Genomic DNA, 45,792 nt, shown 5'->3' on the forward strand with positions numbered 1-45,792 from the left:
AACACCCGGAGGCCGCTTCATTTGCATATAGGTTATTTCAGCTCATACATCACGGTCAACGTCGTTTGCAGGTCGATTTCGCCCGGTTCCACCGGCGTGCTCGCTGCGGAATCGGCCGATGCCAGTTCCATCATCTTATAGTTCTGCGAGTATACCGGCGTGCCGGCGCTCGCTTGGCTGATGCTCAGCACGATGCCCACTTGGCGGTTCGCCGCTTTCGCGATCGACGCCGCTTTCTTGTTCGCGTCATTCATCGCTTTTTGAATCACTTGATCCTGGTATTGATCCGGATTTTCCGTGCTGAAGCGGATATTGTCGATCCGGTTGGCTCCCGCCGCGGATGCCGCGTCGAGCAGCTGCCCGACCTTCGCCAAGTCGCGGTAGGTCACCTCCAACGAATGCTGGGCGGAATACCCTTTGATTTGTTGGCCTTCCTTATCGCTATACGTATAATTCGGCTGTACGTAGAATTGGCCGGTTTGGATATCCTTATCGGCAATCTTCCACGTCTCCTTCAGCAGCTTGGTCAGCGCGGCCACTTTGGTCGCATTGGCGCTTTGCGCTTCCTTCGCCGTCTTGGCTTCCGTTACCACGCCGATCGACAGATACGCCACGTCCGGCTTCACGGACAACTCGCCGTTGCCCACCACCGTCACCACGTTCTTCTGCATCTCGCCATCCGCATAGACCGGCGTCGGCGCGTTAAGGGCACCGCTTACAAACGTTCCTCCAGCAATCAATGTTCCTGCAACCAGCAGCGATGCCGCAGGCTTTAACCATGTTTTCATGTGCATGACCTCCAATATTTTTTTGATAGGCATTGGTAATTTACCCTTCTAACGCAAACGGCGGACAAATGTTGCAGCTCACGCAAAAAAAGGATGATTCCGTAGAAAAATCCACGGAAACATCCCCTTGTTCCGAAAGGCAAAAACCAGCGTTTACTGGTTCTCCAGCTCCTCTTTGCTGACCAAATTGATTAAAGCGTTTGCAGCCTGCTCGGCATCCGCACCCTCCGCGCTGATGTAAATCTCGGTGCCGGTACTGATCGCGAGGCTCATAATCCCCATAATGCTCTTGGCATTGACTTTTTTATCGTCTTTTTCAACGAAGATTTCAGAAGAATATTTATTCGCTTCCTGAACGAAAAGCGCAGCCGGCCGGGCATGCAGCCCCGTTTTCAAACGAACGGTAACCGGGTGTTTAACCATGAAAACTTACCCCCTATACGAATTCAATCCATTTCGTCACATTCGTAGACATTATAATTTCTATCATTATAGCATACGGAGTGCGAAAGACACTAGCAGCAAAACCAGTTTAGCTCCCGCGAATTTTTTCGGCGAGCTCGTCGATCTTGCGCAGCCGGTGGTTCACCCCCGATTTGCTGACCGTTCCTTTCAACAGCTCGCCCACTTCTTTGAGGTTCATATCGGGGTGGGCCAAGCGGACCTCGGCGACCTCCCGCAGCTTCTCCGGCAAATTCTCCAGACCCACTTCCTTTTGCAACAGCTTGATGTTGTCGATCTGCCGAACGGCGGCGCCGATCGTTTTGTTCAAGTTGGCCGTCTCGCAGTTCACGATGCGATTCACGGAATTCCGCATGTCGCGCATGATCCGCACGTCCTCGAACTTGAACAACGCCTGATGCGCGCCGATGATGCTGAGGAGCTCGATGATTTTTTCGCCTTCCTTGATGTAGAAAATAAACCCTTTCTTCCGCTCGATGCAGCGTGCGTTCAGATGAAACTCATTCGCCAAATCGACCAGCGCCTTACAGTGCTCTTCGTACATCGAGGCGATCTCCAGGTGGTAAGACGAACCCTCCGGATTGTTGACCGAACCGCCGGCCATGAACGCCCCGCGCAGATAAGCCCGCTTACAACAGTTTTTCCGGGTAAGCTCCGGATTAATCCCCGGGTTAAAAATAAACCCTTCGGAGACGATTTTCAGCTCCTTCAGAATCTCCTCGACCCGGGCCGGAATGCGAACGATGTAGACGTTGTTTTTCTTGAGGCGCATCTTTTTGCGGACCAGCAGCTCCGTGTGAATTTGAAAATGCTTCTTCAGCAAGGAATAGATCCGCCTTGCGATCGCGGCGTTTTCGGTGGAGATATCCAAAACGATCTTTTTGTTCGAAACCTGCACGGATCCGTTCATCCGGATCAATGCGGATAATTCGGCCTGCTCGCAGCAGTCCGAGGCTTCGACCATAGTCAGCTCTTTTTTGGTTTGCGCCGCAAAGGACAAGGGACTCACCTCTTTCGTAAAATCCAGTTATCAACCAGTTGGTAAATATGATGGCTTAATTTGTCGGCGTCATGCCGCAAGTATCTGCGGAACAACACCAGCGTATCGGCAATGACCTTGTACCCTTGGCCGGTCACGTTATCCCAGTCGACCTGGACGGGCTTAGCACCTTTCTCCGCGTAAAAATCCTGAACCTGCGGCGGAATTTCGCCGTCATTGACGATGACGTAGTCAAACAGATGCTTGCCGACATGGTTATACACCGCCTGCAAGTGGTCGCTGACCGTATAATCGTCCGTTTCGCCCGGTTGGGTCATGACGTTGCATATGAATATTTTGATCGCGGAGGTGTTTTCCAATACGGCCTCAGCCAACTTCGGCACGAGCAGATTCGGAATGATGCTGGTATACAAGCTGCCCGGTCCGATCAGAATCGCGTCGGCCTCCCGGATCGCCTCCACGGCCTCCGGCAACGGCTCGACCTCTTCCGGTTCAAGGAAGATACGCTTGATCTTGCCCCGTACTTCGGGAATCTTGGATTCCCCGGTCACAATCGTGCCGTCTTCCATCTCCGCATGCAGCACCACCGCCTGACCGGCAGCAGGCAGCACGCGTCCGCGAACGGCAAAGACGCGGCTAAGCTCGCGCACGGCCGTCACGAAATCGCCGGAAATGTCGGTAATCGCCGCTAATATCAAATTGCCCAAGCTATGGCCGGCCAGCCCCGAACCCGAGGCAAACCGGTAATTCAGCATATCCGACAGCAGCGGTTCGACGTCGGCCAGCGCGGTTAATACGTTTCTTATATCGCCGGGTGGCGGCATTTGCAATTCGTTGCGCAAAATCCCGGAGCTGCCCCCATCGTCGGCTACAGTTACGATAGCCGTGATATCGAGCGGTTTCTCTTTCAACCCGCGAAGCATGACGGACAATCCGGTGCCCCCGCCCATCACGACGATCCGCGGAACTCTAGTCTCCTTAGCCCGATGTATCACTTGGTTCACCTCTTAATGAGGGTTCAAAAGGAGATCGGAGCTTCCTCTTGAATCGCCTCTATACTTGCAGGGAAGCTTGGTTTACCGATCCCGGCCCTCGTCGCGATGACTCACGCGAACCGTTTCCGTCTCGCTGACGCCGAGCATCCGGCCCAGGTATTCGGCAATCGCGACCGAACGGTGTTTGCCGCCGGTGCAGCCGATCCCGATGATCACCTGGCTTTTCCCCTCTTTATGGTACTGCGGCAGCAGGAAATGCAGCATATCCAGCAGTTTGGCCAGGAAGGTTTGGGTCTCCGGCCACTTCATAACATATTCATATACATCGCTGTCTTGTCCCGTGTGCGGACGAAGCTGCTCGATGTAGTGCGGGTTCGGCAAAAAGCGTACGTCGAACACCAGATCGGCGTCGATCGGGATGCCGTATTTAAATCCGAACGAAGTAATGTTCACCGATAAATTGCTGCTCTCCAGATGCGAGAAGCGGGAAATGATCTTCTCCTTAAGCTGAGCCGGCTTCATGTTGCTGGTATCGATCACTTGGGTCGCCGACATCCGCAATTCGTCCAGCATTTTTCGCTCCAGCCGGATGCCGTCCAGCGGCATCCCTTCCGGGGCCAGCGGGTGACGCCGGCGGCTTTCCTTATAACGCTGCACGAGGATCGAATCGGTAGCATCGAGGAACAGGATTTCGCACTTGATGGTGAAATGCTCCTTAATAAAGCTCAGCGATTCCGACAGCGCCGTGAAGAACTCCCGGCCACGCAGATCGATGACGAGCGCAACCTTGGCGATTTTCCCTTTGGACTGCTCAATCAATTCGGCGAATTTGGGAATCAGCACCGGGGGCAAATTATCCACGCAAAAAAATCCGAGATCCTCCAGACTGCGTACGGCCAGCGATTTACCTGCCCCCGACATGCCCGTGATAATGATCAGATTGGCGACCGAACCTGTTTCCTTCTCCGGCATCGTTGTTCCCTCCTCGCAAAATTCTCCGTGTCCCATGTCAAATTTTCACACCATCTAATTTGTAAAATAGTTAAGTTGCCATTGGCCGGCCCATTCTGAGCGTAACGGACCGTAATGGCGACTTTTTGAACTACCTTTATAGTTAGGAGCGGAGGAAGAGGCCGGCGGCGCCAACCATCCCCGCATCGTTCCCCAGCGTAGCCGGCACGATTTGCATGCCTCTTTGCACCGGTTCCGGCGTCAATTTGGCGAATACGCTGCGGACCTCGTTAAACAGAATGTCGCCTGCCTTGGATACGCCGCCGCCGACGATGAACAGTTCCGGGTTCAGAACGACCGCCACGGCCGCCATCGATTTGCCCAGATAAAACGCCGCGCGGTTCACGATACGAATCGCCGCTTCGTCGCCGGCTTTAGCCGCGTCAAAGACGTCCTTGGCCATGATGTTCTCCACATGGGCCAGCGACGTCCGGTCGCCGCGCGCCACGGCGTCCTTGGCCATACGGATGATTCCCGTCGCCGAGGAGACAGTTTCCAGGCAGCCCATTTGTCCGCAGCCGCAACCGATCGCTTCCAGGTCAGGTACCACGGACATATGCCCGAGCTCGCCGGCCATTCCGGAGAAACCTTGATAAATTTTGCCGTTAATGATGATCCCGCCGCCAACGCCGGTGCCCAGCGTGTAGCATACGCAGTTCTCGATCCCTTTGCCGGCTCCGCCCCAGGCTTCGCCCAGTGCCGCGACATTCGCATCGTTGTCTATTTTGATCGGCTTGCCCAGTCGCTTCTCCAAAATCTCGCGAATCGGGAAATCCTTCAAACCTACATTCGGCGCCAAAATAATGATCCCTTCGCGGACATTCGTAAACCCGGCCACGCCGGCGCCTACCCCTGCCACCTGCTCCCAGGCGAACGGCGATTCCTCCACGACGCGCCGGACGTACTTCTCGATGTTCGCGACGATCGTATCCGCGCCCTTATCGACTTCGGTCGGGCCTTCATACGTATGAAGAAGTTGACCTTCTTCATTGCAAATGCCGACTTTGACTGCCGTACCGCCCAAGTCAACGCCAATGTAGATTTTATCAGACATGTTCACAAGCCACCTTTTTCTTAAATAATAGATTTACGTGTCCATACGTGCAAAAAGGCCATTCTCGATCCATCACCGCGCTGTCCGCGCCATGACTGAAAACGCCTTCGCAAGTAGTTTTCTCCTACGTACCAACTATAAGCGAACCCTTCGGTTCGGTCAAGAGAAGGGAAGAAACGGCAATCCCAATGGCGATAAGGGATTTTGCGTAAATGATGTAGATCATAGACAGGGTTCGCCGACCCGTCATTCCACGATTTTCCTTATGCGCGCCAGCTCATATCGCCTATGAAAAAAACCGGCATTCGCGATGCGAACGCCGGTGCAAGCGGATGAAGCGAAACCAACCCTGATATTGGCCAAAAATTCCTAGGACAAAATCCGTTTCTGCCCTTCCAGCTCGCGGATCGGGGCGATGTTCTGCGTGAACTCGAGCGTTCCCAAATAACGGCCATCCTCGCCGCGGACGGCGAAATAGCGGATATACACGAATTTGTCTTTCACCGGAATCCAGAAATCCTCGGCGTCCTTCCGACCCGCTTTGAAATCCTCCAGCAGTTGATTGACGACATGGACGCTTTGCGGCGGGTGGCAATTTTGAACGGTGCGGCCGATGACCGCCTTCGTCCGGGCAAATATCCGTTCCTTCCCGTGGGAAAAATATCTAACTACGTCGTTCTCGTCGATAAACGTCAAGTCAACCGGGAGATGGTTCATCACCGCTTCCAGCTGCTCCATCGAGAGAACACCGGTCTCGAATTTGACGAAGCCCTGCGGGACCCCCGTCCCCTCCTGCGCGGCCCCTTCCGCCTCTTCGTCCGAAAGCGGCAGGGGCACACGCTCCGGAACCCATTCGCGCTCCGGTGCGGCCAAGCAAAAGCCGATTTGATCGCTTTCCCTGGCAATGCTCACCCATTCGTCTTCCGTTAGCTTTTCGAGGGCTATCGGTAATAAAATATGTTCTTCCTTAAAGATCATTTCGTTAACTTCCTTCACAATCCGTTCGAGGTCCATAAGGATCGTTTCCCGGTCCGCGCTGCCGCTCGCCAGCTTGCCCTTTGTCTCCTTGATCATCATGCGGATGCCGTCATCGATGCCCCACATCACTTTGGTCGGGCCGTAGATGCCATACTTCTCCAGATAGGGGAACAGCAGGTTTTCTTTGCGGCTGTAGTGCTTGTCGAGGTCCATGAGCAGGCTTAAATCCTCCAGCAGCTTAAACACCAGCTCTTCGCTAGCTTCTTTCCGGTACTTGTCGAGATGCAGCTGCAGCTTGAAGTTGACCAACCGTTCGATCTCGCGATTCTCCAGCTTGAAGGTGTGAACCGGGTGGCCCGGCTGCTCCTCCGGCTTGGACGAGCGGTGGATTTCCTCAATCGAGCCCTTGAAAATCGCCGTATGCACCGAGCATAACCGCTGTACCTCCTCGACCGGGATGCCTTCTTCCTCCATCAACGCATGCTCCATCGCGGAAATTTCCGTGACCGTCACGTCGCCAACGGCCGCTTCGAACCGCGCCTTCACTTCATCCACGCTTTTCCCCTGATGCAGCTCCTTGATGATCTCTTTCAATAACTGCTGGCGGCGGCCTTGTTCCGGTGCGTCAAATTCCCGGTTATTGATCAGTTCGCTCATCGCCCTACCCCTCCTTATAAAATCACCCTACGGTTCGATCCGGCAACTTTCGTTGATAACCATTCTCAAGAACAAGGTATCATAGGAAAAATCGCGGACTTGTGATTGCAATCACAAATAATACGGGCGAATCGTGATTCCTCCCGTTTCTTTTTTCTCCGTCTTTTGCCAAAATAGAAGCAGGAGGAATGCCATCATGCCTATAACGAATTTGCTATATATTGAAGACGATCCCGAAATCGGAGAATGGGTCAGTTCCAACCTGCAAGAGCGGGGATATGCCGTCACTTGGTTGAAGAGCGGGGAGCAAGCCGTGGAGAGAGCCGTCGATTGCCAGCTCGTGATCCTTGATGTGATGCTTCCGGGACTGGACGGCTTCACCATCGGGGGGCGGTTAAAACAGCAGTACCCCGAGCTCCCGGTGTTGATGCTGTCGGCCCGAACCTCGATCGACGACAAGCTGCAGGGGCTCAAATTCGCCGACGACTATTTGACGAAGCCGTTCCATCCGGACGAGCTGGCGGCCCGAATCGAGGTGCTGCTGCGCCGCAGCGGGGGATCCGGCGACCCCGAGCCGCTACGTCTTAAACATTTGCTTGTATATGAAAAAGAAAACCGTATCATCGACCAGAACACCGGCGAGGAAATCGTGTTGACCGGCAAGCAATTTCATATTTTTGCCTATCTGCTACGCCATTTGGGGCAAATCTTGACCAAGGAGCAAATCTACGAAGCGGTATGGAACGAACCTTACCTGGACGGAGACAAAACCTTGATGGTCCATATCCGCCACCTGCGCGAGAAGCTGGAACGCGACCCGGCGAACCCCGAAGTCATTGAGACGATTCGCGGCATCGGTTATCGGGTGAGAGCATGAGATTCCGTCCGGTTCGCAGGTTCCGCAAATCGCTGCTCACGAGATACGTGTTGATCTTGGTGATTGCCTTTGTTTTCATCCCCGTCCTTATTCCGGTTAGCTTATTCGCGTCTTGGGGCGTCAATCTGCTGATGAACCCGGAGCATCTGTGGCAATCCAAGCGCCCTTACGGGACTGGCTTCGACATTGAGACCACGTGGCACCAGGCCGCCGCCGGGCTGAAAGGAGCTTCATCCGAAGCCATCGACGGGAAACTTAAGGAGCTGAAGAAGCGATATCCCGACGCCGCGCTGTATTGGGTCGACACGGCCGGCCAAACCCGTTTGCAACTGCCGGAACAGGGAACGGTGCCGAAGCAGTGGTCCCTGGAGGACACTATCGCCTTCATGAAGCAACGCGTAGACGCCGACCCTTTTACGGTCGTCGCTTTCATCGGCGGAGACGAGCAGGCAAAGCAAGGCTTCATGGTGCTGGAGCTCCCGCGTAAATTCATGGTGATCCAAGACGAAGACCGGCAAAGCGACAGCCGCTTTTACGGCGTGTTTTTAGCGATTCTGCTTGGTGCGTTCGTGCTGCTGTCTTACCTGTTCTTCAGCGATATCCGCAAACGGCTGCTGCGCTTGGAGGCCGGCATGACCCGTCCCGGCTCCGACGGGCTGCCTTCTCCCATCCCGGAAGGACGGCCGGACGAAATCGGACGATTGGAGCAAGCCTTTAACCATATGGTGTTTGAACTAAAAGACAGCCGCCAACGAGAACGCGAGGAAGAAGAGCTGCGCAAAAGCCTCATCAGTCACCTGTCGCATGACCTGCGTACGCCGTTGACCGTCCTGGGCAGCCACTTGTATTCGCTCCGTCAGGAACCCTTAACGGATCAAGGCCGGCAATCGCTAACCTTAATGGAGACCAAAATCAGCGACTTGTCCGGCCTGATGGACCATCTGTTATCGTACAACCTGCTCTCCAGCGGGCGCTATGCCATGTCTCCGGAGCGGCTGGACGTGCTGCGGCTGGTGCGGGAAAGTGCAGCCGCCTGGTATCCCGTCTGGGAGAAGGCCGGGATCACGGCCGATATCGAGCTGCCGGAGCAGCCGCTCTATTGGAATATCGACGCCCAAGGCTTCCGCCGCGTGCTAGATAACCTGTTCCAGAACCTGATAAGGCACGCCGGGTCCGGACAGTACGCAGGAATTGCGGTAGAGCCCCGAGGCGGCGTCCCGGCCCTCGTCATCAGCGACCGCGGTCCTGGGATGCAGGCCGTTTCCGCCGCCGGAGGGGCTGGGCTCGGCCTGCAGATTGTCGACCTCCTTCTGCGGGAAATGGGACTTACCCGGGATACGGTATCCACGGATGCGGGAACGAAGGTGTACATTTTCCCCGTGGAGCAGCCGTAATCGAATGGAGAACGCTCGATTGAGCGAAAAGGAGAGCAATGGAAGATGATAGCGTCGATTTTTTCGGTTTTACTCTTAGTCGTTGTTTTGGGCGGAAGCATTGCGGCGGTCGCCTACAATATGAAAGACAAATCAAAGCAGGGAAGCCGCGGGGGTCGTCCATCCACCTCAAGAAGGAGTAGTTATTCCAGCCATAGTTCATCGTCTAGCTACTATTATTCGGATACCTATCCTGAAGAGCTGAACCAGGAACTGCAGGACGAAGAGGAATACGATGAGGATTACGATGAGGATTACGATGAGGGTTCCGATGATGGCGATGACGGCGGGAGCGACTCCGGGGACTCGGGAAGCTCCAGCGACAGCAGCAGTGACTAAATTGGCGAGGGACTGTCCACAGTCCCTTTTTTCAATCCCCCCAAAATTAAACGAATCTTAAACTTCCCCTGTCTATGTCTTTAAACTCCGGACGATATGATCATCTCCGAGGTGATAAATCGTGAGTGAAATGATCATTCAAACGGAAGGCTTAACGAAAAAATACCGCGGCCGCGCCGCCGTAGACCATTTGAACTTGGAGATTGCCAAAGGGGATATCTACGGTTTCCTCGGACCCAACGGCGCCGGAAAAACGACGACGATCCGCATGCTGCTCGGCCTAATCCAGCCGACTTCGGGTTCGATCCGCATCTTCGGCCGCGAGCTGCAGCGAGACAAGCTGGCGATCCTGCGCCGCATCGGCTCGCTGGTCGAATCCCCGTCTTATTACGGGCATTTGAGCGCCATCGATAACCTGGAGGCCATCCGCCGCATTTTGCAGGTGCCGAAGTCGCGCATCGACGAGGTTCTGGACATCGTCTCGCTGACCAGCGAAGCGCGCCGGCCGGTGAAGGGCTTCTCCCTCGGGATGAAGCAACGCCTTGGCATTGCCGCATCGCTGCTCGGCAATCCCGAGCTGCTCATTCTGGACGAGCCGACCAACGGTCTGGACCCGTCCGGCATCCACGAGATCCGCGAGTTGATCAAGAGCATGCCGCAGCAGTACGGCATCACCGTGTTGGTCTCCAGCCATCTGCTCGGCGAAATGGAGTTGATGGCCCGCAAAGTAGGCATCATCCGCGAAGGCCGGATGGTATTCCAGGATACGATCGACAATCTGCGGCTAAGATCGGCGCACGACATGGAGCTCGTCGTATCGGAGCCGGACGAAGCGCTTTGGATTGCCCGCGATCTGGGCGCAAGCGGCAAGCTGCAAAGCGGCGTCCTCTCGTTCCCGGGCATGGCCGACGCCCAGGTGGCCCACCTGGTCAAACGGCTGGTGGAAAACGGGCATGCCGTTTACCGCGTCGAGCAGAAAAAGAAATCGCTGGAAGACATCTTCATGCAGGTGATCGGGGAGGGGGCAGCGGTATGATGTTGCGCTCCCTTTCATCCGACTTCCTGAAGATTCGGCGCAAAGGCATCTGGTTCTTGATCTTTCTCGCTCCGATCGGGCTGATCGCCATGCAGGCGCTCAATTACGGGCTCCGCTTCGATTGGATGATGAAGCAGCACGCCCAGGATCCATGGGGCGGTCTGCTGGAGAACATTTCGTTCTTCGTGCCGATCGCCTTGTATCTGGGGTGCACGCTGATCAGCTCGCTGGTCGCGGGCGTCGAGCACCAAGTCAGCTCTTTGAAGCAGCTGCTGGCTCTGCCGATCTCCCGAACCGCGGTGTTCAGCGCCAAGTTCCTGCTGTGCTTCCTGTTGTTATGCGTATCGTGCGTGTTGTTATCGACCGCCACAGTGATCCTGGGGGTATCCTTCGGCTTCAAGGCCGCCTCGCTCCCTTATCCGGATTTGGTGCGCCTGGGATTTTATCCGCTGTTTGCTGTGCTGCCGTTGCTGGCCTTACAGCTATGGCTGTCAATGGCCTATCGCAACCAAGCGCTTTCAGTTTCCCTAGGACTAACCATCTCGATCGTTTCGCCGTTTACGATGAATCTCTCGGAGTGGTTTCCGCTGAACTGGCCGATGTTCGGGCTCTTCGGACCGCACCGCGAATGGTTCGTGGCGGCGGGCCTTGCTGTCGGCGCGGTCATCTTGCTGGTCGGGCTGATTCATTTCAACCGAAAGGACGTGGACTAAGATGAGAACCTTCCTGAACGTCCTGGCCGCCGAACGCCTGAAAATGGCAAGATCCCGCGTGTGGCTCGTCTTGTTGGCGAGTCCGGCCTTGTCCGCCTTAGTCGGCGTCTTGGTCGATCTTCCGGACGGCGTAGATGCGGGAGCCTGGCCGCTCTTGATCAGCGGCATGTCGATGTTGCATGGGCTATTGTTCCTGCCGATTATGTCCGGCTTGTTCCCGTCGTTCCTATGCCGCTACGAGCACACCGGCGGTGGCTGGAAGCAGCTATTGGTGCTGCCCGTCTCGCGCAGCGCGGTATATCTGGCCAAGTTTACCGTCGTCATCGGACTGCTGGCCATCTCCCAGTTGCTGTTCCTGGCCGCCCTGCTGCTCGTGGCCCTGGTCCAGGGCATCTCTGGTCCATTGCCTTGGGGAATGATCGCCACAAGCCTCATTGGAGGCCTGATCGCCTGCTTGCCGCTGGTCGCCTTACAGCTCGGCGTCTCGCTGGTTTGGTCCAGCTTTGCCGCTCCGCTTGCGGTCAACGTCTCGCTGACGATTCCGAACCTGCTGATCATCAATTCGGCCAAAATCGGCCCATACTACCCATGGGCCCAGCCGCTCTTGGCCATGATGCCGCGCGGCCAGGCGGATTACGGCGCCTTTAATTTGCCGTACGAGAGCCTGTTCATTACTGTCCTCGGCAGCTTCCTGTTGTTCCTGGCAGCCGGCATGCTGTACTTCCGCCGCAAGGCGGTCTAGGAACACACCACTACAAAAGGCCTGTAGATTAGCCGGATGAGCTCTCGCTCGTCTCAGCCAATCTACAGGCCTCTATTTATAGGGGGGGTTATTATGAAATGCTAAAACGCCAGGTTATTCTTTGACGCCACCTAAAGCGACGCCCGCAATAATGTATCGGGACAACAGGAAGTACACAATGAACAATGGCAACGCCGTCAAGGCTAGCCCCATATAGATGGAGCCATACTCCGTTTTATAAATATCACCGCGAAGTAAGCTGACCATAATCGGCATCGTATACTTTGTCTTATCCGTCAACAAAATGAGCGGCATAAACAGGTTGTTCCAGTTCGCAACGAAGGCAAAAATCGCTTGCGTTGCAATCGCCGGCATCATCAATGGCAGAATGATTCGGTTAAACGTTTTGAATTCCCCGGAACCGTCTACGCGTGCGGCCTCGACAATCTCCAGCGACAACGTAGCTAGCAAGTATTGACGCATGAAGAATACCACAGCCGGTGCTGCAATCGCTGGCAAAATCAGCGGAAGGAAGTTATTGGTCCAATGTAATTTATACATGAACTGATAAAAACCGATGGAGCTGGCTTGAGCTGGGATCAACATCACGCACATGATAAAGGTAAAGAACGGTTGACGCAATTTCCAGTTATATGCCACCAGGCCATAAGCCGTCAGAGACGAGAAGTACACCGTCAAGATGGTTGCCGAACCTGCAATCGTAAAAGAGTTCAAAAACCCTTGAATCGGGTCGAAGCTCTTGTCCAGAAGCACACGCAAGTTGCTCATCATATGGGTTGAAGGAAGCAACGAGAGGCCGCTCTGGATTTCAGGTGTGGAACGCGTGGCGTTCACAAACATGATCCAGAAAGGAAGAATGCTGAGTAGGGCCAGCAACACACACACGATATAAATAATCGTCCGGTTCACTCTTAGAGCGACGACACTGCCCTCTTTAATTTTTTCCACGGCTTACACCTCCCCTTGAGCTGCACGGGCAGCCTTTTTCTGCTGTTTCTTTGCTTTTTTCAACTTAGCCGCATCCTTATCACGCATCAGGTAGAACAAGACTGCGGACAAGAGCGCTGCGATCAGGAACAAGATCATACTTGCTGCTGCCGCTTTGTTGTACAAGTAGCTGCCCTTGAACGCTTGCGCGTAGATAAAGACGGAAGTCGTAAGTGTAGCATCACTTGGTCCGCCTTGCAGGAACAATTGCGGAATATCGAACATCGTCAAACCGCCGATCATGGATGTAATCAACGTGTAGAGCAAGATGGTACGAAGACTTGGCAACGTGATGCGGAAGAAGGTTTGCCATCCGTTCGCGCCGTCAATTGCCGCGGACTCGAATAAAGCAGGATTTATGCCCATAACGCCTGCGACCAGAATGATCATGGTGTTCCCATACCACATCCAGAACTGGATGAATGCCACGATCCCCCGCGCTGTCGTCTTGTCCTGAAGGAAGAAGATCGGCGCATCGGACCAACCGAACATTTGGAACAGACTGTTCATTGGCCCCATTGGATAAGCGAACAGGGAGCTAAAAAGCACTGCAATCGTACTTGCAGTGATAATATTCGGCATATAGAGCAAGATCTTGAACGCACCTTGGCCCTTAATATTAAGGCGCTTGTTCGTAAACCAAGCAGTGAGCAAAAGCGCTAGGCCAATCTGTGGAATGAAGTTGATCATCCATAGCAGCCCCGTATTCACCAGAGACTTCTTAAATGAAGCATTCTCAAGGATCAGATCTTTAAAGTTTTGAAAAGGATTGTCCAGAATTTCGAGCGGTTTTGGGATAATGCCTTGCATATTCGTAAAACCAATGGCTAGCGTGTAAATAATGGGATACAGCGAGAAAACTAAAAAAATCAAAATAAAGGGTAAAGAAAAAATATACCCGTATCTCGAATAATTTACTCCTTTGTGACGCATGGCTCTCACCTCTTTTTAATGGGTATAAAGGGGCGGGAAACACCCCGCCCCTTCGCATCTACCGCTTATAGCTTATTCGCTTTCGATGCCAAGTTGGTCTTTGACTTGTTGTTTGAAGGTTTTGATCGCATCGTCACGGGACTTGTTGCCTGCCGTGTAATCACGAACTTGATCGCGCCAGAGTTTGTTGATGGTTTCGTCGTATTGGGTCAAGTTCTTACCGGAAGCGTTCGCGTTAGCCGGTACGAAAACATCGAACATGTTTTGACCACCAAGCAATGGAACTTCGCCATTGGACTTCGACATAACTACGGAGGAAGCTACGCTATCCTTCGTACCTTGTTCGCCCTCTTTCATCGTGCCGTTAGCCCACAGATATTGGAGACCCGTTTCGGAAGTATCAAGCGTTACCCAGTTGATAAAGTCAGCAACCGCTTTCTTCTTCGCTTCGTCTTTCGTTACGTCTTTGTTAGCCAGCAACCAAGTACCGCCCCAGAAGAAGCCTGTTGGTGGTTCAGTAACTGCCCAGTCACCATTCGTGTCTTTAACATTGTCTTTCATCGTGTAGTTGATCAGCCAAGCAGGACCAAAGAAACCAAAGATCGGTTGTGGGCCCGTTCCGGACATGTCCGCGAACCAAGCTTCTTGCCAGTCTTGCGTATCGTTATGGAAACCGTTGTCTTTCAACTTCTTGGAAAGATCGATGAACTCTTCACGTTTTGGATCGATATGAAGTTTGCCGTCTACAATCCAACCTTTGTCGGAGCTGTTCTCGATCGCGTGCCACATGTCACCGTCACCGGAAACAATGCCGTAGCCTTTAGCTTTCAGCTTCTCTGCAGCTGCAAAGAACTTATCCCATCCAGGACCAACTTCACCCTTGATTGTAGCTGGGTCGTCAGTTCCGAATACGTCTTTCGCGATCGAACGACGATAGATGAAAGCGCCGCCAGTTGCTTGATAGCCAAGGCCTTTCAGTTCGCCGTCTTTGCTACCGATATCTACGGAATACTGAGCGATGCCCGCATCTTTAACCATTTGGTCAGTCAGGCCAAGATCAGCGTAATTCGCAGCATAACTGGAAGCGTCGCCTTGCGTATACTTGAGGACGAACGCTGCTTCAGCAGCATAGATGTCCGGTGCGTCTTTGCCGCCGCCGGCCAGAGCTTGGTCAAGCGCAGGTTGGTAAGCGCCCTCAGTTGTTGCGATAACTGTGGTTTTGAACTCAACGTTGGCGTCCGGATGCAATTCCAAATACTTCTGAGTCATGTTCGGAATTTCATCCGTGAAGCTCCACAGATTGATGGTAACTTTTTCGCCCTTAGAATCCGTGCCCGCGGAAGAATTCGTTTCCGTTGGCGTGTTCGAGGACGACTCGTTCTTGGAGTTGTTGCCTCCGCAAGCCGTGAGGGCCATGCTCATCACCAGCATTGCAGAGATCCCGATCAACAGGTGTTTCATGCGTTTCATGCGTTTCATGCTTTGCCTCCCCTTTTTGTGTATTTCTCGGTATTTTGTAACCGCATTCATATTTTAATACATCTTGCCCTGCTCCATAAGTAAGCGCTTATTGGGAAAAGTTCAACTATTTTTGGGTCTTGTCATGAGGTGGCCTGTAACCGCTTAACTCCTTATGACAATTGTCATCTTCAACTCATGACAGTCCTTACTAACGAGGTTCGGAGCGTTCCATTATTCTAGAGTTAACCGATGAGGAACCAAAAATTGGAGGGGAAATTACGTGGAACCCATAATTGAAATGCGCGGCGTCAGCAAAAACTTTAAGGATAAAAAAGCAGTCGATCATCTGTCCTTCAGCATTCCCAAAGGCACCATCACCGCTATACTCGGTCCGAATGGAGCCGGCAAAACGACGGCCGTCTCCATGCTCCTTGGCTTGCTTGAGCCCACCGACGGGACCGTAAAGCTGTTCGGCAAGCCGCCCAAAGACCGGACGGTCCGCGAGCAGACCGGCGCGATGCTGCAAGAAGTCAGCGTGATGGACCGGCTTAAGGTGCGCGAGGTGCTGGAGCTCATCCGCAGCTATTATCCGAATCCGATGGAGCTGGCCGAGTTGGTTCGCCTGACCGGGCTTGGACCGGACGATTTGAACCGGTATGCCGAGAAGTTGTCCGGCGGGCAAAAACGCAGTCTCGGCTTTGCCCTCGCCTTGGCGGGCAACCCCGATCTGGTCTTCTTCGACGAACCGACGGTCGGCCTTGACATCACCGCCCGGCGGCGCTTTTGGGACAGCGTCCGCCAGCTGGCCGGGCAAGGGAAGACGATCGTATTCACGACACATTACCTGCAGGAAGCCGATGATATCGCCGACCGGATCCTGCTGTTCAATCGGGGCAGCCTGGTAGCCGATGGCACGCCGGAAGCGATCAAATCGCGGATCGTCAAACGCTCGGTCTCCTTTCTCGCCGACGGCGACGGCCTCGAGCTGCAGAGCCGGCTGTTGGCGCTCTCCCCCGTAGCGGAATGCTACAGCAAAGACGGCCGTATCCATGTAACGACGGAGGACACGGACGCGGCGCTGGCCGCCTTGTTTACGGCCGGCCTGCCCGTGCACGACGTACGGATCGAGCAGGGACGGCTGGATGAAGCTTTTGAGCAGCTTACAGCGAATCACGAAGAGGAGGCAGTCTAATGATGCGCACGATAACGATGCAATGCAAAGCGGAAATGCTGCGGGTGTTCCGCAATCCTTACTATGTATTTTGGTCGCTGCTAATGCCGGTGATGTTCTACTTTATCTTCACTCGGGTGGTCAATACCGGGGCCGATAATCCGGGCGAATGGCAGGCGCATTACCTCATGTCCATGACAACGTTCAGCGTGATGGGGTCGGCGATCATGACGCTCGGTATCCGGCTGGTGCAGGAGCGTACCCAAGGCTGGTCGACCTTCATGCGAATCACGCCGCTGCCCGGACCGGTGTACTTTTTCGGCAAAATGTTCGGTCAAACGATGATGCACCTGTTTTCCGTCGTGTTTATTTTCATCGCAGGATATTTGATTAACGGGGTATCGCTGCCTTGGCACCTCTGGATCTACAGCGGGCTGTGGATTGTGGCGGCCTCGCTGCCTTTCCTTGCGCTGGGCACGCTGGTCGGGCTAATGAAACGCGTGGATACGGCGAGCGGCGTCAGCAACGTATTGTATCTGGCCCTCGCCGTGACGGGCGGCATGTGGATGCCGATCGAAGTATTGCCTAAGGCCATGCAGGCCATCGGGAAATGGCTGCCTTCCTACCAGTTCGGCGGCGGTGCCTGGTCGATCGTTCAGGGGGATGCGCCGAGCTGGCGCAACGTGCTGATTTTGCTGGGCTACCTCTTTCTGTTTATGGTACTATCCACATATATCCGAAAAAAACAGGAAGCGGTGTAATGAAACATGCGGTTGGGCAGGTTCGAATTTTTTCCGAAAAAATACGGTTGGTTCCCTTACATCTGGCCGATTTATCTGATCCTTCCCATCGTTAATATTCGCGGGGAGCACGGGATTAAGCTGTTCATCGGCTATGCGATGGTTGCCCTCTTTGCGGTGACGTACCGCCAGTTATATTGGGCCACCGGCAAAATATTTAATCTGTGGCTTGCACTGCAATTGGGGCTCATTCTAGCGCTCTGCGCGTTCTATAGTCCGTACAACTTCTATTTGGGCTTCTTCACCTCGAACTTTATCGGCTGGTACACTGACCATAAGAAGTTTAATGTCGCGATAGCTTGCTTTGCCACGGTGCAGGTGCTGTCGCTCCTGATTGGCTACCGGGACCTCGTGGCCAGCGACCTGCCGTTCCTGGTGCCTTTTCTGCTCATCATGCTGGTGATGCCCTACGGCATCCGTTCGATGGCGCGACGGCAGCATCTGGAGCAGGAGCTTGATCGGGCGAATGAGCAAATCAAGGAGCTGGTCAAGCGCGAGGAACGCATGCGGATTGCCCGCGATTTACACGATACGCTAGGGCATACGTTATCCCTGATCACGCTCAAAAGCCAGCTCGTCGAGAAGCTCGCGGCCAAAGACGCCGAACGGGCCCAGGCCGAGGCGCGGGAAATCCAGCGCACCTCCCGGGCGGCGCTGCGGCAGGTACGAGAGCTCGTCTCCGACATGCGGGCCGTCACGGTCGCCGAGGCGCTGGCCGAAGCCGGCGAAATCCTGCGCGCGGCCGACATCGCCTTTGACGTGGAGGGCGATCCGCGGTTGACCGGCGTGTCGGACTTGACGCAGAACATCGTCAGCCTCTGCATCAAAGAGGCGGTGACGAACATCGTCAAGCACAGCCGGGCCACGCGCTGCGCCGTCACGATCGAGATCGCCCCCGCCGAGGTGCGGCTCCAGATCGAGGACAACGGGATCGGCTTGTCTGCACGGAACGGGGGCGGCGGCGACGGGGCGTCCTCGCCGCCGGGCGACAGCGTCGGGGGGAACGGCCTGAAGGGCATGGCCGAGCGATTGTCGCTCATCGACGGCGCATTAACCGTCGGTCCGGGGAGCCTAGGGCGCCCGGGAAGCCCTGAATCCGGCTCCGGCCGGGGCATCCGGCTGCGGATCGCCATCCCGCTCATCGTAAAAGAAGCCAGCAAAGAAGGTGAAACGGCATGATTCGCATCGTCATTGCCGAGGATCAACGCATGTTGCGGGGAGCGCTTGCTTCCCTGCTCGACCTGGAGGACGACTTTGAGGTCGTCGGTCAGGCCGGGGACGGGGCCGGGGCGCTTGCACTTATCGAGACCCTTCGGCCGGATATCTGCCTGATGGACATCGAAATGCCGCTGATGAGCGGGCTCGAGGTGGCCGAAAAGCTGCAGGCGCAGGGGTCGCCGTGCCGCGTCATCATCCTGACGACGTTCGCCCGGCCGGGTTACTTCGAGCGAGCCGTCAAAACCGGCGTCCAGGGCTACCTGCTCAAGGACGAGTCCAGCGACCGTCTGGCGGAAGCGATACGCCGGGTAATGGCCGGCCATCGCGAGGCTTCGCCGGAGCTTGTTTTCGGCAGCCTCCGCCGGGACAATCCCCTGACCGCCCGCGAACAAGAGATCCTGCGGCTGGCCGCCGAAGGCCGCACCGCTGGAGAAATCGCCGGCACCTTGCACTTATCCTACGGAACGGTCCGCAATTATATTTCGGAAATTTTGAACAAGCTGGAGGTCAAAAGCCGTATCGAGGCAGTGCGCCTTGCGGAGGAGAATGGCTGGATCTAATAAGCTCACACGAAAACGTATAAAAGGACGCCGCGCGGCGTCCTTTTGTGTATTAACGGATCGTTATATTCGATTTTTCGCATACAATACGGCTCTGACGGCGAAAAATCCGGATTGTATTCGGTTTTTCATATAGATTCTAGGGTTTCGTCGGGTGCTCGCCAAAATCTGTATGAAATTTCGTATACATTCCTTTGAAATCGCCGAAATTGTCAAATTATACTCGATTTTTCGCATAGATTTAGGCCAGTTCACGATCTGAACTGACCTGAACTGACCTGATCTGCGTTTCCCTTTCATCCACAAGCTCAACTCCCCGTCGGGCCGCTCCAATCGTGCACCATGCTGCCCTCCAGGAATTTCTCGCAGTCCATCGCCGCCATGCAGCCGGACCCGGCCGCGGTGATCGCTTGGCGGTAACGCGTGTCCTGCACGTCACCGCAAGCGAATACGCCCGGTACGTTCGTCTCCGTCGTTCCCGGCTTAACAACGATATAGCCGTGTTCGTCGGTCGCCACCGCCCCGCCGAGGAACTTCGTATTGGGCGTATGGCCGATCGCCACGAACACCCCGTCCGCTTCCAGCAGCTCCTCCTGACCTCCGGCATTGTTCCGTACCTTCAGGCCCTTCACCTTGCCGCCCTCTTCTGTCACCACTTCCAGCGGCGTGCGGTTCAGCGCCCAGCGGATTTTCTCGTTGGCCTTCGCGCGATCCTGCATGATTTTGGAGGCGCGCAGCTCCTCCCGGCGATGCACGATCGTCACCTCCGTGGCAAATCGCGTCAGGAAATTTGCTTCCTCCATCGCGGAGTCGCCGCCGCCGACGACAAGAAGTTTTTTGCCGCGGAAAAAGAATCCGTCGCAGGTCGCGCAGGTGCTGACCCCTCGGCCCACGTTCTCCTGCTCGCCGGGAATGCCCAGATACTTTGCCGACGCACCCGTCGACAAGATGACCGTTTCGGACTCCAGGACCTGGCCGCCCTCCAGCGTCACCTGAAACGGCCGTTTCGAGAAATCGACCTGCTCGACCCAGCCGTTCCGAAATTCCGCACCGAAGCGTTCCGCTTGCTTGCGCATGTTATCCATCAGCTCGGGCCCCATGATGCCCTCCGGGAAGCCCGGGAAGTTCTCCACTTCCGTCGTCGTGGTCAATTGGCCGCCGGGCTCCAGGCCTTCGATGACAATCGGGCTCAGGTTCGCCCGCGCTAAATAAATCGCCGCCGTAAGTCCGGCCGGCCCCGTACCGATCACCAACACTTTGTGCATACGTTCGTACCTCCTTGGTTCCTAGGAAATAGATCGACCCTCGATTCCTATGTAAATGGAATGCTCCATCAAATTTTCCCCAAGTTGGACTTCCTTTACCCGCAAACTATTGGACCGAAGGAAAAATCGCCGCGATTTTCTCCTTCACGCCGCACACCTCATCCACCCGTTGCACGTAGCGGCGCGCGGTCGATGCCGAAATATTGTATTTCTGCGCCACCTGCTCGTAGGTGACGGATTGGCCGTGCATTTTGGCCGTCAAATACTCGAGTGCCGCGGCCCAGCCCTCCAAATGGGAGACCGTCGGCGTATCCGGGTATAACCGGGTGAGAAAATCCGCCCACAAGGTCTCCATATCATGCTGCTGCTGAAGGTCGAAGCTTCGCTTCATTCGCTCCATTGCCAGATCAACGACCGCCTGCCATTCGCTCCGCCATACCGGCAGCTCCGTCGTCACGCGGCTTGGATCGATCATGGTCGTCGTCGTTCCGGATCGAACGGGCAGCGGCCGGCTCACGCCGAGATTCCGAAGGACGAACAAAGCCATTTCTTTCAGGTAGGCATCTTCCTCCGGTTCGAGCAGAAAGGCTTGCAGCGCTTCTTCAACCTCCCGGTCGGCGATCAGGCCCAGCGCCTGGATCACTTGGAGCTTCGTTTTCGCATCCCCATGACGCAGTGCCCAGAAGAACGAGGAGCGAATCAGCGGATTTTCCTTCAAATCAACCGGGATGCCGTCCTCCGATATCTCCCAGCGCTTCATTTGCTCCTCGAACGGCAGCAGGTACTGATAATTCACCGGAAACGGCCCCGCCTCGGGATGCTCGCGCTCCTTGGCAAGACAGTTCAAGTAATAGTCCGGCACGCTCGAGCCGGGATCCAGCCTTTTGCCCGTGCTCCACAGTTGCTCCGCTTCCGAGTGCCGGCCCGTATGGTAGGCAGCCACTGCCGCGTAGTGGTATAAGCTGGCATCCAAGGCCGTCTCCTCGCTGCGCAGCAGCCGTTTGAAGTGGCCAAAGGCGGCTTCATGACGACCCAAGATGCCCATTGTCGTCGCCAGCTTGAATACGTGTTCCTGGTGGAAGGGCACGATATTTTCCAATCGTCCGGCCAGCTCCTCCAGCGCTTCATCGTTCCCTTCATGCTGATAAAAAATCGCCAGATTGCACAAGCCGTGCAAATTGCCGGGATCCTGAGCCAGTACCTCTCCCACCGTATCCATCGCTTTGCGGAACAATCCCAGGTAGTAATAACCCAAGGCCAGATTGTTGCGGGCCGCCAGGAAATCGGGCCGGTTCCGCACCAGCTCCTCCAGCATTTTAACGGCTTGAGCGAACTTGCCCTCTTCCAGCAAGGCGCGAGCCTGATCATGCTCGTAGACGCCATGCCGGGATTTGATGCTCTTCAATTGGGTCGGCCGGTCCAGTTCGTATTGCAGCAGATCGATCATCTCTTCGGCCTCGCTCAGAAACTGGCCGTGTTCATCCTGCTCCAAATAGTGGATGAGCGCCTCTTCCGCCGCTTCGAAATGATCCATATTGGCGTAGTTGTTCGCCATGTAGAAATAACATTCCGTCATGGACGGATCGATCTCCGTCAGTACGGTGTTCAATACCTCGTTGGAAGCTTCGTAATCTCCCATTTCCGATAAAATCCCAGCCATATTGCAGTGGTTCACCGGGTTGCCCGGCTCGTATTCCACGGCTTTGCGAAAATATTTCAATGCCTTGTCATAGCGATAGCGGTCCAACGATGAGACAGCTCTCTCGAAGAAAAACCCCGCATCCATCGAGATGGGCAGCACTTTCCCCCGTTTGGTTTTGGCCGGTCGCTTTTTTTCGTTCAAGCAAGGCACCTCCTCTGAATTCATTCTTCTAAGTCTACTTCCCGCACCCTCAGGTAAACTCTCCATTCCACAGTATAACATAGGAGAAGCTGTCCTCCCACGGGGAATCCTGGCGGAAAATAACGGATAAGCCGAAGCCGGAAGGAAAACCGCCTCCCGCAGCCGAATAAATAAGATGTTTGCAGAGAAAGGAGTTATTTCCATCATGCATTTGACTTTTGTTTGGGAAAACATCATCGTCTCCGCATTATTCCTTGCCCTTGTGGCTTATGTCATCTGGTCCATATTCAGTAATACGAGAAAACGAAAATAAACAAGATGCCCGTACGGCACCGTTAAAGTTAAGGAGGTCTCTGCAGAACGATGGAAGCGAATAAGCCCCCGTTTGCCACGATTGACGAATATATCGCCCAAGTCCCGCCGGAGATTCAGGACAGGCTGCAGCAAATCCGCAAAGTGGTCCGAGAAGCTGCCCCCGACGCGGTCGAGAAAATCAGTTATCAAATGCCGACGTTTGAGACGGATGGCAGAAACTTGGTGCATTTCGCGGCCTTTAAGAACCACATCGGCTTTTACCCAACGCCGAGCGGTACGGAGGAATTTGCTGAGGAGCTGTCCGTTTATAAGGGCGGCAAAGGGTCCGTTCAATTTCCCTTGGACCAGCCGCTGCCGCTGGACTTGATTCGCCGAGTCGTTCTCTTCCGGGTGGAGGAAAACCGCCGGATGCGAGAAGCGAAAGCCGCGAAGAAACGCTAGAGCCCTGCCTGCTTCAAAGGCAAACAAAAAAGCCGCCTTAAGGCGGCTATTTACTTGAAATCATTCGGCGGCTAAATGCCCCGATCCTTGAACAGAGCGGCAATCGATCCGCCCTCCAGAATAAACTGCGTGGCCCTAGCCAGCATCGGAGCTACCGAGAGCACCTGCACATGCGAGGAATGCAATTCCGGCTGCGCGATCGAATCGGTAACTACCACTTGGCGGATGTTGGGATGCTGAAGCTTCTCCAGCGCATTTTCGGAAAAGAGCCCATGCGTCGCGCACACGTAAGCATCCGCCGCGCCCCGTTCCTTCAGGCCTTCCACCACGTTGACGATCGTGGTGCCGGTATCGATCAAATCCTCGATGATGATCGGCGTATGCCCGGCTACGTCGCCGATCACATGCGTGATCACCGACTCGTTGTGCGTAGGGCGCTTCTTGATCATGATCGCAAACGGCGAGTCCAGCCCGTTGGCCAGCTTCTCCGCCATCGAGGCGCGTCCCGCATCCGGAGAGACGATCACGGGATTCGGGATCTGCTGAGCCCGAAGATAGTCGGTCATCAAGTCCAACGCGGTCAAATGATCGACCGGGATGTTGAAGAAGCCTTGGATCGCCGGCGCGTGCAAATCGATCGTCACGACCCGGTTCGCCCCCGCCGTCGTCAGGACATCCGCCAGCATCTTGGCCGAAATCGGCTCACGCGGCGCGGATTTGCGCTCCTGCCGGGCGTAACCGTAATAGGGCATGATGACGTTGATCGTTCGAGCAGAAGCCCTTTTCGCTGCATCGATCATCACCAGCAGCTCGACGAACAGCTCATTGATTGGGTGGGATAACGACTGTACGAGAAACACGTCGAAATTACGGATACTTTCCTCATAATGCACATAAATTTCTCCGCTTTTGAAGCGCGACAACTTCACTTTCCCAGGTTCGATTCCTAACCGGCCGCAGATATCCGACACCAGCTTCGGATTGGACGAACCGGAAAACATGCGCATTTTGGCTTCCATAACATCCTCCCGAATCCTTATTTAAGACTTGGACATGCTTTCTCTTTAATCGTACATGGATTCGAGGTTGGCGTCCAGCGCCGCACCTTCCTTCAATGCCGGCTTATTTCCCGGCCGCCAGGGGAATCATTGTTCGCCGGCGTCCTTCGAAGGTCGCCAGCTCCCGCACGCCCAGGTTATACAGCAGGGTGCGTGCCTGTTCCAGGTGTTCACTCAGCTTCAACGGATCATGGGCGTCCGACCCGACGGTGAGCGGTATCCCCATCTCGATCGCAGCCCGTAAAATCCGTTCGCTCGGAAACATCTCGGCGCACGGCTTGGACAACCCCGAGGCGTTGAGCTCCATCGCGATCCCGGCTTCCTTCACGGCGGCCAAGGTCTTTCGCTCCAGCCGGATCGTTTCTTCCTCCAGCTCCGGACCCGGCTTGTACCCGAACCGCTTGATGACGTCGAGGTGGCCGAGGAAATCGTAGAACCCGGTTTGCGCGGCTTTCGTCACGGCATCATAATACCGCTCATACACCGCAAACACGTCCTGGCTTTCCCAGTTGTGCACCTGGCGGAAATCCGACACGTCCCATTCCCCGAGAAAATGCACCGACCCGATCACATAATCCCAAGGATAGGCCTTGATGATGGATTCGATGCGTTCCTCCCAGCCTTCGATATAGTCGCCTTCCAGGCCGACCCGGACGTCGATTTGCCCGCGGTATTTCTCTTTCAGCCGAAAAGCCTCCTCGACGTATCGCGGCAGTTCCTCCATCGGCATGGCCATTTCCGGATAATACGTGGCCGGATCGACATGCAGCAGCGGCATATGGTCGGAGACGCCCAGCTGGGACAAGCCGATCTCGATGCCCCGGCGAACGTATTCCTCCAATGCGCCGACGGCATGCCCGCAGCGTTCGTGATGCGTATGGTAATCGATCAGCATGGATTCACGCCCCCGTTCTAGTCGCGCCGCGGCCGCTCATGGCGCCGCTCCAGCTCCTGCATGATTTCGTCCAACGGCAGATTGCGCTCGCGCAGCAGCACGAGCAGGTGATAGATTAAGTCGCTGACTTCGTACCGGAGTTCGTCATTGTCGCCGTTTTTGGCCGCAATGATCGACTCGGCGGTTTCTTCGCCAACCTTTTTGAGGATTTTATCGATGCCCTTCTCGAATAGATACGTTGTATAGGCCCCTTCCGGACGCTCTGCGTAACGCTCGGCAATCAGTTGCTCCAGCTCGGCGAGCACCTTGAACCGTTCATCGGCCCCGCCGCTTCCGGTCCCCTCCGAGGCTGCCGCTGCCTCAGCGGTCGCAGCCGCTGTCCGATAGAAGCACGTCGGCTCCCCGGTATGGCAAGCCGGCCCGTTCGCGATCACCTCAACCAGCAGCGTGTCCCCATCGCAATCGTATTTCAAAGCCGTAATCCGCTGGGTGTTGCCGGAGGTCGCCCCTTTGTTCCACAGCTCGGCCCGCGACCGGCTCCAGAACCAGGTCAGCCCGGTCTCGACCGACTTGCGCAGCGATTCGCGGTTCATGTAAGCCAGCATCAACACTTCCTTGCTGCCTGCCTCCTGAACGATGGCCGGAACGAGTCCGGACGCATCCCACTTCACCGCCTGCTCCAATTCCTCTATAGATAGCGATAATTGCAGCGGTTGTTGATCCCCCACGTTCATCGTATTTCCACCCCTTTGGCTTTCAGCTCTTGTTTCAAATCCGGTACCGCAATTTCTTTGTAGTGAAAAATCGTCGCCGCCAGCGCCGCATCCGCCTGTCCTTCGGTAAACACCTCGTAAAAATCGCTCACCTTCCCGGCCCCGCCGGAGGCGATGACCGGAATCCCCACCGTCCGGCTCACCGCGCTCGTCAGCGGCAGATCGAATCCGTCCTTGGTGCCGTCGGCGTCCATGCTCGTCAGTAAAATTTCCCCAGCACCCCGCTTCTCGGCTTCCTGCACCCAGGCCAGCGCCCGGATGCCCGTCGGTTTGCGTCCGCCGTGAGTGTACACTTCCCATTCGCCCCATTCGGCGTTAAACTTGGCATCGACCGCCACCACGATGCACTGGGAGCCGAAGCGGCGCGCCCCGTCCGAGATCAGCTCGGGGTTCACCACCGCCGCCGTATTGATGCCGATCTTATCGGCTCCGGCCCGCAGCAGGCGCTTCATATCGTCCACCTGGGAGATCCCGCCGCCGACCGTAAACGGAATGGCAATTTCGCCGGCCGTTTGCTTCACGACTTCGACCATCGTGGCCCGTCCTTCATGCGAAGCGGAGATATCCAGGAACACGAGCTCATCCGCCCCCTCCCGATCATACAACGCCGCCAGCTCTACCGGATCGCCGGCATCGCGCAGGTTCACAAAATTCACGCCTTTGACGACCCGCCCGTCCTTCACGTCGAGGCAGGGAATAATTCGCTTTGCGAGCATGCTGGTTCGACTTCCTTTCTGTGCTTCGTTTAGTTCAAAGCCCCGATCGCCGCGAGCGCCTGGGCCAAATCGATGTTACCGGTGTACAGCGCTTTGCCGACGATGGCTCCGCCGATGCCCTGATCGGCATGCGCGGCCAACCGCAGCAAGTCGTCCTGCACCGTCACGCCTCCGGAAGCGATCACCGTCTTGCCGGACGCCTGGGCCAGCGACAGAATCGCATCCACGTTGGGACCTTGCATCATCCCGTCGCGGGAAATGTCGGTAAAGATAAACGTTTCTGCCCCTTTGGCGGCCAATTCCTTCGCCAGTGCTTCGGCCTGCACCTCGGAAGTTTCCAGCCAGCCGCGCGTGGCGACGAAGCCGTTGCGGGCATCGATGCCGATCGCGACCCGGTCGCCGTAGGTGCCCAGCACCGCTTCGGTAAACGCGCGATCCTCGATCGCCGCCGTCCCGAGGATAACCCGGCTCACGCCCAGCGACAACAGGCGCTTGACGTCGTCCAGCGTTCGCAGCCCGCCGCCGACCTGCACCGGCACCTGCACGCTGCGGGCGATTTCGCCGATCAGCTCGTCGTTGACCGGGTGACCGGCCTTGGCACCGTCCAAGTCGACCAAATGAATAAACGACCCGCCTTGCGCTTCCCAAGAACGAGCCACTTCCACCGGGTTCGCGTTATACACCGTTTCGCGGTCGTAATCGCCTTGGACCAGGCGCACGCATTGCCCGCCGCGAATATCGATCGCCGGATAAATAATAAAAGATGACATATAGGATCCTCCCCCTGCCGTTCATCGTCACTCTCACATTCAATATCCCGTGGTGGCATAATAACGGTCATTTATGGCGCTATTTCAGCATAATCGTGCGTTCCGGGCAAAATAGCGGTATTTCGTGGCGCTATTTAAGCCAAATGATCCATTTTGCCCCAACTTGCCCCATAATAACGCCACTTTTTACCGCTAATCATCCGTTAAGCCTGCCTATCCTCAAAAATAAGGCCATAAATTACCGCTAAATTTCGTGCTTATGGGCTTAGGCTACCCTCAGTATCTTAGTACTCACAACCTCAGCACTTAGTACTTACCACTTCAATACTTTCAGCAATTCAGCATTTCAGCACTTCGGCATTTACCACTTCAATACTTTCAGCAATTCAGCATTTCACGCTCCAGCACTTCGGCACTTCAGCACTTCAGTACTTTCAGCACTTCAGTACTTTCAGCACTTCAGTACTTTCAGCAATTCAGCATTTCAGCAATTCAGCGCCTCCAGCCTACCTAAGCCTGCCGCCGCTCCACCAGCGTCAGGAAGTTGCGCAGCAGCGCCATACCGAGCTCACCGCTCTTCTCGGGATGGAACTGCATCCCGAAGACGTTGCCGCGGCCGACGATGGCGGTTACCGGGTGGCCGTAATCGGTCACGGCCAGCACATCCTCTTGCTGCTCGGCTAACACGTGGTAAGAGTGGACGAAGTACACATGTCCCTCTTCCAGCCCCGCGAGCAGCGGGTTCTCCGGCTGCAGGAACGCCAGCCGGTTCCAGCCCATATGCGGCACCTTGTACCCTTCGGCGCCCGCAAACCGCACCGCACGGCCCGGCAGCAAGCCCAGCCCCTCGTTCCGCCCATGCTCTTCGCTTTCGCCGAAGAGCAGTTGCATCCCGAGGCAGATGCCGAGCAGCGGCACACCTTGACCGGCCGCCTGCCGCACCACGGCGTCCAGGCCCGACGCGCGCAGGTGCTCCATCGCGTCGCCGAAAGCCCCGACGCCCGGCAGTAGCACGCCGTCCGCCGCCAGGATCTGCGCCTCGTCCGCGGTAACGCGTCCTTCGTAGCCGAGGCGCTCCACTGCCTTGCTAACGCTATGCAGGTTGCCCATCCCGTAATCGACGATGGCGATGTTCATCGTGTTACAGCACTCCCTTCGTCGAAGGCACCCCGCTGACGCGCGGATCAATGCCCGATGCCTCATCGAGCGCCCGCCCGAGCGCTTTGAACACCGCCTCGATCATGTGGTGCGTGTTCTGGCCGTAGTGCACGATCACGTGCAGCGTGATCCGCGCTTCCAACGCCAGCTTCCACAGAAACTCATGCACGAGCTGCACGTCGAAGCTGCCGACCCGGTCGGATGGATATTCCGCGCGGTATTCGAAATGCGGCCGGTTGCTGACGTCGATCACGACTTGAGCCAACGCTTCGTCCATCGGAATAAACACGCTCGAATAGCGTTTGATCCCTTTTTTGTCGCCTAACGCCTCCCGGATGACCTGACCCAAGCAAATGCCGATGTCCTCCACCGTGTGATGGTCGTCGATCTCAATATCGCCGCGCGCCTGCACCGCTAGATCAAAATGTCCATGCTTGGCGAACAAATCGAGCATATGGTTCAGAAAAGGCACATCCGTCTCCAGCTGTGCGCTCCCGCTTCCGTCCACCGCAAAGGTCAACTGGATATCGGTTTCGTTCGTTTTGCGGCTGACGCTCGCTTGGCGTACCGCTGCTCCCCTGTTATGGTTATTGGCCATTTTCGTTCCCCGCCTTTCCTTCCTGCTGCAGCCGGACTTCGATCGCCCGGGCATGGCCTTCCAGGCCTTCCCGCCGCGCCAGCTCCATAATCGTCGCCCCGTTCTCCAGCAGCGCTTCCTTGCTATAGTAAATCAGACTGGATTTCTTGATAAAATCGTCCACATCGACCGGCGACGAAAACCGCGCCGTGCCGTTGGTCGGAATGATATGGTTCGGACCGGCGAAATAATCGCCAACCGGCTCCGAGCTGTACGGCCCGAGGAAAATCGCCCCGGCATTTTCCACCCGTCCCAGATAGCCCATCGGATTGTCCACGATCAGCTCAAAATGCTCCGGCGCCAGCTGATTGATCACGTCGATTCCCTCTTCGATCGAATCGACGAGGATGATCGCGCCGTAGCGCTCGATCGAAGCTCCGGCGATCGCCTTGCGCGGCAGCGCGGACAGCTGCCGCTCCACCTCGGCTTGGCACGCCTTCGCAAACGTCTCCGACGGCGTCACGAGGATCGCCGACGCCATCTCGTCGTGTTCGGCCTGGGACAGCAGATCCGCCGCCACATAGGCGGGATCGGCGCTGTCGTCGGCCAGCACGGCGATTTCGCTGGGACCGGCGATGCTGTCGATATCGACGACGCCGTACACTTCGCGTTTGGCGAGCGCGACGTAGATGTTACCCGGCCCGCAGATCTTATCGACGGGCCGGATCGTGGCGGTGCCGTACGCGAGCGCGGCAATCGCTTGGGCCCCTCCGACCCGATAGATTTCGTGCACGCCGGCTTCCGCCGCGGCCACGAGGATGTACGGGTCGATCCCGGCTTTGCCGCCCGTGGCCGGCGGCGTCACCATCACGATCTCCGGCACGCCCGCCACCTGCGCGGGGATCACGTTCATGAGCACGGAAGAAGGGTAAGCCGCCTTCCCGCCGGGAACGTAAACCCCGACGCGCTTCAACGGCCGAATGATCTGTCCGAGCAAGCTTCCGTCCGGCTGCAAATCCATCCAGGAGTTCCGCTTCTGCCGGGCATGAAACGCCCGGATATTCTCGGCCGCCCCCCGGATTGCCGTGACGAACGAGGGCTCCACGGCCTGATATGCCGCCTGCAGCTCCTCCTTCGTCACGCGCAGCCCGGATGCCTCCAGCTTCATGCCGTCAAATTGCTCCGTGTACCGGAGCAAGGCCGCATCGCCTTCCGCTTTGACCGCCTGCACGATCGTCTTTACCGCTTCGTTCTGTTCCGGCGAGCCGTATTCCACTTCCCGCCGCAAATCAAAATCTTGTGCCGATACCAGTTTCATCATCCGGCATCCCCCTGCTTTCTTCATCACTTATCTCGTTCTTCGCCTAACCTAAGCCTGTTTAACCTCATCCCGCCGAATCACCTTGCTCAGCGCATCGCAGACGGCCTGGATCTCGGCGTTCTTCATGCGGTAGCTGACGCGGTTGGCCACCAGGCGGCTGGTAATATCAAAAATCTTCTCCATCTCGACCAGTCCGTTCTCCTTGAGCGTCTGCCCGGTTTCGACCATGTCGACGATCCGGTCGGCGAGTCCGATCAGCGGAGCCAGCTCGATCGAACCGTTCAGCTTGATCACCTCGACCTGCTGCCCTTGCTCACGAAAAAATTGCGACGCCACGTTCGGATATTTCGTTGCGACCCGCTGTTGGATCCCGGGCTTCCACTCCGGCAGCGCAATCACCGACATCCGGCAGCGCGCAATGCCCAGATCGAGCAGCTCGTAAACGTCCCGGTTCTCCTCCATCAGCACGTCCTTGCCGACGATACCGATATCGGCCACCCCGTATTCCACGTAAGTCGGCACGTCGACCGGCTTTGCCAGGATAAACTCCATGCCGATGTCCGGCAGCGGAATCACCAGCTTGCGCGTTTCGTCCACGTCGTCCGGAATCTCGATCCCCGCCTCGCGGAACAAGGCGGACGCTTTTTTATAAATACGCCCCTTGGGCATGGCAACTTTGATGATTTGTTTCAATGGATTGTGCCCTCCTTCCAGGCAACCTGCCTTCACTCAAAAGCTGACGAACGTCAGGATATCGCCGTACGACGGCCCCAGCGGTCCCGCTTTCCGCGCCGACTCCGGCGCGCTTAAGAGATCCTCCGGTCCCTCCGCGCGGCGCATCAGCACGCTGCGGCCTTCTCCGCGGAGCCGCTCCGCTTCGGCAAACGCCCGCTGTCGGTTCGACGCGTCGTATTGCAGCACGACCGGCAGCTCCGGCTCGGCCTCCAGACCGCCCACTCCGTCCAGAATCCGGTTCGTCTTCAGCGAGAACCCCGTTGCCGGCGCAGGGCGTCCGAACTGCTGCAACAGGTTGTCGTACCGACCGCCGCTGCACACCGGGAAGCCAAGCTCCGCCGCATATCCCTCGAAGGTCATGCCTGTATAATAAGAGAAATCGCCGATCATCGTCAGGTCGATCATCACGTGTTCGGCCACGCCGAAATCCTCCAGCGCCTCCCACACCTGGCAGAGATGGCGGATCGACGTTTGGGCCAGCGGATTCCCGCTTAGCTCCAGCGCCTGGCCGCAGATCTCTTTCCCGCCGCGCAAGCGAAGAATCCCTTCCAGCTCGCCCTGCTGCTCCGCGGACAGGGACAATTCCGCCAGCGTCTCGCGATAACCTACGAAATCGCGGTGCAGCAGCCCGGCCTTTAAAGCTTCTTGAATATCTTCGCGGCCCGGGACGGCATCCTCCAGCAGGCCGTTCAGGAAGCCGACATGCCCGACGGCGATCTTAAACGACTTCACGCCTGCAGCCTGCAGCGAAGCTACCGCCAAGGCGATGACCTCGGCATCGGCATCCGGCGAATCATCTCCGACCAATTCGACCCCGGTTTGAAAAAACTCCGCCTCCCGTCCCGCTTCTTCCTCAATGGCCCGGAAAACGTTGGCGTGATATGACAAGCGGAGCGGCAACGGTTCTTCTTTCAACAAGGAGGCGACGACCCTTGCGATCGGTGCCGTCATATCGGAGCGGAGCACCATGGTGGTCCCCCGGTTATTCAACAATTTAAACAGCTTTTGATCCGACGTCGAGCTGGCAACGCCGACCGTATCGTAATATTCCATCGTCGGCGTCATGATCTGCCGGTAACCCCAGCCGGCCATGCAGTCCAGCACGCGCCGTTCGATGGCACGCAGCTTATCCACGGCAAAAGGCAGATAGTCGCGGACCCCCGCCGGTTTTTCAAAACCTTTTGGCTTCGACAAGTGTTTCACCTCACCGTTGTTCTCTCTCGTTTTATTTCCTTTATTATATTAAAGTGCTACCATACTACCAAAGTAAAGAGTAGCCCAATTTTATCATATTTTCTTTCGGACCGTCAATCGCTAGTTCCCGGTGCTCCCTACAATTTCGCCTGCACTAAAGTATTCCCCAAGCGGGTGTCAAAACCCTTGCGGATCGCCGAACAACGCAAAAAAACCGGCCGGGTACGCCCAGGCCGGTAGGGATCGCCGAAGTCACATATTCGCGCCAACCGAGGGACTTTGCCCGCTTTCCCGCCGTCCGGACGGTTTATTTTTGCGCAAGGAAGCCGGAACATTCCCGAGAAACCACGCCGCAAAGGGCAACCGCCGGAAGCAGATCTGCACGAACCCCCAAGAAAGGAACAACGCTCCCAAGGAGCCGACGACGATATAAACGAGATAACCGAACGAAGCGCCGGGCAACCTCTGTTCGCTCCAGAAGAGTCTATACACGAGCAACACGAACGGGTGAAACAGGTAGATGCCGAAGGAGAGTTCGCCTAGCCGGATCAATGCCCGGGGCCAAAAGGCCGAACCTTTCCTGTGGATATAAAAGGCCGCCTTCAACAGCACCAACGCGGAAAATAAGGAGTGCACGTTCCATAACAGCTCGAACCATAGGGAGTTCGGCGAGCTGAGGCCCTGACGGAACGAATACCAGAGCTGGACATGAGCGAGGGCGGTCACCAACCAACTGGTCCACAATGCGGTCGTCCATCCCTTTTGAGCCTTCGGCAGCGCTTTCCACTCCGTTGTAAGCCAGGCCTTGATTTTGCCGAAATAGATGGCCAATACCGCACCCAGCATGTAGTACCCCATATAGGAAATCGCGTAGCTCGCTTTGTTCGGCAGCTGCAGCTCGTATTTGTTCCAGAACACGAACCCCCATTGCAGGGCAAGACCGCAGGGGAGAATAAGCGCGAGCAGCACGCGGTGATTGCGTATGGATTGAAATAACCACAAGAAGAGCGGGAACAACAAATAGAACTGAATGCTGATAAATACGAAATAGAGGTGGGTGTAGGCTGTGCCGGTCAATAGCGCCGTCCCCAGCGACTTCAGCTCATACATCTTGGAATTATTGATGAAGTCGTGACGGTAGATCGCTACCAGCACGAAATAACAGCAGGAGACCAACAAATAAGGCAAAATGATAAAGGTAAGGCGTTTCTTGTAGAACTTGCTTACCAGCCTGCGGCTAATCGGCTGATCGTAGTAATTGTAGAAGAGCACGAAACTGCTTAGGAAGATAAAAGACGGGGTACCGATTTTGAAAAAAATGTTCATCCAGTTATAAAAGTAGTAGACCGGTGAATTCAATGCTTGTTCCGCCGCCGCGAACGAGGAAGCATGTACCTGGATCACGCTGATGATGGCTAACGCCCGAAAGATGTCCAGCTGCGGCAAACGCTCCTTGACCACCTTGCTCACTCAACCAACCCCTATTCATAATTAAGAAGAAGCCTTATTTATGTACTAGACGCCTGTTTATGGCAAAAGTTTCTACCGAGTGCTCTTTTCACTATACCAGATGATGGTCTTTCGTAAAACCGTTTGGCCTTCTACGCTGTCCTTTACATAGGGAATCAAATTACCGGCCGGTAATCCCTGTTCGCTGCATTCTACATTGGGAAGGAAGGGGCCCGCTTTGGAAGAGAGAGAATGGGCTGCCGCTGCCTGCAGCGGAGACGAACAAGCTTTTTATCAATTGATATCCTTGCATCGGCGAAAGCTCTACGGCATCGCCTACAGCTATCTGCGTAACGAATCGGACGCCCTGGAAGCCATCCAGGAAACGGTGTGCAAGGCTTGGATCAAGTGCCGACGCTTAAAGGATCCCGAAGCCTTCATCCCATGGCTAATTCGGATCCTGATCAACTGCTGCATCGACGAGCTTAAACGGCGGAAACGGGTTCTTCCGTACGTAGCGGAGACGGTGCAGTCGACCGGGGAAATGGTCAGCGTATTCAAAATGGATCTGGATTCGGCCCTGGACCGGTTGAAGCCGAAATACCGTCATGTCTTGACGCTGAAATATTACCAAGACATGACCCTTGCGGAGATCGCCCGAGTGCTCGATTGTCCGGAGGGGACCGTCAAGACCTGGCTGCATCAGGGGTTAAAGCAGTTGCGCCGCCATATGAATGTGGGAGGTGAATTGTATTATGGTTGATCGGGAGGAAGACCCGCTATTCGCTCATTATTTTGACGGGGTTCGTCTAGCCGAGAAACAGGTCCGGGAGGAGAACCTGGACGCTGCGATCCGGCATGGCCTGGATAAAGGGAAAACCCTGCGAGGCAAATGGCAGCTGCGTCGGGGGCTGGCCTGGACAGCCGGAGCGGCTGGAACGCTGGCCGTTTGCTTGCTGTTGTTGTTCATAGGGCAAAATGCGGGGCTGTCTGTTGGCTTATTATCCCCCACGACGGCTAGCCAGAACGAGGTCATTCCGAGTTATGTCTCGTCCCTGATGACCTCCGAGATGGAACGGGCCGCCGAACACGGCTTGTACCAGCCGATCGGAAAGTCGACGGAAGTGGCGGGAACCAAGGTCACCGTCGATGGCGTGCTGGCGGATGGGCGGACGGTGGTGGTGTTTTATTCGATGGTCAATCCTGAGGATGTGAAAGCCGTTGATAACTTTTATGGCTATCTGATCGATATGGAAGGGAATCTATTTATCAACCTTCCTAGACAAAGCGGTACATCCTTTGTTGATTCTATGGATGTTAAACATAGCTACTTTAAGATAACTTTTGATCATGATGCGCCGACTCAAGCTGGTTTTGCTGTAGATTCCAGAGCGATAAATGGTGATGCCATAGCAAGGATCCCCTTCGAATGGAGCAGCCGTCCTTATGCCAATTTGAAGAAGACCATACCCGTGAATCAAACCGCTACCCTATACGGCAAGCAATTGACTGTTGACCACATCGTCCTGAGGCCGCTGAGCACGACGCTCCTGTTTAAGACGCAGAAAAACGTGGACATGTCCATGACGGATCACCTCGAGGCCAAGCTGTATTTGGGCGAGCATCGGGAAGATCAATTTTGGCGATACACGAAATCCAGAGGCATTATTTACGATTACGGGAACGGGAAAACTTCGACAAGTTATCTCTCAGGGATTGATTTTGAAAGCCTTTATTACTCAGATTGGAACGAGGTCACGCTTCAAATCGACGGTTTTGGAACCCCTGTTTCAAGAACACTGAATCTCGTGATTGATACAGACAAAAAACAACTCATCACCCCAAACCCGGCCGTAGAGAAGATTGAAGTCGTTCCCGGTGAACAATCTCTCGAGGTTCGCTTTCAAATGAATAAAAACCCTAGATCCAAAATCGGGATTCCTTACCACGTTGAGGATTATTTTACGGACGACGAAGGAACCTCCTATCGGATTCTGAGGGAAAATGGCTTCCCCTCTTACCGTCTTGATGGCGACGTGGAGACGATCAGCTTCAAACTGGAGTCGCATCCATATTCCCAACCGCTGAACTTCACTCTGTCGGAAACCTTGGACTACAAACCCCAAGAATTCAAGATCCCGCTCAAATAATACGCAAAAAGCGGCCCCGACCGGTAAGTTACCGGTTCGAGGCCGCTTCTCTTTAACTCAGCTTAACTTCTAACGCTTGCCACAAAGCTTATATCCGCCAAAATCACCATTTTGCAATTCTAACGCTGACCACAATGCTTATTGTCTCTTTTTGCAGCCATAAACAAGTGTTTTCCTCAAAATAGCGTTGCTCAGCGTCGTTAGAAATTCCACAGCCCCGAATTCGCCATAATAACGTTCCTGATCAGCGTTAGCGCATTCGCATGGTGTGTTTTGTGTTTAGTGACATCGGAGTACCGATCCATGAAACAAACCTGCCTCAGCATTACCGTCACTTCGAACTACTTATGACCTGAGTCATGCCTTCATCAACTAAAGATTCTTCCGCTCCAGCACCCGCAGCGGATTGCCGCCGACAAACGTACCCGGAGCCACGTCCTTATGTACCACCGACCCGGCGGCAACGACCGCTCCGTCTCCAATCGTGACGCCGGGGAGAATCGTGCTGTTTGCCCCGATCATCACTTCGTCGCCGATCTGCACTTCGCCCAGCCGGTATTCCTTGATCAGATACTCATGGGCGAGAATCGTCGTGTTGTACCCGATCACCGAATTCCGTCCGACCGTAATCAGCTCCGGAAAAAATACGTCCACCATCACCATCAACCCAAACGCGGTGTGTTCACCGACTTTCATGCCAAGCACCCGCCGATAGATCGCATTCTTGACGGTAAGAATCGGACAGTACCGGGCGATTTGGATAAAAATAAAATTGCGGACGCCCTTCCACGGGCTCACCGTCCGGTACAGTTGCCAGAGTGCGTTGGGCCCTTCGACCGGATAACGCTTGACTCGTCTCACGGTCTCACCGGCTCCAAACCTAGGATTCCGTAGAGATCGGTCATATCCTGGAGAATGTAGTCAGGATCATACTTGCGCAGCGTCTCTTCGCCTTTCAGCGACCAAGCCACGCCGGCAGCTTGCACGCCCGCGGCCTTCGCGCATTGCAGATCGGCCGCGCTGTCGCCAACCATCAGCGTTCTCGCCGGATCGGCGTTCAACTCGCGCAGCGCCGTCAGAATCGGCTCGGGATGCGGCTTGGGATGCTTCACGTCCTCGACCGTGACGATGGCCTTCATATAGGGTTTCAACCCGAACATGTTCAAAGCGAGCAGCGTCGTCTCCTTGATCTTCGTCGTGACGATCCCCATCGTGATCCCCCGTTCGTGCAGATTCGAGATCACTTCTTTCACATACGGAAAATCACGGATCAGTTCATCATGGCGTTCTCGGTTATACTTCCGATAATCCGCCACCAGTTCCGCCACATCCTCTCGGCCCGAGAAAATTTGCAACTGATGTTCCAGCGTCATGCCCATGTGCGGGATGATTTCTTCCCGGGTATGCGGCTTCAAGCCGTTCTTCTCGATGACATGCAAAAATGTCGTAATAATCAGTTCATTGGTATTGATGATCGTTCCATCCAGATCAAATAACACGGTGTCTATCATGCGGTTGCTACTCCTTCTTCTCTTCCGGAACTTCCGGCAGCTCCTCCACGGTTGTCTCCGCCGGCTTGACCGATTCTGCCTTCTCCGGTTCGGCCGCTTCGGCTGTCCCCGGCAAAGCTTCCGCAGCCACGACTTTCGTGGATGTAATCGGGTCGCTATAATACGGCAGGTCGCGTACCGTGCGACGGCGCACAATTATGAATATAATCGCCGCAATCACAATGCCGATGGCCAGCAGTTGGGAAATCCGGACGTTGCCGTAAGACGGCGCCAGATACCCTTGTTCAAAGCCAAGCCAGGTCATCGGCGACCACAATCCGTTCACGAACGACGCAAGCCAGGCAGCCCCTTGGAATGCCAAGCTGTCGGTCCGCAGCGCTTCGATGAAGAACCGCCCGATCGAATACCAGATGAAATAGGATGCGAACAGCTCTCCAGAGCGCAAAAATTTCTGTCTGCGGAGGACCATCAGCAGGATCAACCCCACCAGGTTCCATAGCGATTCATACAAAAACGTCGGGTGGTGGAACGTCCCCTGCACGTTCATTTGATTGACGATAAACGACGGCAGGTGCAGGTTTTCGCGGAGGAAGCTTTCCGTCGTTGGTCCGCCATAAGCTTCCTGATTGACGAAGTTCCCCCAGCGCCCGATCATCTGTCCGATAATTAGCGATGGCGCGCAAATATCGGCGATTCTCCAAAAGTTATAGCCGCGGCGCCGAACAAAGATCACCGCGCAAATAATCGCGCCAATCAGCGCCCCATAGATGGCGATACCGCCGTTCCAGATTTTAAAGACATCCCAGAAGTTATTCTTGTAATCGTCCCACATAAACGCGACGTAATAAATCCGTGCGGCGATAATCGCCGACGGCACCCCCAGCAACAGCAAGTCCATAAAAAATTCCTGAGGGATGCGGAACCGCTTCCCTTCCCATACCGCTAACAGAAGGCCGATTAAAGCAGCGCTCCCCAGAATCAGGCCATACCAGTGTACTTTCAAACCCCCGATGGAAAATGCGATCGGGTCCAATAACAAAGTGCCCATCGTTCACGCTCCTAATCCAAATCGTCGATATCTTCCGCAATCGTTTCGGTCAGTTTGGTCGTAAACTGCAATGCGGCGTTATATCCCATTCTCTTCAAACGGAAGTTCATCGCGGCCACCTCGATGATTACGGCCAAGTTCCGTCCAGGGCGTACCGGAATCGTCGCCAGCGGCACATCGGTATCGATGATCCGCGTTGTTTCTTCATCCAGTCCCAACCGGTCATACTGCTTCTCCTGCTGCCAGGCTTCCAGCTTTACCACCAGCGTAATCCGTTTGTTGTTGCGGATGGCCCCGGCGCCAAACAACGTCATGACGTTAATGATCCCGACGCCGCGGATTTCCAGCAGGTGACGAATCAGTTCGGGAGCCGAACCGTGCAATTGGTTATCCGACGTTTGACGAATTTCCACGGCATCGTCCGCAATCAAGCGGTGACCGCGTTTGACCAGTTCGAGTGCAGTCTCGCTTTTCCCGATTCCGCTACTGCCGGTAATCAGCATCCCTACGCCGTAAACGTCGACGAGAACCCCGTGAATGGTCGCTGTAGGCGCCAGCTTCCGTTCCAGGAAACTCGTGATCCGGCTCGACAGGATGGTTGTCGCCATGCTGCTGCGAAGTACCGGAATTTGTTTCTCGGAACTAATTTCAATGAGTTCTTCCGGGACATTCCAAGACCGGGTGACGATAATGCAAGGCGTTTCTTCGCTGCTGCAGAGCCGTTCCATCCGGTCTCTGCGTTCCTTCTCCGGAAGCATCTCGAAGAAAGCAAGCTCCGTTTTACCCAGAATCTGAACGCGCTCCGGCGGATGGTATTCAAAATAACCGGCCATCTCCAGGCCCGGACGATACAGATCGTCGACCGTGATCGCACGCTTTAACCCCTGCTCTCCGGAAACCACGTCGAGTCCGAACTGGTTCACTAATTCGGATACTTTCACTTTTTTAGCCATGGTGCTCTTCCTTTCCCATGCCGGCATCCCAGATGAGGCTGCTCGTCTTCCAACGAGCTCCGGCTCCAATATAAGCTGCCCTAACGGCATTCATTCCTCTTGTTACAGGATCACTCAATGTATTCATCGTAAAGGAAATTGTCACGTAAATCAATCATTGGGCCGAGTGCCACCCAGGGATCGTCCAACTGCCGCTTCTTGCTCCCGATTAATGAAAAAAACTGTACCGGCCCCAAACCGCCGGTACAGTTCAATATGGGATTTACGATATAGTCCAGTAAAAAAAATGCCTACTCCAGATTGGCATGTCGGCCAAACATGGTTCCGGAGTCCAATCCCTTCTTCTCCATCAGCTTCAATATGACGGCATCGCAAAATAATAACAGCGTCTGCTCGAATAAAGCTCCCATCGGCTGGATGGTGATGTAGCCCCCGTCCGACCGGTCTTTGGGCGAACCCGGCAATTTCACGATGATATCCGATAAAGTCCCGATGGTCGAATCCGGGGAAATCGTGATCGTCGCGACGGTTCCCTCCAGGCTTTTGGCTTTCTGAGCCATAGGCACCAAGCTTTTCGTCTCTCCCGAACCGGAACCGATGATGAACAGGTCCCCTTTTTCCAGGTTGGGAGTTACCGTTTCGCCAACGACATAAGCTTCAAAGCCCATTTGCATCAGCCGCATCGCGAAGGACTTCATCATCAGTCCGGACCGGCCTGCTCCAGCCACGAAAATTTTCCTGGATTCAAGGATTCCTTTCGACAGCTTTTCCGCTTGTTTATCGGCGATAAGGTTTACCGAACGCTCCAACTCTTGAATGATCTTGGCAAAATACTGCGTCGTTTGCATAATGCTTATGCACCTTGTTTGATCAATTTTTGCATTTCGGCTGCTGCCGCTTTTTTATCTTCTTGTCCGGTAATCCCGCCGCCTACAATAACCAGATCCGGCTGCGCTTTGATCACTTCCGGCAATGTGCTCAGCTTGATGCCGCCTGCAATCGCCGTTTTGGCGTTTTTGACCACACGCTTGATTTTCTTCAGGTCTTCAAAGGAGTTTTGTCCGACGGCCTGAAGATCGTACCCTGTGTGTACGCAAATGTAGTCTACGCCCATAGCGTCGAGTTCTTTGGCGCGTCCTTCGATGTCTTTAATGCCGATCATGTCGACCAGGATTTGTTTCTTTTGCTTTCTCGCCTCTTCTACAGCGCCTTTGATGCTCATATCTTCAGCTGCCGCCAGTACCGTAATGATGTCTGCGCCCGCCTCGGATGCTTTCATCACTTCATATCCGGCTGCATCCATAATTTTCAGGTCGGCCAATACCGTCAAGGACGGGAAGGCTTCCTTGATTTCTTTTACCGCTCTTAATCCTTCATTGATCACAACCGGCGTACCGATTTCTACAATATCGATATGCTCCTGCACTTCGGCTACCAGCTGCTTTGCTCCAGGAATATCTACCAGGTCCAATGCTAATTGTAATTTCATTTTTCTTCTCTCCTCTAACCATTTTGTTTTTTAATTTTCATGGCAGCTATAATGCATTATTTTGCCCTTAGTTCGCTGCATTAACCTGCTTAATAAATTCCTTCATCAGCTGCGGAAGATCGTTCCAGGCATGACCGGAAACCAGATTGCGGTCAACGTGGAAACGCGTCTCGATATATTTTGCACCCGCTGCTTCCACTTCCGGACGGCAAGCGAAGTAGGCTGTCATTTCGCGGCCTTTAATCTCATCGGCGATAACGGATAACGCCTGGCTGGCATGGCACAGAATCATAATCGGTTTATCCTGTTTGAAGAAGTGGCTTGCGATCCGGGCAAAATCTTTATGAAGGCGAATATGCTCGGGAGCTCGTCCGCCCGGAATGATCAAGGCATCAAATTCTTCCGGATTAATGTTCTCGAATGAAGCGTGAGCCTCAATATTGTATCCTTTTTTCTCGGTAAAGGTTTGCCAGTCTTCAAAATCGTGAACTACCGTAGCCAGTACTTTTTTATCTGTAGGGGAAGCGATGACCACCTCGTATCCCTCTTCCAAACAGCGATAATAAGGATAGTATACTTCTAATGCTTCTACAGCATCTCCAGTTAAAATCAATACTTTTTTGGACATTTGTTTCACTCTCCTTTATCATAATAACTACAATGTACATTTTATATCGCGGGGAGAGATTAAAGAAGAATGCACTTTTTTGTGCGCTGGTTACAAAAAAGTTACTATTAAAAGATTAGGAGAATACGATGTCGGATCTAAGAAAAGAAATTTTAGATAAAATCAATAACGGCGATTTCAATTGCGAAAAAGAATTAACTTTAGCGATTATCAGCGGAAAGTGGAAAATCACCATCCTCTGGCATTTGGGAAGAGAGGGCGCTCACCGCTTCAGCGAGCTTCAAAGACTTTTCCCCAAAATTACGCATAAAATGCTGACGAGCCAGCTGAAGGAATTGATCGATGACGGAATTGTCCATCGCGAGGTGTTTCCTGAAGTGCCTCCAAGAGTAGAATACTCGATGACCGAGCTTGGGATGACGCTGATGCCGATTATTGAAATGATGTATGAATGGGGCAAAAAGAGAATCAAGGATATCCAAAATTCAGAGCATATCATCAGGTCTTCCGCATCCAACTGAAAAAAGTTGACCGGCCCCCAAGGGTCCGGTCAACTTTTTCTCAGATTGGCATCCATGATCCATTCATTTATGCCTGTACAGGGACTTTGCTTTTTTCCACGGCGTGCCCGCCAAACTCATTTCTTAAAGCAGCCACCACTTTGCCTGTAAAGGTATCTTGATCCAAGGAGCGGTAGCGCATCAATAAAGACATGGCAATGACCGGCGTGGCTGTCTGAAGATCCAGGGCTTCCTCCACCGTCCACTTCCCTTCTCCGGAGGAATGCATCACACCCTTAATCTCATCCAGCCTGGCATCCTTCGAAAATGCGCGTTCGGTCAATTCCATCAGCCATGACCGGATCACGGACCCGTGATTCCATACTCTGGCCACCTGCTCATAATCAAAGTCGAACCCGCTTTTCTCAAGGACTTCGAAGCCTTCTCCGATGGCCGCCATCATTCCGTATTCAATCCCGTTATGGACCATTTTCAGATAATGGCCGCTGCCGGCTTTGCCAGCATACAGGTACCCGTTTTCCACTGCAGTATCACGGAAGACCGGCTCCACCACGCGCCATGCTTCAGGGTCGCCACCAACCATATAGCATGCCCCATGACGGGCTCCTTCCATTCCTCCGGAAGTCCCGGCATCCATAAAATAGATTCCGGCTTGCTTCAGCTGATTGTATCGGCGGATGGATTCCTTATAGTGTGAATTTCCCGCCTCGATGACAATATCGCCTTTGGTCAAAAACGGTGTAAGCTCATCCAGTACGGAGTCCACCACGGCATGAGGAACCATGATCCAGATGATCCTTGGCAGCTGTAATGAATGAACGAGCTGCTCCAGGCTTTCCGCACCTTGAGCACCATATGCTTGAAGCTTTTTTACGGCATCTGTATTCAAATCGAACGCCACGACTTCATGTTTGCGGTCGATCAGATTTTGACCCAAATTGAATCCCATTTTACCTAAACCGACTAATCCGATTTTCATGCGATTCCTACCTCCTGTCTTAGCTTTCCCTATTCGCGTAATTATATTGCAGCCAGCTTATACAACTCCCGGGCTTCCGGTGTTTCGTCATGCCACCAGTGAAATCCCTGCTCTTCCAATAGAGCATCAGCCATGGCCGGACCAAACGAACCGGCAGGATAAACATGAAGCGGAAGGAGATTTTCTTCGAAGGCCTCGACAAGGGGCTGAACCCATTTCCATGCCAATTCGACCTCTTCCCAGTGGGCGAAAAACGTCGCATCGCCTTTCAAAGCATCGAATAAAAGCAGTTCATACGCTTCCGGCATCTGATCGGACGGCACCGAGAAATCCAAGGTAACCGGCTCCATCCGTCCGTTTTTCAATGGATTCCTGCCGTTGAGCTGCAGCGTAATTTTTTCATCCGGATTGATTTGAATTGTCAACAGGTTAGGCATCCGGTCTGCATCCGCGTTCTGTTCCTTTAATCTGTCTTTGAACTCAAGGACGATTCGTGTAGACTTTTCCTTCATGCGTTTTCCCGTCCGAATATAAATGGGGACGTCCTTCCAGAAAAATTCGTCAATCCATAACCGGGCGGCGACAAATGTATCGGTCATCGAGGCGGCATCCACTCCGGGTTCATCCCGATAGGCAGGGACGGCTTGACCGTGAATTTCCCCCGCTCCATACTGACCGCGCACTACGTGCCGGGCCGCCTCCGTTTTGCATATCGGCCGGAGAGACTTCAACAGGCTGCTCTTTTGCTTACGGACATTTTGTTCCGTGACGGGAGTCGGCAGATGCATAGCCGTCATCATCAGCAGCTGCAGCATGTGATTTTGAAACATATCCCGGATCGCTCCGGCGCCTTCATAGTAACCGGCCCTCTCCTCTACACCCACCGTTTCGCTGGCGGTAATCTGAATATTGGCAATGTATTGATTGCTCCAAAGCGCCTTCAGAACAGGATTCGCCGGAATTAGGGTTTCCAGGTTCTGAACCATTGGCTTGCCGAGGTAATGATCGATGCGATAAATTTCGTCTTCCTCAAAAGCCTGATTCAGCTTGGCGTTCAGCTTCCGGGCCGACGGCAAATCATGTCCGAACGGTTTCTCGATAATAAGACGTTTCCAGCCTCTGCCGCTCCCCAAGCCGCTCTCCTTGATATTCAAGGCGATCACGTCAAAAAATTCGGGCGCAACCGACAGATAGAACATCCGGTTCTCCGGAATGTTGAGCTCCTTTTCTCTTTCTTCAATCCGCTTAAGCAGTTCCCGGTATCCCTCCGGTTTCGTCACATCCATATCCAAATAACGGAAGTTCCGGAGAAATGGCTCTACCTGGGAGCGGTCTTCAGGCTTACGCCTTGAAAAAGTGTGCAGCGATTGTTCGACATAGGCCTGAAATTCCTCATCCGACAACGGCTTGCGTCCCAGGTTAATGACCGAAAAAGCTTGCGGCAGCTTTTGCTCCAGAAACAGGTTGTACAGCGCCGGGAATAATTTTCTTTTGGCCAAATCACCGGTCGAACCAAACAACACAAAGGTCATGGCATCCATGGATTTCACCTTCTTTTTTCTGATTTTCATGTAAAAAACAGCTTTCCGGGCCATTTCTTGTTTCGGAAAAATAAGTCCTCACTATAGTAAGCGAGGACTAAGATCATGTTTCAGCCTTGCGTATGGAGTCTGTAACCCATCCGCTTGAACAGAAGCCGGCGATTAAGCCTGTTTGATCAATTTTTGCATTTCGGCTGCTGCCGCTTTTTTATCTTCTTGTCCGGTAATCCCGCCGCCTACAATAACCAGATCCGGCTGCGCTTTGATCACTTCCGGCAATGTGCTCAGCTTGATGCCGCCTGCAATCGCCGTTTTGGCGTTTTTGACCACACGCTTGATTTTCTTCAGGTCTTCAAAGGAGTTTTGTCCGACGGCCTGAAGATCGTACCCTGTGTGTACGCAAATGTAGTCTACGCCCATAGCGTCGAGTTCTTTGGCGCGTCCTTCGATGTCTTTAATGCCGATCATGTCGACCAGGATTTGTTTCTTTTGCTTTCTCGCCTCTTCTACAGCGCCTTTGATGCTCATATCTTCAGCTGCCGCAAGCACCGTAATGATGTCTGCGCCCGCCTCGGATGCTTTCATCACTTCATATCCGGCTGCATCCATAATTTTCAGGTCGGCCAATACCGTCAAGGACGGGAAGGCTTCCTTGATTTCTTTTACCGCTCTTAATCCTTCATTGATCACAACCGGCGTACCGATTTCTACAATATCGATATGCTCCTGCACTTCGGCTACCAGCTGCTTTGCTCCAGGAATATCTACCAGGTCCAATGCTAATTGTAACTTCATTTCTGCTTCTCTCCTTATGTCTATATAATTTTTGGTTTGTAAGCCAAAACAAGATAAGATGGCGAATCTGTTCATTTGCAGCCCCGGCCAGGAACCATAATGCCTTGTCTTTATTGAAGACAGCTTTATTGTAGGTCCGTTTTTTCAAAAAAGGAAGTACGCACTTTTAAGTAGTGAAGTAACAAATAGGATACTTTTGGCCTATAACAGCAGTTCTCCATACCTTGGCAAAATCTGCGGGGCTTTATTACCGCAGAGCCTTGGCCCGTCATTTCGGCTTGTACCCGCTTGACATATGAGTCTTCAATACTTATGATACAACTATCATTGTTACCGATCAGTAACATCCTAAATGGTGGCTTCATTGAACCGTTTCGGATATTTGGAAAGCCCAGCGGCGCAGGAGACATGTTGAATGACAAACCTCAATG

General features: G+C 54.4%; 47 protein-coding genes. 14 read left to right on the plus strand and 33 right to left on the minus strand.

Annotated elements, in window-relative coordinates; translation table 11 throughout:
* Nucleotides 1–32: 32 nt before the first annotated feature.
* The 7 genes from MJ257_RS17210 to MJ257_RS17240 all read right to left on the minus strand — a co-directional run bounded on the left by MJ257_RS17210 (nucleotide 33) and on the right by MJ257_RS17240 (nucleotide 6,945).
* Nucleotides 33–788 carry an SIMPL domain-containing protein gene (locus MJ257_RS17210; RefSeq protein WP_240270395.1) on the minus strand — a complete coding sequence of 252 codons (756 nt, stop codon included), beginning with the start codon at nucleotides 786–788 and terminating at the stop codon, nucleotides 33–35.
* Nucleotides 789–941: 153 nt separating this feature from the next.
* Nucleotides 942–1,211: an HPr family phosphocarrier protein gene (locus MJ257_RS17215; RefSeq protein ID WP_009224994.1), complete on the minus strand. Its 270-nt coding sequence runs from the start codon at nucleotides 1,209–1,211 to the stop codon at nucleotides 942–944.
* Between the two features lie 109 nt (nucleotides 1,212–1,320).
* The gene (gene whiA, locus MJ257_RS17220) at nucleotides 1,321–2,250 is read right to left on the minus strand and encodes a DNA-binding protein WhiA (RefSeq protein WP_240270431.1); all 930 of its coding nucleotides are present in this window, start codon (nucleotides 2,248–2,250) and stop codon (nucleotides 1,321–1,323) included.
* A gap of 5 nt (nucleotides 2,251–2,255) precedes the next feature.
* A complete protein-coding gene (gene mgfK / locus MJ257_RS17225) occupies nucleotides 2,256–3,245 on the minus strand; it encodes a gluconeogenesis morphogenetic factor MgfK (RefSeq protein ID WP_504928358.1) in 990 nt (329 codons plus the stop codon).
* Between the two features lie 81 nt (nucleotides 3,246–3,326).
* On the minus strand, nucleotides 3,327–4,217 hold the full coding sequence (gene rapZ, locus MJ257_RS17230; protein WP_193417279.1) for an RNase adapter RapZ: 891 nt from the start codon (nucleotides 4,215–4,217) through the stop codon (nucleotides 3,327–3,329).
* 142 nt (nucleotides 4,218–4,359) lie between these two features.
* The gene (locus MJ257_RS17235) at nucleotides 4,360–5,310 is read right to left on the minus strand and encodes an ROK family glucokinase (protein ID WP_240270396.1); all 951 of its coding nucleotides are present in this window, start codon (nucleotides 5,308–5,310) and stop codon (nucleotides 4,360–4,362) included.
* 369 nt (nucleotides 5,311–5,679) lie between these two features.
* Nucleotides 5,680–6,945 carry a DUF438 domain-containing protein gene (locus MJ257_RS17240; protein WP_240270397.1) on the minus strand — a complete coding sequence of 422 codons (1,266 nt, stop codon included), beginning with the start codon at nucleotides 6,943–6,945 and terminating at the stop codon, nucleotides 5,680–5,682.
* A 196-nt stretch (nucleotides 6,946–7,141) separates the two neighbouring features.
* Here MJ257_RS17240 and MJ257_RS17245 point away from each other — a divergent pair, with 196 nt between their 5' ends.
* The 6 genes from MJ257_RS17245 (at nucleotide 7,142) to MJ257_RS17270 (ending at nucleotide 12,085) form a co-directional block, all read left to right on the plus strand.
* On the plus strand, nucleotides 7,142–7,822 hold the full coding sequence (locus MJ257_RS17245; protein ID WP_240270398.1) for a response regulator transcription factor: 681 nt from the start codon (nucleotides 7,142–7,144) through the stop codon (nucleotides 7,820–7,822).
* Nucleotides 7,819–9,216 carry a sensor histidine kinase gene (locus MJ257_RS17250; protein ID WP_240270399.1) on the plus strand — a complete coding sequence of 466 codons (1,398 nt, stop codon included), beginning with the start codon at nucleotides 7,819–7,821 and terminating at the stop codon, nucleotides 9,214–9,216. Before MJ257_RS17245 ends, MJ257_RS17250 begins: the two co-directional genes overlap by 4 nt.
* Nucleotides 9,217–9,303: 87 nt before the next feature.
* Nucleotides 9,304–9,594, plus strand: a complete 291-nt coding sequence (locus MJ257_RS17255; protein WP_240270400.1) for a hypothetical protein — start codon at nucleotides 9,304–9,306, stop codon at nucleotides 9,592–9,594.
* A 121-nt stretch (nucleotides 9,595–9,715) separates the two neighbouring features.
* Nucleotides 9,716–10,630 (plus strand): ABC transporter ATP-binding protein, encoded by a 915-nt coding sequence (locus MJ257_RS17260; protein ID WP_240270401.1) that lies wholly within the window; start codon nucleotides 9,716–9,718, stop codon nucleotides 10,628–10,630.
* Nucleotides 10,627–11,343, plus strand: a complete 717-nt coding sequence (locus MJ257_RS17265) for an ABC transporter permease (RefSeq protein WP_240270402.1) — start codon at nucleotides 10,627–10,629, stop codon at nucleotides 11,341–11,343. Before MJ257_RS17260 ends, MJ257_RS17265 begins: the two co-directional genes overlap by 4 nt.
* 1 nt (nucleotide 11,344) lies before the next feature.
* Nucleotides 11,345–12,085 (plus strand): ABC transporter permease, encoded by a 741-nt coding sequence (locus MJ257_RS17270; protein ID WP_240270403.1) that lies wholly within the window; start codon nucleotides 11,345–11,347, stop codon nucleotides 12,083–12,085.
* A 114-nt stretch (nucleotides 12,086–12,199) separates the two neighbouring features.
* On the opposite strand, the gene MJ257_RS17275 is transcribed toward MJ257_RS17270, so the two are convergent.
* The 3 genes from MJ257_RS17275 to MJ257_RS17285 form a co-directional block, all read right to left on the minus strand.
* Nucleotides 12,200–13,054 (minus strand): carbohydrate ABC transporter permease, encoded by an 855-nt coding sequence (locus tag MJ257_RS17275; protein WP_240270404.1) that lies wholly within the window; start codon nucleotides 13,052–13,054, stop codon nucleotides 12,200–12,202.
* A gap of 3 nt (nucleotides 13,055–13,057) precedes the next feature.
* Entirely contained in the window at nucleotides 13,058–14,026 is a 969-nt protein-coding gene (locus tag MJ257_RS17280; RefSeq protein ID WP_240270405.1) for a carbohydrate ABC transporter permease, read from the minus strand.
* Nucleotides 14,027–14,098: 72 nt separating this feature from the next.
* Complete coding sequence (locus MJ257_RS17285; protein WP_240270406.1) at nucleotides 14,099–15,505, minus strand: ABC transporter substrate-binding protein; 1,407 nt, start codon at nucleotides 15,503–15,505, stop codon at nucleotides 14,099–14,101.
* A gap of 262 nt (nucleotides 15,506–15,767) precedes the next feature.
* Here MJ257_RS17285 and MJ257_RS17290 point away from each other — a divergent pair, with 262 nt between their 5' ends.
* The 4 genes from MJ257_RS17290 to MJ257_RS17305 are packed head-to-tail and all read left to right on the plus strand — an operon-like array spanning nucleotide 15,768 to nucleotide 19,236.
* Nucleotides 15,768–16,679 (plus strand): ABC transporter ATP-binding protein, encoded by a 912-nt coding sequence (locus tag MJ257_RS17290; RefSeq protein ID WP_240270407.1) that lies wholly within the window; start codon nucleotides 15,768–15,770, stop codon nucleotides 16,677–16,679.
* Between the two features lie 2 nt (nucleotides 16,680–16,681).
* Nucleotides 16,682–17,419: an ABC transporter permease gene (locus MJ257_RS17295; RefSeq protein WP_155606922.1), complete on the plus strand. Its 738-nt coding sequence runs from the start codon at nucleotides 16,682–16,684 to the stop codon at nucleotides 17,417–17,419.
* 6 nt (nucleotides 17,420–17,425) lie between these two features.
* The gene (locus MJ257_RS17300) at nucleotides 17,426–18,637 is read left to right on the plus strand and encodes a sensor histidine kinase (RefSeq protein WP_240270408.1); all 1,212 of its coding nucleotides are present in this window, start codon (nucleotides 17,426–17,428) and stop codon (nucleotides 18,635–18,637) included.
* Entirely contained in the window at nucleotides 18,634–19,236 is a 603-nt protein-coding gene (locus tag MJ257_RS17305) for a response regulator transcription factor (RefSeq protein WP_240270409.1), read from the plus strand. Before MJ257_RS17300 ends, MJ257_RS17305 begins: the two co-directional genes overlap by 4 nt.
* 308 nt (nucleotides 19,237–19,544) lie before the next feature.
* Here the strand turns inward: MJ257_RS17305 and trxB are convergent, their stop codons facing one another.
* Nucleotides 19,545–20,501, minus strand: coding sequence for a thioredoxin-disulfide reductase (gene trxB / locus MJ257_RS17310; protein WP_240270410.1), 957 nt, complete (start codon nucleotides 20,499–20,501; stop codon nucleotides 19,545–19,547).
* A gap of 106 nt (nucleotides 20,502–20,607) precedes the next feature.
* Nucleotides 20,608–22,344 (minus strand): tetratricopeptide repeat protein, encoded by a 1,737-nt coding sequence (locus MJ257_RS17315; protein ID WP_240270411.1) that lies wholly within the window; start codon nucleotides 22,342–22,344, stop codon nucleotides 20,608–20,610.
* A gap of 363 nt (nucleotides 22,345–22,707) precedes the next feature.
* On the opposite strand from MJ257_RS17315, the gene MJ257_RS17320 reads away from it, so the two are divergent.
* The gene (locus tag MJ257_RS17320; protein ID WP_240270412.1) at nucleotides 22,708–23,100 is read left to right on the plus strand and encodes an iron chaperone; all 393 of its coding nucleotides are present in this window, start codon (nucleotides 22,708–22,710) and stop codon (nucleotides 23,098–23,100) included.
* A 71-nt stretch (nucleotides 23,101–23,171) separates the two neighbouring features.
* Here MJ257_RS17320 and MJ257_RS17325 read toward each other — a convergent pair whose 3' ends face one another.
* The 11 genes from MJ257_RS17325 to MJ257_RS17375 all read right to left on the minus strand — a co-directional run bounded on the left by MJ257_RS17325 (nucleotide 23,172) and on the right by MJ257_RS17375 (nucleotide 33,767).
* Nucleotides 23,172–24,119, minus strand: coding sequence for a ribose-phosphate diphosphokinase (locus MJ257_RS17325; protein ID WP_240270413.1), 948 nt, complete (start codon nucleotides 24,117–24,119; stop codon nucleotides 23,172–23,174).
* 103 nt (nucleotides 24,120–24,222) lie between these two features.
* Nucleotides 24,223–25,053 (minus strand): histidinol-phosphatase HisJ, encoded by an 831-nt coding sequence (gene hisJ / locus MJ257_RS17330; protein ID WP_240270414.1) that lies wholly within the window; start codon nucleotides 25,051–25,053, stop codon nucleotides 24,223–24,225.
* Between the two features lie 17 nt (nucleotides 25,054–25,070).
* Nucleotides 25,071–25,787, minus strand: a complete 717-nt coding sequence (gene hisIE / locus MJ257_RS17335; RefSeq protein ID WP_240270415.1) for a bifunctional phosphoribosyl-AMP cyclohydrolase/phosphoribosyl-ATP diphosphatase HisIE — start codon at nucleotides 25,785–25,787, stop codon at nucleotides 25,071–25,073.
* Nucleotides 25,784–26,542: an imidazole glycerol phosphate synthase subunit HisF gene (hisF, locus tag MJ257_RS17340; RefSeq protein WP_240270416.1), complete on the minus strand. Its 759-nt coding sequence runs from the start codon at nucleotides 26,540–26,542 to the stop codon at nucleotides 25,784–25,786. Before hisF ends, hisIE begins: the two co-directional genes overlap by 4 nt.
* 29 nt (nucleotides 26,543–26,571) lie before the next feature.
* Entirely contained in the window at nucleotides 26,572–27,312 is a 741-nt protein-coding gene (gene hisA / locus MJ257_RS17345) for a 1-(5-phosphoribosyl)-5-[(5-phosphoribosylamino)methylideneamino]imidazole-4-carboxamide isomerase (RefSeq protein WP_240270417.1), read from the minus strand.
* 510 nt (nucleotides 27,313–27,822) lie between these two features.
* Nucleotides 27,823–28,449, minus strand: a complete 627-nt coding sequence (hisH, locus tag MJ257_RS17350; RefSeq protein WP_240270418.1) for an imidazole glycerol phosphate synthase subunit HisH — start codon at nucleotides 28,447–28,449, stop codon at nucleotides 27,823–27,825.
* Between the two features lie 4 nt (nucleotides 28,450–28,453).
* Entirely contained in the window at nucleotides 28,454–29,068 is a 615-nt protein-coding gene (hisB, locus tag MJ257_RS17355) for an imidazoleglycerol-phosphate dehydratase HisB (protein WP_240270419.1), read from the minus strand.
* The gene (hisD, locus tag MJ257_RS17360; protein ID WP_240270432.1) at nucleotides 29,058–30,365 is read right to left on the minus strand and encodes a histidinol dehydrogenase; all 1,308 of its coding nucleotides are present in this window, start codon (nucleotides 30,363–30,365) and stop codon (nucleotides 29,058–29,060) included. Before hisD ends, hisB begins: the two co-directional genes overlap by 11 nt.
* A 51-nt stretch (nucleotides 30,366–30,416) precedes the next feature.
* Nucleotides 30,417–31,061, minus strand: a complete 645-nt coding sequence (gene hisG, locus MJ257_RS17365; RefSeq protein ID WP_178018875.1) for an ATP phosphoribosyltransferase — start codon at nucleotides 31,059–31,061, stop codon at nucleotides 30,417–30,419.
* Between the two features lie 36 nt (nucleotides 31,062–31,097).
* A complete protein-coding gene (locus tag MJ257_RS17370; protein ID WP_240270420.1) occupies nucleotides 31,098–32,297 on the minus strand; it encodes an ATP phosphoribosyltransferase regulatory subunit in 1,200 nt (399 codons plus the stop codon).
* Between the two features lie 252 nt (nucleotides 32,298–32,549).
* On the minus strand, nucleotides 32,550–33,767 hold the full coding sequence (locus MJ257_RS17375; RefSeq protein ID WP_240270421.1) for an acyltransferase: 1,218 nt from the start codon (nucleotides 33,765–33,767) through the stop codon (nucleotides 32,550–32,552).
* 217 nt (nucleotides 33,768–33,984) lie between these two features.
* On the opposite strand from MJ257_RS17375, the gene MJ257_RS17380 reads away from it, so the two are divergent.
* Both MJ257_RS17380 and MJ257_RS17385 read left to right on the plus strand, forming a co-directional pair.
* Nucleotides 33,985–34,509, plus strand: a complete 525-nt coding sequence (locus tag MJ257_RS17380) for a sigma-70 family RNA polymerase sigma factor (RefSeq protein WP_240270422.1) — start codon at nucleotides 33,985–33,987, stop codon at nucleotides 34,507–34,509.
* Nucleotides 34,502–35,896, plus strand: coding sequence for a DUF4179 domain-containing protein (locus tag MJ257_RS17385; protein ID WP_240270423.1), 1,395 nt, complete (start codon nucleotides 34,502–34,504; stop codon nucleotides 35,894–35,896). Before MJ257_RS17380 ends, MJ257_RS17385 begins: the two co-directional genes overlap by 8 nt.
* 372 nt (nucleotides 35,897–36,268) lie before the next feature.
* Here the strand turns inward: MJ257_RS17385 and MJ257_RS17390 are convergent, their stop codons facing one another.
* The 7 genes from MJ257_RS17390 to MJ257_RS17420 all read right to left on the minus strand — a co-directional run bounded on the left by MJ257_RS17390 (nucleotide 36,269) and on the right by MJ257_RS17420 (nucleotide 41,525).
* On the minus strand, nucleotides 36,269–36,757 hold the full coding sequence (locus tag MJ257_RS17390; RefSeq protein WP_240270424.1) for an acyltransferase: 489 nt from the start codon (nucleotides 36,755–36,757) through the stop codon (nucleotides 36,269–36,271).
* Nucleotides 36,754–37,407: a pyrophosphatase PpaX gene (gene ppaX, locus MJ257_RS17395; protein WP_240270425.1), complete on the minus strand. Its 654-nt coding sequence runs from the start codon at nucleotides 37,405–37,407 to the stop codon at nucleotides 36,754–36,756. The genes MJ257_RS17390 and ppaX overlap by 4 nt, the downstream gene beginning before the upstream one ends.
* 7 nt (nucleotides 37,408–37,414) lie before the next feature.
* Nucleotides 37,415–38,455: a prolipoprotein diacylglyceryl transferase gene (gene lgt / locus MJ257_RS17400; RefSeq protein WP_240270426.1), complete on the minus strand. Its 1,041-nt coding sequence runs from the start codon at nucleotides 38,453–38,455 to the stop codon at nucleotides 37,415–37,417.
* 11 nt (nucleotides 38,456–38,466) lie between these two features.
* A complete protein-coding gene (gene hprK / locus MJ257_RS17405) occupies nucleotides 38,467–39,408 on the minus strand; it encodes an HPr(Ser) kinase/phosphatase (RefSeq protein ID WP_240270427.1) in 942 nt (313 codons plus the stop codon).
* Between the two features lie 290 nt (nucleotides 39,409–39,698).
* Nucleotides 39,699–40,256 (minus strand): 6-phospho-3-hexuloisomerase, encoded by a 558-nt coding sequence (gene hxlB, locus MJ257_RS17410; RefSeq protein ID WP_240270428.1) that lies wholly within the window; start codon nucleotides 40,254–40,256, stop codon nucleotides 39,699–39,701.
* Between the two features lie 5 nt (nucleotides 40,257–40,261).
* The gene (hxlA, locus tag MJ257_RS17415; protein ID WP_062406667.1) at nucleotides 40,262–40,897 is read right to left on the minus strand and encodes a 3-hexulose-6-phosphate synthase; all 636 of its coding nucleotides are present in this window, start codon (nucleotides 40,895–40,897) and stop codon (nucleotides 40,262–40,264) included.
* A gap of 67 nt (nucleotides 40,898–40,964) precedes the next feature.
* Nucleotides 40,965–41,525, minus strand: a complete 561-nt coding sequence (locus tag MJ257_RS17420) for a DJ-1/PfpI family protein (protein ID WP_062406664.1) — start codon at nucleotides 41,523–41,525, stop codon at nucleotides 40,965–40,967.
* Between the two features lie 128 nt (nucleotides 41,526–41,653).
* Here MJ257_RS17420 and MJ257_RS17425 point away from each other — a divergent pair, with 128 nt between their 5' ends.
* A complete protein-coding gene (locus tag MJ257_RS17425; protein WP_240270429.1) occupies nucleotides 41,654–42,046 on the plus strand; it encodes a winged helix-turn-helix transcriptional regulator in 393 nt (130 codons plus the stop codon).
* 67 nt (nucleotides 42,047–42,113) lie between these two features.
* On the opposite strand, the gene gnd is transcribed toward MJ257_RS17425, so the two are convergent.
* From gnd to hxlA (MJ257_RS17440), 3 genes are all read right to left on the minus strand, one after another.
* Nucleotides 42,114–43,025, minus strand: a complete 912-nt coding sequence (gene gnd, locus MJ257_RS17430) for a phosphogluconate dehydrogenase (NAD(+)-dependent, decarboxylating) (protein ID WP_074727334.1) — start codon at nucleotides 43,023–43,025, stop codon at nucleotides 42,114–42,116.
* Nucleotides 43,026–43,066: 41 nt separating this feature from the next.
* Entirely contained in the window at nucleotides 43,067–44,566 is a 1,500-nt protein-coding gene (zwf, locus tag MJ257_RS17435) for a glucose-6-phosphate dehydrogenase (RefSeq protein WP_240270433.1), read from the minus strand.
* Nucleotides 44,567–44,728: 162 nt separating this feature from the next.
* Nucleotides 44,729–45,361: a 3-hexulose-6-phosphate synthase gene (hxlA, locus tag MJ257_RS17440; RefSeq protein ID WP_240270430.1), complete on the minus strand. Its 633-nt coding sequence runs from the start codon at nucleotides 45,359–45,361 to the stop codon at nucleotides 44,729–44,731.
* Between the last annotated feature and the right edge of the window lie 431 nt (nucleotides 45,362–45,792).

This window comes from Paenibacillus timonensis, assembly GCF_022427145.1.
In the GTDB taxonomy this organism is placed as follows: Bacteria; Bacillota; Bacilli; order Paenibacillales; family Paenibacillaceae; genus Fontibacillus; species Fontibacillus timonensis.

What these genes read in the sequence shown, in the direction of transcription:
- MJ257_RS17210 (WP_240270395.1), bottom strand. Translation starts at nt 788, where the DNA reads ATGAAAACATGGTTAAAGCCTGCGGCATCGCTGCTGGTTGCAGGAACA.
- MJ257_RS17215 (WP_009224994.1), bottom strand. Translation starts at nt 1,211, where the DNA reads ATGGTTAAACACCCGGTTACCGTTCGTTTGAAAACGGGGCTGCATGCC.
- rapZ (WP_193417279.1), bottom strand. Translation starts at nt 4,217, where the DNA reads ATGCCGGAGAAGGAAACAGGTTCGGTCGCCAATCTGATCATTATCACG.
- MJ257_RS17235 (WP_240270396.1), bottom strand. Translation starts at nt 5,310, where the DNA reads ATGTCTGATAAAATCTACATTGGCGTTGACTTGGGCGGTACGGCAGTC.
- MJ257_RS17240 (WP_240270397.1), bottom strand. Translation starts at nt 6,945, where the DNA reads ATGAGCGAACTGATCAATAACCGGGAATTTGACGCACCGGAACAAGGC.
- MJ257_RS17245 (WP_240270398.1), top strand. Translation starts at nt 7,142, where the DNA reads ATGCCTATAACGAATTTGCTATATATTGAAGACGATCCCGAAATCGGA.
- MJ257_RS17250 (WP_240270399.1), top strand. Translation starts at nt 7,819, where the DNA reads ATGAGATTCCGTCCGGTTCGCAGGTTCCGCAAATCGCTGCTCACGAGA.
- MJ257_RS17265 (WP_240270402.1), top strand. Translation starts at nt 10,627, where the DNA reads ATGATGTTGCGCTCCCTTTCATCCGACTTCCTGAAGATTCGGCGCAAA.
- MJ257_RS17270 (WP_240270403.1), top strand. Translation starts at nt 11,345, where the DNA reads ATGAGAACCTTCCTGAACGTCCTGGCCGCCGAACGCCTGAAAATGGCA.
- MJ257_RS17280 (WP_240270405.1), bottom strand. Translation starts at nt 14,026, where the DNA reads ATGCGTCACAAAGGAGTAAATTATTCGAGATACGGGTATATTTTTTCT.
- MJ257_RS17285 (WP_240270406.1), bottom strand. Translation starts at nt 15,505, where the DNA reads ATGAAACGCATGAAACGCATGAAACACCTGTTGATCGGGATCTCTGCA.
- MJ257_RS17295 (WP_155606922.1), top strand. Translation starts at nt 16,682, where the DNA reads ATGCGCACGATAACGATGCAATGCAAAGCGGAAATGCTGCGGGTGTTC.
- MJ257_RS17300 (WP_240270408.1), top strand. Translation starts at nt 17,426, where the DNA reads ATGCGGTTGGGCAGGTTCGAATTTTTTCCGAAAAAATACGGTTGGTTC.
- MJ257_RS17305 (WP_240270409.1), top strand. Translation starts at nt 18,634, where the DNA reads ATGATTCGCATCGTCATTGCCGAGGATCAACGCATGTTGCGGGGAGCG.
- trxB (WP_240270410.1), bottom strand. Translation starts at nt 20,501, where the DNA reads ATGCACAAAGTGTTGGTGATCGGTACGGGGCCGGCCGGACTTACGGCG.
- MJ257_RS17320 (WP_240270412.1), top strand. Translation starts at nt 22,708, where the DNA reads ATGGAAGCGAATAAGCCCCCGTTTGCCACGATTGACGAATATATCGCC.
- MJ257_RS17325 (WP_240270413.1), bottom strand. Translation starts at nt 24,119, where the DNA reads ATGGAAGCCAAAATGCGCATGTTTTCCGGTTCGTCCAATCCGAAGCTG.
- hisJ (WP_240270414.1), bottom strand. Translation starts at nt 25,053, where the DNA reads ATGCTGATCGATTACCATACGCATCACGAACGCTGCGGGCATGCCGTC.
- hisIE (WP_240270415.1), bottom strand. Translation starts at nt 25,787, where the DNA reads ATGAACGTGGGGGATCAACAACCGCTGCAATTATCGCTATCTATAGAG.
- hisF (WP_240270416.1), bottom strand. Translation starts at nt 26,542, where the DNA reads ATGCTCGCAAAGCGAATTATTCCCTGCCTCGACGTGAAGGACGGGCGG.
- hisA (WP_240270417.1), bottom strand. Translation starts at nt 27,312, where the DNA reads ATGTCATCTTTTATTATTTATCCGGCGATCGATATTCGCGGCGGGCAA.
- hisH (WP_240270418.1), bottom strand. Translation starts at nt 28,449, where the DNA reads ATGAACATCGCCATCGTCGATTACGGGATGGGCAACCTGCATAGCGTT.
- hisB (WP_240270419.1), bottom strand. Translation starts at nt 29,068, where the DNA reads ATGGCCAATAACCATAACAGGGGAGCAGCGGTACGCCAAGCGAGCGTC.
- hisD (WP_240270432.1), bottom strand. Translation starts at nt 30,365, where the DNA reads ATGAAACTGGTATCGGCACAAGATTTTGATTTGCGGCGGGAAGTGGAA.
- MJ257_RS17385 (WP_240270423.1), top strand. Translation starts at nt 34,502, where the DNA reads ATGGTTGATCGGGAGGAAGACCCGCTATTCGCTCATTATTTTGACGGG.
- ppaX (WP_240270425.1), bottom strand. Translation starts at nt 37,407, where the DNA reads ATGATAGACACCGTGTTATTTGATCTGGATGGAACGATCATCAATACC.
- lgt (WP_240270426.1), bottom strand. Translation starts at nt 38,455, where the DNA reads ATGGGCACTTTGTTATTGGACCCGATCGCATTTTCCATCGGGGGTTTG.
- hprK (WP_240270427.1), bottom strand. Translation starts at nt 39,408, where the DNA reads ATGGCTAAAAAAGTGAAAGTATCCGAATTAGTGAACCAGTTCGGACTC.
- hxlB (WP_240270428.1), bottom strand. Translation starts at nt 40,256, where the DNA reads ATGCAAACGACGCAGTATTTTGCCAAGATCATTCAAGAGTTGGAGCGT.
- hxlA (WP_062406667.1), bottom strand. Translation starts at nt 40,897, where the DNA reads ATGAAATTACAATTAGCATTGGACCTGGTAGATATTCCTGGAGCAAAG.
- MJ257_RS17420 (WP_062406664.1), bottom strand. Translation starts at nt 41,525, where the DNA reads ATGTCCAAAAAAGTATTGATTTTAACTGGAGATGCTGTAGAAGCATTA.
- MJ257_RS17425 (WP_240270429.1), top strand. Translation starts at nt 41,654, where the DNA reads ATGTCGGATCTAAGAAAAGAAATTTTAGATAAAATCAATAACGGCGAT.
- gnd (WP_074727334.1), bottom strand. Translation starts at nt 43,025, where the DNA reads ATGAAAATCGGATTAGTCGGTTTAGGTAAAATGGGATTCAATTTGGGT.
- zwf (WP_240270433.1), bottom strand. Translation starts at nt 44,566, where the DNA reads ATGGATGCCATGACCTTTGTGTTGTTTGGTTCGACCGGTGATTTGGCC.
- hxlA (WP_240270430.1), bottom strand. Translation starts at nt 45,361, where the DNA reads ATGAAGTTACAATTAGCATTGGACCTGGTAGATATTCCTGGAGCAAAG.